The sequence below is a fragment of the Pseudomonas sp. LBUM1643 genome (assembly GCF_059716215.1).
In genome coordinates, this window is sequence record NZ_CP166813.1 from 1605649 (window position 1) to 1663319 (window position 57671).

Here is a 57671-nt window from a genome sequence, read left to right on the forward strand (position 1 = left end):
GCGTGTTCAACATGATCTTTGGCGGTGGCGTCGGTGAGTGGCTGGTCAAGCATCCGGCGATCCAGGCGGTGGGCTTCACCGGGTCACTCAAGGGCGGCAATGCGTTGAGCCATATGGCAGCGAGCCGACCACAGCCGATCCCGGTGTTTGCCGAGATGTCGAGCATCAACCCAGTGTTCCTGCTGCCCGAAGCACTCAAGGTGCGTGGCGAACAGATTGCCGCGCAGCTCGCCGGTTCGGTGACCTTGGGGTGTGGTCAGTTCTGCACCAATCCGGGCCTGGTCATCGGCCTGCGTTCGCCGCAGTTCAGCCTGTTTCTGGAGACGTTTTGCGCAAGCATGAACCAGCAGCCGGCGCAAACCATGCTCAATGCCGGCGCGTTGGGCAGCTACAGCCGAGGCCTTGCCGAACTGCACGAGCATCCGGGTGTAACGCACCTCGCGGGCAAACCGCAGCAGGGAAATCAGGCGCAACCGCAGGTGTTCCAGGCGGATGTCGGCCTGCTGCTCAGAGGCGAAGAGTTGCTTCAGGAAGAAGTGTTCGGACCCACCACCATCGTCATCGAAGTAGAGGATCAGGCACAGTTGGCGGCGGCCTTGCACGGCTTGCGCGGGCAACTGACGGCGACGCTGATCGGCGAGTCTGATGAGCTGCTGGCGTACCGTTGGCTGGCCGAATCGCTGCAGGAAAAAGTAGGGCGAATCCTGCTCAATGGCTATCCGACCGGGGTCGAGGTGTGTGAAGCCATGGTGCACGGCGGGCCGTACCCGGCGACATCCGATTCGCGCGGGACATCGGTCGGCACGCTGGCCATTGACCGATTCTTGCGGCCGGTGTGCTTCCAGAATTACCCGGACGCCTTGCTGCCCGAGGCGTTGCAGAATGCCAATCCGCTAGGGATTCGGCGGTTGGTGGATGGGGAGGTGAGTCAGTCGGCTTTGTAGTGTCTTGGCTATCGCCATCGTCGGAACGCCGCCCGGAGCCGGCTCGCTCCCACAGGAAACTCCAGGGTTCACAAATTTTGTGTTCACTGAAGATCCAATGTGGGAGCGAGCCGGCTCCGGGCGGCGTTCCGACGATGGCGGCATCAGCCTCAACAAATTACTTGGCCGTCACCACCGCCGGCTTCAACACCAGCCACAACGCCACCGCAATCAACACCCCGCCATAAATGTGCGCCATCGACAAAGGCTCATCCAGCAACATCGCCCCCCACAACACCCCGAACGGCGGAATCATGAAGGTCACGGTCATCGACTTCACCGGACCGATGGACGTGAGCAGGCGGAAGTAAACAATGTACGCAAATGCCGTGCAGCCCAGCCCCAACCCCAGCAACGACAACCAGACATTCCAGCCACCCCAGTTCGCCGGCGGCTCGCTGATAACGCTGTAGCCGAACAGCGGCAGCAGGAACAACGTCGCCCCCAGCATGCTGCCCAGCGCCGAGAGACGGCTGTCGAGGCCGCCGGCCTGATCCAGCCAGCGACGGGCGAGGAACCCGGCGAAGCCATAGCAGGTGGTTGCCAGCAGGCAGGCGAGGGCGCCCATCAGCAGTTGCAGGTCAAATGCCACCGGACCGGCACGGGTCAGGATGCCAACGCCAAACAGGCCCAGGAATACGCCACCCAGCTTGGCGCCGGTGAGTTTTTCACTGAAGAACAGGCCGCCAATCAACACCCCCATCAACGGTGTCGTGGCATTGAAAATCGCCGAGTACCCGGCAGGCAACACTTGCGCCGCCACGGAATACAGCGTCGCGGGAATCCCGGAATTGATTACCCCGAGCAACATCACGGTCTTGAGTTTGCCCTTGAAATCCCAGCTGATACGCATCAGCCCCAGAATCACCAGCAGGCCGACAGCCGCGATCGATACACGGAAAAATGCGGTCGGAACAGTGCCAATCACCGGGGCGATGATGCGCATGAACAGAAAGCTCGCTCCCCAGATGGCGGCCAGCGACAGCAAACGGACAATATCGACGGGGCTCATGGGGCACTCTTTGCTTGATGGGGACGGGAGTGTTGCTGAGTGAGTGGTCTGTCGCAACCGAAAAACGGGCATTTAATCAGAGCAGGGGGCGTGAGCCGATCACTGAGCGCCAGACCCGCCTCGGACTCGCGTCGGGAGGCAAAGCTGTCTGAACCCGGATCACCGCAAAATTACGCTTCTCCTGCACCCGGTTAACTGGCTAAGCTCAGGGCTCCGAATTCCCGCAGAGGTCTCACCATGGCGCAGCAATGGCCAGCCGCCGACATCGCCCGAATGATCCTCGAGGGCTTTGACGATTACCGCGAGCATTTCCGCCAGATCACCGACGGCGCCCGGGCTCGATTCGAGCAGGCCCAGTGGCAGGAGACGCAATCGGCCTCGGCCGCGCGGATCAATCTGTACGAAGAAAAAGTCAGCGAAACCGTAGAACGCCTGCGTATCGCCTTCGACAGCGACACGCTGGACGTCAGCTGCTGGCCACTGGTCAAGAGCGCCTACATCAAGCTGATCGACCTGCGCTTCGACGATGAACTGTCCGAGACCTGGTACAACTCGATCTTCTGCGGGCTGTTCAGCCATGACCTGATCAGTGACGGCTGCATGTTCATCCACACCACCCGGCCGAGCCTGCGTCGGGCCCGGGCCGCACAAACCCGCACCTACAAACCCCAAGGGCAGCTCTCCGGCATGCTGGAGAGCATCTTTGCCGACTACCGTTTCAGCGAGGATTACGCTGATCTGGCCGGCGACCTGCGCCGTCTCGAAGCGCAATTACGTGAGAACCTGCCGGACTGGGTGTGCAAGGACCCGGACCTGAGCGTTGAACTGTTCTCCTCCGTGCTCTACCGCAACAAAGGCGCCTACCTGGTGGGACGGATTTACACCCAGGACGAGCAATGGCCGTTGGTGATTCCATTGCTGCACCGCGAAGGTCGCGGCATCCAGATCGATGCGCTGATCACCGATGAAGCCGATGTGTCGATCATCTTCTCGTTCACCCGGTCGTATTTCATGGTGGATGTACCGGTGCCAGCGGAGTTTATCGGTTTCCTCAAGCGCATCCTGCCGGGCAAGCACATCGCCGAGCTGTACACCTCGATCGGTTTCTACAAACACGGCAAGTCCGAGTTCTATCGAGCGCTGATCAACCACCTGGCGAGCACCGACGATCAGTTCATCATGGCCCCCGGCGTGCGCGGCATGGTGATGAGTGTGTTCACCCTGCCGGGTTTCAATACCGTATTCAAAATCATCAAGGACCGTTTCTCGCCGTCGAAAAACGTCGACCGTGCGACGGTGATCGAGAAGTATCGGCTGGTGAAAAGTGTCGACCGGGTCGGGCGCATGGCCGATACCCAGGAATTCGCCGATTTCCGCTTTCCGTTGAGCAAGTTCGATCCGGCGTGTCTGGAAGAATTGCTGGAAGTGGCGGCTTCCACGGTGTCGGTGGAAGACGACACGGTGCTGATTCGCCACTGCTGGACCGAACGGCGGATGACGCCGCTCAACCTGTACCTGGAAAACGCCAACGACGATCAGGTCCGCGAGGCGCTGGAGGATTATGGCCTGGCGATCAAGCAACTGGCGGCGGCGAATATTTTTCCCGGCGACATGCTGCTGAAGAACTTCGGCGTTACGCGTCACGGCCGGGTGGTGTTTTATGACTACGACGAAATCTGCTTCCTGACGGAAGCCAACTTTCGCCACATCCCGCAGCCGCGCACGCCGGAGGATGAGATGGCGTCCGAGCCGTGGTACTCGATCGGTCCGCTGGACGTGTTTCCCGAGGAATTTCCACCGTTCCTGTTTGCCGATTCCGGGCAGCGCAGGCTGTTCGATCAGTTGCATGGCGAGCTGTACAACGCCGATTACTGGAAAAGCCTTCAGGAAGCCATCCGCGCCGGCAAGGTGATCGATGTGTTCCCGTATAGACGCAAGGGCTTCGACAGCGAGTAATTGGTTCAGTGAGCAACCTGTGGCGAGGGAGCTTGCTCCCGCTGGGCTGCGAAGCGGCCCTTAAAGAGGGACTGCTGCGCAGTCCAACGGGAGCGAGCTCCCTCGCCACAAAAGTGGGTTGCATTCGTCGCTATGGCCCCAAATCTGCGACAATCCGCCCACTGCGCCACTAGCCGACTGAATTGCGTACCTGATGACCGACGAATCGCCCTCCATCGACAAACTGCTGAAAAACCTCGATCACGCCATGCTCGCCGACCGCCACCGGCTGCGGCGGCAGTTGCTTGAGCTGCGCAAGAAACCTGATGAAGCCAAGCTGGCTCAGTGGGTGGCGCGCATGCAGGCGTCCTGTGATCAGGTGCTGGCGCGGCGTGCCAGCCTGCCGGTGGTGCGTTATGACGACAGCCTGCCAATCGCCGCCAAGCGCGACGAAATCAAAGAGGCGCTGCTCAAGCATCAGGTGCTGATCATTGCCGGCGAAACCGGTTCGGGCAAGACCACCCAGTTGCCGAAAATCTGCCTGGAAATCGGTCGCGGCCAGTACGGCCTCATTGGTCACACCCAGCCCCGTCGAATCGCTGCACGCAGTGTGGCGAGCCGGGTTGCGGAAGAACTCGGTACGCCGTTGGGTGCGTTGGTCGGTTATCAGGTGCGGTTCGAGGATCAAAGCGATTCCAACACCCTGATCAAACTGATGACCGACGGCATCCTGCTGGCGGAAACACAGAACGACCGCTACCTCGAACGCTACGACACGATCATCGTCGACGAAGCCCACGAACGCAGCCTGAACATCGATTTCCTGCTCGGCTACCTGAAAACCCTGCTGCCCCGTCGCCCAGACCTGAAAGTCATCATCACATCGGCAACCATCGATCTGGAGCGTTTTTCCAGGCATTTCGATGATGCACCGATTGTTGAAGTCTCCGGCCGCACCTTCCCGGTAGAGACCTGGTATCGCCCGCTGACCCTGGAGCAGGACGAAGAGGGTAACCGCGTCGAGGACGACCTGACCGTGGATCAGGCAATCCTCGCGACACTGGACGAGATCGCCGCGTTCGAACGCAGTGAACGCAAGAGCCCCGGTGATGTGCTGGTGTTTTTGCCCGGCGAGCGGGAGATTCGCGACGCCGCCGACATGTTGCGCAAGGCGCAGCTCAAGCACACCGAAATCCTGCCCTTGTACGCGCGGTTGTCCCCGACGGAACAGCAGCGGATTTTCCAGTCGCACCCCGGTCGTCGAGTGGTCCTGGCGACCAACGTCGCGGAAACGTCGTTGACCGTACCGGGCATTCGTTACGTGATCGACAGCGGCACGGCGCGCATCAGCCGTTACAGCTACCGCGCCAAGGTCCAGCGCCTGCCCATCGAAGCCATTTCCCAGGCCAGCGCCAACCAGCGCAAAGGTCGTTGCGGACGGGTCGAACCGGGCATTTGCATCCGCCTGTATGGCGAAGAAGATTTCATGGGCCGTCCGGAATTTACCGACCCGGAAATCCTGCGTACCAACCTCGCCGCCGTGATCCTGCAGATGCTGCATCTGCGCCTTGGCGAGATTACTGATTTCCCGTTTATCGAACCACCGGATGGCAAGGCCATCAGCGACGGTTTCAACCTGCTGCAAGAACTCTCGGCGGTGGACCGCAACAGTCAACTGACCCCGCTCGGTCGTCAATTGGCACGGCTGCCGGTGGATCCGCGCATGGGCCGCATGTTGCTGGAAGCGGCCAAGCTCGGCAGCTTGCAGGAAGTGCTGATCGTTGCCAGCGCCATGTCGATCCAGGACCCGCGCGAGCGTCCGCCGGAGCGTCAACAGGCTGCGGACCAGGCCCACGCGCAATGGAAAGACGTCGACTCGGACTTCGCCGGGCTGGTCAATCTGTGGCGTGGTTTCGAGGAACAGCGCCAGGCGCTGACAGCGAGTCCGCTGCGTAACTGGTGTCGCAAGAACTTCCTCAACTACCTGCGGTTGCGCGAATGGCGCGACTCCCATCGCCAGTTGAGCCTGATCTGCCGCGACATGCAGCTAAGCCTCAACAAGGAGCCGGCGGATTATCCGAAGCTGCACAAAGCCGTACTCTCGGGGTTGCTCAGTCAGATCGGCCAGAAAACCGAAGACGGTGATTACCTCGGAGCCCGTCAGCGGCGCTTCTGGATTCATCCCTCGTCGGGCCTCGGCAAGAAGCGTCCGCAATGGTTGATGGCCGCTGAGCTTGTGGAAACGACCAAGCTGTATGCGCGCATGGTCGCCAAGATCGACGCCGACTGGATCGAACCGCTGGCCGGGCACCTGATCAAGAAAAACCACTTCGAACCCCATTGGGAGAAGAAGCGCGGACAAGTCGTGGCGTTCGAGCAGATCACCTTGTTCGGGCTGATCGTGGTCGGTCGCCGGCCGGTGCATTACGGGCCGATTGATCCGGTGGTGTCCCGTGAGTTTTTCATTCGCGAAGGGCTGGTGCGGGGCGAGATTCAATCGAAGGCCAAATGCCTGAGCGCCAACCAGAAACTTCTTGAACAGCTCGACGAACTGGAAGCGAAGGCCCGTCGTCGCGACATTCTGGCCGACGAAGAAACCCTGTTCGCGTTCTACGATGCGCGGCTGCCGGCGGAGATTCACCAGACCGCGACGTTCGACAGCTGGTACCGCGTCAACAGCCAGAAAGACCCGCAGCTGCTGATCATGCGCGAGGAAGACGTACTGGCTCGCGAAGCCAGCGAAGTCACCGCGCAGCATTACCCGGACACCTTGCACATTGGCGATCTGGAACTGGCACTGAGTTACCACTTCGAACCCAACCATCCCCGCGACGGGGTGACCCTGCGCGTGCCGGCACCCTTGTTGCCGATGTTGCCTCCGGAACGGCTGGAGTGGCTGGTGCCGGGTGTGATCGAGGCCAAATGCATCGCGCTGGTGCGCAACCTGCCCAAGGCCCTGCGCAAAAACTTCGTCCCGGTACCGGATTTCGTCAAAGCGGCGTTGCAGCGCATGACTTTTGCGGAAGGCTCATTGCCCCAGGCGCTGGGACGTGAACTGCTGCGCATGACCGGTGCGCGGGTCAGTGATGAAGCCTGGGCCGAAGCGGCGCAACAGGTCGACAGTCATTTGCGCATGAACCTGGAAATCGTCGACGGCCAGGGCAAGTTCCTCGGTGAAGGGCGTGATCTGGCGGAGCTGACGGCACGTTTCGCCGAAGCCAGTCAGGCCGCACTGGCCGTCCCACAAACCGCTAAAAGCCAGCAACCGGTGGAGGCGAAAGTCTTTGCCGCGGTGGCGGAGAAAACCCAGCAGAAGATCGCCGGGCTGTCGATGACGGTCTATCCCGCGCTGGTGGAAGAGAACGGAACGGTCAAGGAAGGGCGGTTCTCCACGCCGGCCGAAGCCGAGTTCCAGCATCGACGCGCGTTGCAGCGGTTGCTGATGCAGCAGTTGGCGGAACCGGCGAAGTTTCTGCGTGGCAAGTTGCCGGGACTGACCGAGCTGGGCCTGATGTACCGCGACATGGGGCGTATCGACAGTCTGGTGGAAGACATTCTGTTGGCCAGCCTCGACAGCTGCATTCTTGAGGGTGAAGACCCGTTGCCCCGTGACGGCGCTGGATTGGCCGCGCTGGCCGAGCGCAAACGTGGTGGCTGGACCGAGCATGCCGAACGCCTGGCGAAGTTGACGCTGGAGATTCTCAAGCTCTGGCACGGGTTGCAGAAACGCTTCAAGGGCAAGATTGATCTGGCTCAGGCTGTGGCGCTCAACGATATCAAGCAGCAACTGAGTCATCTGGTGTATCCGGGGTTCGTCCGCGAAACGCCGATGCAGTGGCTCAAGGAGTTGCCGCGTTACCTGAAAGCGGTCGAGCAACGTTTCGAGAAAATAGGCGCGCAGGTGCAGCGGGATCGAGTCTGGAGCGGTGAGTTGTCGGGCCTGTGGGCTCAATACCAGGCCCGCGCCAGCAAACACGCCCAGGAAGGCAAGCGCGATCCGCAGCTTGAGCTGTATCGCTGGTGGCTGGAGGAGTACCGGGTTTCCCTGTTTGCCCAGCAACTGGGGACCAAGGTGCCGATCTCGGACAAGCGCCTGAACAAGCAGTGGAGCCAGGTGGAGCCTTAGCAGGACCGCTGAAGATGCGAGCTTTGTGGCGAGGGGATTTATCCCCGTTGGGCGGCGAAGCCGCCCCAAAAGCATTGCGATCAAATGAATCAGGTACACCGTGGGGTGACGGTTTTACGACTGCTCCGCAGCCGAACGGGGATAAATCCCCTCGCCACACAGGCGCCAAACACGTTTGCTGTTGCTTTAGCAAATAAGGCCAAAACCCCACGTTTATGGCAAACTTCGCGCCTATAAACGCCGGCCCCGCGGTTTTGAGCCTTCACGGCTGCGGGCGGGTCGGAATAAAGCGATGCCAGGTTTGCGTCCCCCGGATGGGAATAGACCCTTTGTGCGTTGGTACGTCGGTACCAATGCTTTCTGCCTGATCAGATTAGAGAAACGACCATGCATAACGTCGTCATCAGCGGCACCGGCCTGTACACCCCGGCCAACAGCATTTCCAATGAAGAGCTGGTGCAGTCTTTCAACGCTTACGTTGCGCAGTTCAACGCCGACAACGCCGAAGCGATCGCCCGTGGTGAAGTCGAAGCCTTGACCGAATCCAGTGCCGCGTTTATCGAAAAAGCCTCTGGCATCAAAAGCCGTTTTGTCATGGACAAGGACGGCATCCTCGACCCGCAACGCATGGCGCCACGCCTGCCGGAACGCTCGAATGACGAGTGGTCGGTGTTGTGCCAGATGGCCATCGGCGCCGCCGAGCAAGCCTTGCAGCGCGCGGGCAAAACCGCGGCGGACATCGACGGCGTGATCGTCGCCTGTTCCAACCTGCAACGCGCCTATCCGGCCATCGCCATCGAAGTCCAGGAAGCGCTGGGCATCCAGGGTTTCGGTTTTGACATGAACGTGGCGTGCTCTTCGGCGACCTTCGGTATCCAGGCCGCCGCCAACAGCGTGCAACTGGGCCAGGCCCGGGCGATCCTGATGGTCAACCCGGAAGTCTGCACCGGTCACCTGAACTTCCGCGACCGTGACAGCCACTTCATCTTTGGTGATGCGGCGACTGCCGTGATCATCGAGCGCGCTGATCTGGCAACGTCCGAATATCAGTTCGATGTGGTCAGCACCAAACTGCTCACCAAGTTCTCCAATAACATCCGCAATAACTTTGGCTTCCTCAACCGCGCGGCGGAAGAGGGCATCGGCGCCAAGGACAAGCTGTTCGTGCAGGAAGGCCGCAAGGTGTTCCGCGACGTATGCCCGATGGTCGCGGAGCTGATCGCTACGCACCTGGAAGAGAATTCGCTGAACATTGCTGACGTGAAACGCTTCTGGCTGCACCAGGCCAACCTCAGCATGAACCACCTTATCGTGAAGAAACTGCTGGGCCGCGAAGCCACCGAAGAAGAAGCTCCGGTGATTCTCGACACCTACGCCAACACCAGCTCCGCCGGCTCGGTGATCGCGTTTCACAAAAACCAGGATGACCTCGCGCCAGGTTCGCTGGCCGTGCTCAGTTCGTTCGGGGCGGGCTATTCGATTGGTAGTGTGATTTTGCGTAAGCGTTGATCGCGGCTGATTTTTTTAGGACCGCTTCGCGCTCCAGCGCGAGCAAGCTCGCTCGCCACAGGGATTTGTGGTGGGTTTTTGTGGCGAGGGAGCTTGTCGAATCGTCGCACCGTCCCGCTCGGGTGCGAAGCAGCCGCAAAAATGGTTGACGCGGTATGTCTGGAAAATCGCGACGGCTGATTTTGGGACCGCTTCGCGCTCCAGCGCGAGCAAGCTCGCTCGCCACAGGTTTCTGGGCAGGAAATGAAAACAGCCTGGCATTGAAGCATCGGACGGATGATGGGGACCGATGAGTCAATGCCATGCTGTAAAAACACCTCGGGCTTCCTTGCCCGAGTGCTGTAGCGGAGTTATCAGAACTTGGCTTCAGCATCCAGTTGCAGGGTGTTGATGTCCGAGTCTCTCAAGCCGGCGCTGGCGTTGGTGTAGTCGGAGTTGGCCATGAAGTACGTCGCACCCAGGGCGAAGTTCTTGTCGATTTCGTAGCTCACTTTCAACTTGCTGCCACGGGAACCGGTGAAGCCGTTGGCGAAGTCGGAGTCGGTGAAGGCGCCAACCACGGCGTTGCGCTGCACATCGCGGTAGTTGTAGTCCACTGCGAAGCCGTAGAACTTGGTCTTCACACCTGCCAGCCAGCCCATGTCCTGATCGTTGCTGGCGTCGTCGTTGTTGACGATCTGGCCATACAACGACAGCGGCATTGGCAGCCCGCCGATATCCAGCTGACCAAAGCCTTCGTACAGTTTGAATTGCTCGCCCGGACTGTTGCCGTTGACGGCCAGTGCGCACGGAGCGGTGACGGCGCCAGTCGTCGGGCAAGCACTGCTGTCATCGTTGTCGTAGGCGTAAAGGCTGCCGCCCAAGGTCATTTTGAGGTTGTCGGTGATCGCGAAACGCGCGCCCAATTGGCCAGCGTACAGACGCAGGTCGTGTTTGAATTGCACGCCTTCGCCGTCGACGTTGTCCTTGAGGGTGTAGTGACCGGCGCTACCGAACAGTTCGGTGCTGCCGCCCAGTGGGTACTTGTAGGTCACTGCCAGACCTTCCGGGCTGATGTCGCTATCCCAGATGATGTCGCCCATGCTCACCCACTGTTGCGGCATCTTGCCGGCAACGAGGTGCAGGTTCTTGATCGCGTCAGGGTGGTAGTCGACGTAACCCTGGTCCAGCCAGATCGACTTCTTGTCGAAGTAGTTGTTCAGGTCCTGGTTGGTGGAACGCGCGTCGTCGCTGCTGCCGGTGGCGATGCGGATACCGGTGTCTACCTGCGGGTTGATCTCGGTGTACGCACCCAGACGGGCACGAATGCGCTGGCGGTCCGAGTCTCTGTTGTTGGAAACGCCATCGTTCTTGATGGTTTCCTGGCGGAAACGCACGTCGCCTTTGAACTGGGTCTTGGCGGCCCACGCCAGTTTCTGGTCGAAGGCGCTCAGCGTGTCGGTTTTCTTCGCGGTGGCTGCGATCTGCTCGTTGGTCTCTTGCTGAGCCTGACGGGCGATCTGCTGGTCTTTCTGATCCCTGGCCAACTCGGCTTGCAGCTCGCCGTACTGCGCGTTGGTAATCGAGCCGTTTGCCTTGAGCATGTCGAGCAGTTTGGCGTCGACTGCGGCGCTGGCCGGAACACTCATGGCCAGCAGCAGTCCGCCACACAGGGCTGCCGCAGTTTTCGTGGAAGCAAGACGCATATCAATCTCCGAAGATGAGAGTGGATGACTGAGCCATCCAGGGCACAACCGACCATTGATGGACGGAAAACAGTGGCCGGGTTAGAACCCGACGCTCTAAAAACAGGCGCCAGTATCGCGATGGTTTATGACAGTGCAGTGGCAAAGTGATGGCGTTGCGATGACGATACAAAGTTCTCTGAAAACCCTTTTCCAGAGCACTGCGGTCGGATAGGTCGTGTAGGTTGCTGCGCGATAAGCGATACTCGCGGAGCTTTCACGCATTAGGTGAAGAGGAATTTATGCCGCTGCAACGACTGGAAAACCTGTCCGACATTTCACCGCGCAACTGGGATGCCCTGGTGCCGGACGCTCAGCCGTTTCTACGTCACGCCTTCCTCAGTGCCTTGGAGGACAGCGGCAGCGTTGGCCCTCATACCGGCTGGCAACCCGAGCATTTGTTGCACATCGAGGGCGATCGGCTGATCGCTGCGCTGCCCGGTTATCGCAAGTGGCACTCCTACGGCGAGTACGTCTTCGATCACGCCTGGGCGGATGCCTGCGAGCGCGCCGGCATCGACTATTACCCCAAGCTGTTGACTGCGGTGCCGTTCAGCCCGGTCAGTGGTCCGCGGCTGTTGGCGGCCACGGTGGAAGACGGCTTCGAACTGCTCAAGAGCCTGCCGGGATACCTTGAGATCGAAGGGCTTTCCAGCGCCCACATCAACTTCACCGATCCGTTCACCGACGCCGCATTGGCCGAGCAACCGGGCTGGCTGCAGCGGATTGGCTGTCAGTATCACTGGCAGAATCGCGGGTACCGGGATTTTCAGGATTTCCTCGACGTCCTCAGTTCGCGCAAGCGCAAGCAGATGCGCAAGGAGCGCGAGCAGGTGGCGGGGCAGGGGATTGATTTCGAATGGCTCGAGGGATCGCAACTGACTGAGGTGCAGTGGGATTTTGTCTATGCCTGCTACGCCAATACCTACGCAGTGCGTCGGCAAGCGCCATACCTGACGCGGGAGTTTTTCAGTCTGCTGGCCGAGCGCATGCCGCAAGCCATACGCGTGGTGCTGGCAAAACAAGGCTCACGGCCGGTGGCAATGGCCTTCAGCCTGGTGGGCGGTGGCAGTTTTTACGGACGTTACTGGGGCTGTCTGGCGGAGTTCGACCGCTTGCACTTCGAGACGTGTTTCTACCAGGGCATGGATTATGCGATTGCCAATGGCTTTCAGCGCTTCGACGCAGGGGCTCAAGGCGAGCACAAATTGATACGTGGCTTTGAACCGGTGATCACCCATTCCTGGCACTACTTGCGGCATCCAGGCCTGAAGGCGGCGGTCAAAGACTTCCTGCACCAGGAGCGTTTGGGGGTGCTGGCCTATGCCGAAGAAGCGAGGACCGCGCTGCCGTATCGGCAAGCGTGATCCTCGCTCCGGGGGCTAAGTGCCTTCCTTGCCCAGCCAGCGGTATGTCACGCCGCCAACCACGGCGCCGAGCAGCGGCGCCACCCAGAACATCCACAACTGCGCCAAGGCCCAGCCGCCAACGATCAGTGCCGGGCCGGTACTGCGGGCCGGGTTGACCGAGGTGTTGGTCACGGGGATCGAGATCAGGTGGATCAGCGTCAGCGCCAGGCCGATGGCGATGGGCGCCAGCCCTGGCGGTGCTCGTTTGTCAGTGGCACCGAGGATGATCAGCACGAACATCGCCGTCATCACCAGTTCGCAGACAAACCCTGCGGCCATCGAGTACTTGCCGGGTGAGTGTTCGCCGTAGCCGTTGGAGGCCAGGCCCGCTGACAGGTCGAACCCTTCTTTGCCGCTGGCGATGTAGTAGAGCAGCGCGGCAGCGATGACCCCGCCGATCACCTGGGCAATGATGTAGGCGGGCAATTCCTTGGCGGGGAATCGACCGCCGACGAACAAACCAACGGAGACCGCGGGGTTGAGGTGGCATCCGGAAATGTGGCCAATGGCGAAGGCCATGGTCAGCACCGTCAGGCCAAACGCCAGGGCCACACCCAGCACCCCGATTCCAAGCGGAGAAGACGCGGCCAGAACCGCACTGCCGCAACCCCCCAACACCAGCCAGAACGTACCTAACAACTCAGTGACTGAACGTTTGAACAGAGACATGAGAGCGTCCTTGATAGGCTTCCTATCGAGACTGCATCGAGTTATGCATCCTGCAAACTTACGACAGGCTCATCTCCAGAACCTTGGCTGAGTACAGCAGGGTTTTTACGGAACGCCAGTGCTGGGAAAAACCGCCAGGGCCCGTGGTGAGGGGCGTGTGGCGGTTTTTATGAGCCGGCGCGATCCATGTAGCAGCTGGCGAAGCCTGCGTTCGAGTGCGCAGCAGTCGTCAGTTCAGACCTCGCAGTATTGCAGGCCGAACCTCGCGACTGCTGCGCACTCGAACGCAGGCTTCGCCAGCTGCTACAAGGAATCGCGTCGGCCATTGCTTTATCGCAAGGGATCGCGTCGTTAAGGGGCATCGCGTTATCACAAGTGATTGCGACTAATCGATCCCCACAAACCCACCCGTCTGATGCTGCCACAACCGCGCATACAGGCCGCCATGGGCCAGCAGTTCCGCGTGGCTGCCGGTTTCGGCGATCTTGCCGTTCTCCAGCACCACCAGCCGGTCCATCCGGGCAATGGTCGAAAGCCGGTGCGCGATGGCGATCACGGTTTTACCCTGCATCAGGGTTTCCAGGCTTTCCTGGATCGCGGCTTCGACTTCCGAATCCAGTGCCGAGGTCGCTTCGTCCATGATCAGGATTGGCGCGTCCTTGAGCAGCACGCGGGCAATGGCGATCCGTTGACGTTGGCCGCCTGAGAGTTTCACCCCGCGCTCACCGACATGCGCGTCAAAACCGGTTCGACCTTCGGCGTCCGACAGCAACGGAATGAACTCGTCGGCACGGGCTTTGTGCACCGCTTCCCAGAGTTCGGCGTCGGTAGCGTCGGGCTTGCCGTACAGCAGATTATCGCGGATCGAGCGGTGCAGCAGCGAGGTGTCCTGGGTGATCATGCCGATGCGCTCGCGCAGGCTTTCCTGGCCAACGTCGGCGATGTTCTGACCGTCGATGAGAATCCGCCCGCCCTCTACGTCATAGAGACGCAGCAGCAGATTCACCAAGGTGGATTTACCGGCGCCAGACGGACCGATCAGGCCAATTTTCTCGCCGGGTTTTATCGTCAGATTGAGATCGCCGATGATTCCGCTTTTTTTGCCGTAATGGAAATCGACGTGTTCGAAACGAACCTCACCACGGGGCACGGTCAGCGGTTTGGCCTGATCGCGGTCGGTGACGCTGACCGGTTGCGCGATGGTCTGCAAACCGTCCTGAACCATGCCGATGTTTTCGAAGATGCCGTTGACCACCCACATGATCCAGCCGGACATGTTGACGATGCGAATCACCAGGCCCGTCGCCAGGGCAATCGCTCCGACCGAGATCAGCGATTGCGTCCACAACCACAGCGCCAGGCCGGTGGTGCCGACGATCAGCAAGCCATTCATGCTCGTAATCACGACGTCCATGCTGGTGACGACGCGGCCGGCGAGCTGGGCTTTGACGGTCTGTTCTTCGATGGCTTCCTTGGCGTATTGCTGTTCGAAATTGGTGTGGGCGAACAGCTTCAGCGTGGTGATGTTGGTATAGCCATCAACAATGCGACCCATGAGTTTGGAGCGCGCATCGGAGGACACCACCGAGCGCTCCTTGACCCGGGGGACGAAGTAGCAAAGCGCGCCAATGTAGGCGGCGATCCAGGTCAGCAACGGGATCATCAGGCGCCAGTCGGCTTCGGCGAACAGCACCAGTGAACTGACTGCATAGATCAGCACATGCCAGAGCGCGTCCACCGCTTGCACGGCCGAATCGCGTAGCGAGTTACCGGTCTGCATGATGCGTTGGGCGATGCGGCCGGCGAAGTCGTTCTGGAAGAAATTGAGGCTCTGTTTGAGCACGTAACTGTGGTTCTGCCAGCGAATCAGGCTGGTCATGCCGGGGCTCAGCGTTTGATGAACCAGCAGGTCATGGAGGCCGACGAATATCGGCCGAAAAACCAGGGCAACCACCGCCATCCAGGCCAGCTCGATGCCGTGTTCCTGGAAGAAATTGACGTTGGGCGTGCCTTGGGTCAGGTCGATGATGCGACTCAGGTAGCTGAACAGTGCGACTTCGATCAGTGCACCGATCAGGCCGACGACCAACAGGGCGGCGAAACTCGGCCAGACCTGCTTGAGGTAATAGGTATAGAAGGGGAGAACCCGATCCGGCGGAGCCGCCGTCGGTGCGTCGCGGAAAATGTCGATCAGTTGTTCAAAACGGCGATAAAGCATCGGATCTCCGCCCGCGCTCGGGCTTTTCCTTGAACGGTGTGAGCGACGCCGCTATACGGTCGCCGCTCATACATCAGGTGAAGCTTAGTCGATGACCTTGGCCGACTTGATGAACACAGGATCGGCTGGCACGTCTTTCATGCCGCCGCGGCTGGTGGTCGGCGAATTGACGATGATGTCCACAATGTCCATGCCTTTGACGACCTTGCCGAAGACTGCGTAGCCATCACCCTGGTCGAGGAAATCGTTGTCCTTGACGTTGATGAAGAACTGGCTGGTGGCCGAATCCGGCGCCGAGGTACGGGCCATGGACAAGGTGCCACGAACGTTGACCAGGCCATTCTTGTGCTCGTTCTTGATCGGCGCCTTGGTTTCTTTCTGTTGCATCTGTTGAGTGAAACCACCGCCCTGGACCATGAAGCCCGGGATCACACGGTGGAAAATCGTGTTGTTGTAGAAACCGCTGTTCACGTAATCAACGAAGTTCTTGGTACTGATCGGTGCCTTGACCGGGTCCAGTTCGATTTCGATCTGGCCATTGGTGGTTTCCAGCAGCACATGGGGAGCCTTGGCAGGTGTCGCGGCCATCAGGTTGGCGGCGAACAGAACGGTGCCAGCGGCGAGGGCGATTTTTTTCAGCATGGGTCAGTGATCCTGAGTGTGGTGGTGTCGACTTCGGTGAGAAACTCGAGCAGGGTTTGATTGAAGTGTTCCGGCTGATCAAGCGGCGTGGCGTGGCGTGAATCGGCGATTACCACCAGTCGCGCATTGGGCAGCAGTTTTACATAGTTCTCTTTTAGCGCGACCGGTGTGTAGTCACGGTCGGCGCTGACGATGAGGGTTGGACAGGACACCTTCGAAAGTCGTTCCTGAACACCCCAGCCGACAATGGCATCGAAGCTGGCGAGATAAGCATGTTTGTCGTTTTTTGCCCAGCGTTCGGCCATTTTTTGACGAAGGGCGGCCTGTTCCGACTTTGGAAACAGCTTGCCGCCCAGGGCCTTGCCGATGGTCTCCAGGCTGAGGACTCGCATCAGGCTCCAGCGTTTGAACCACTGCCAGTAATCGTCGCGGCTGCGTAATTTGACCTGAGGTCCGCTGTTGACGATGCACAGGCTCTTTAACAGTTGCGGCTGATCCACTGCCAGCTGGAAGCCGATCATCCCGCCCATGGACAGTCCCACGTAATGCACCGGGCCAAGGTTCAAGTGCTCGATCAGCGCCACCAGATCCGCGCTGAACCCGGCGATGCTGTAGCGCTCGCGCGGCTTGTCGGAGCGTCCGTGGCCGCGCACATCGGGAACGATCACCCGGTAGCGGGCTGACAGCGCCGGGATCTGCATCTCCCAATCCAGGGTGCTGGAGCCGAGACCATGGACCAGCAGCAAAGGGGTGCCGTGGCCGTATTCCTCATAGTGCAGGTTGCAACCTTCGTGTTCGAAATAGGCCATGCAGTCACTCCATGTCAGGCTTGTTCAGGGGCGGCGAACGGCGCATCCAGCGGCGCGGTATCGAAGGTACGCAGCAGGTCGATGAGAATTTGCGTTGCCGGGCCCAGGGGTTTGTCCTTGTTCGAATACAGATAGAAGCTTGGATTACGACTTCCACCCTGATCCAACGGTAGCAGCTTGAGCGAACCTTCCTTGAGTTCCCGTTCGATCATATGCCGAGGCAGCCAGGCAAACCCCAGCCCGCTGCTGACAAACGTAGCGGCCGTGGCCAGGCTGCCCACGGTCCAGCGCTGTTCGGCACCCAGCCAGCCGACGTCCCGTGGCTGTTGGCGACCGGAGTCGCGAATGACCACTTGCATCTGGCTTTCCAGGTCCTGGAAATTCAGTTCACGGTTAAGCCGGTGCAAGGGATGATCGGGATGAGCGACGGCGACGAATTCTACGTCGCTTAATTCCGCGCCCAGATATCCGGGAATACTGAAACCGGTGATGGCCAGGTCGGCCACGCCTTCGAGCAACACTTCTTCCACACCCGACAATACTTCTTCGCGCAGACGCACCCGGCAACCGCGGCTTTGCGGCATGAACGCGGTCAAGGCGCGCACGAGGCGGGCGCTTGGGTAGGCGGCGTCGACCACCAGCCGCACTTCCGCTTCCCAGCCTTGCTCCATGTGGTGGGCCAGGTCTTCCAGCTGACTGGCCTGCTTGACCAGTTGCCGGGAGCGGCGCAGCAATACGCCGCCCGCTTCGGTCAACACGGCCTTGCGGCCATCGATACGCAGCAGCGGCACGCCGAGCTGGTCCTGCATGCGCGCCACGGTATAGCTGACCGACGATTGCGAGCGGTGCAGCGCTTCGGCGGCCTGGGCGAAACCTCCGTGATCGACCACGGCCTGTAGCGTTCGCCATTGATCAAGGGTCACGCGGGGCGCTTTCATGTTGAGCTCCTCTTGTCCTAAGCTGGCGGTCCTTACTGGAGACTGCCGAATGAAAAAACTTTGTTGTGTCGTGTCAGGTTGCGTATTGCTGGCGATGCTGCCGTTGACGGCTTTTGCTTATCCGATCGATGTGCAGAAACAGTTGAATGGTTTGAGCATCGACTACAACGCCTACGACACGGATAACGACATCGCGTCCATTCAGGTCAACAACTACGGCACAACCGATGCCACCTGTAAGGTAGTTTTCAGCAATGGCCCCGAAGCGCCCCGCACCCGCAAGATCGATGTGCCGGCTGGCAAACACAAAAATGCGACTGCCAAGTTCACCCGCACCATCATCAAAATGCGCATCGACCTGACCTGCACGCCGAAATAGTCCGGAATCCGGAGGCCGAGGAAGATGTTGCAGGAGTGAGCCTGCTCGCGATAGCGGTGTGTCAGGTGCAGAGATGTTCATGACACACCGCTATCGCGAGCAGGCTCACTCCTACAGGATGCAGGCTCATCCTCATCGGTATGCTCTGGTTATAAACGAATTTATTGATGGGTTATAGCAGTTATTTGCGCTTTTTCATCGATATGGTTCTGTTTAACCTTCACTCCATCGCCTTACAGCATTCTCAGATGGAGCCTACATCCCATGTCACGCGTTCTGATCATCGAAAGCAGCGCCCGTCAGCAAGACTCGGTTTCCCGTCAACTGACCCAGACCTTCATCAGCCAATGGAAAGCCGCGCACCCGGCTGACCAGATCACCGTACGTGACCTGGCCGTCAACCCGGTGCCGCACCTGGACATCAACCTGTTGGGTGGCTGGATGAAGCCTGCCGAGCAACGCAATGACATCGAGCAGGTTTCCCTGGAGCGCTCCAACCAGCTGACCGACGAACTGCTCGCTGCCGACGTGTTGGTCATGGCCGCGCCGATGTACAACTTCGCGATTCCGAGCACCCTCAAAGCCTGGCTCGACCATGTGCTGCGTGCCGGCGTGACCTTCAAGTACACCGACACCGGCCCTCAGGGTTTGCTCTCTGGCAAGCGTGCTTATGTACTGACTGCGCGCGGCGGTATCTACGCTGGCGGCCCGGCGGATCATCAGGAACCGTACCTGCGTCAGGTCATGGCGTTCATCGGTATTCACGACGTGACCTTTATTCACGCTGAAGGCATGAACCTGGGCGGTGACTTCCAGGAGAAGGGCCTCAACCAGGCCAACGCCAAGCTTTCGCAGGTCGCCTGACCGTTTAATCGCCAGATAATCGCTGGATGTTCTAGTGACCTGGCGCAACCCTTCAAGCCTGTACGCGCATCGACCTCCCTTTGCACTTGTTGCTCCTGAGTGCTGCAGCCCGATTGAACGCTTTAGCGAGATCGGGCTTTTTTTTGCCTGAAATTTAGTGAAACGGCACAGATCCTTGTGGGAGCTGAGCTTGCTCGCGATGGCGGTGTGTCACTGGGTATCAATAGTGGATGTGCCGCCGTCATCGCGAGCAAGCTCGGCTCCCACAGGGTTTTGGGGTTCTCGCGATAACGGGCAAAACCCGCTATCGTCGCCGCCATTCAAAATGAGGCGCACATGGGCTATCTACTTTTTGTCACGCTGATTCAGGCGTTTTCCTTCAGCCTGATCGGCGAATACCTGGCTGGGCATGTCGACAGTTACTTCGCGGTATTGGTGCGTGTGGTGCTGGCGGGACTGGTGTTCATCCCCCTGACCCGCTGGCGTTCGGTGGAACCTGCGTTCATGCGCGGCATGTTGCTGATCGGTGCGCTGCAGTTCGGCGTGACGTACGTCTGCCTGTACCTGAGTTTCCGCGTGTTGACGGTACCGGAAGTGTTGCTGTTCACCATCCTCACGCCGTTACACGTGACTTTGATCGAGGATGCGCTGAATCGGCGCTTCAATCCTTGGGCGCTGGTGGCGGCGTTGGTGGCGGTGCTCGGCGCCGCGGTGATTCGCTACGACCGGATCAATCCGGACTTCTTCATGGGCTTCCTGCTGCTGCAACTGGCCAACTTCACCTATGCCGCCGGGCAGGTACTTTATAAGCATCTGGTGGCGCGGCACCCGAGCGATCTGCCCCATTACCGGCGTTTTGGTTACTTCTACCTGGGTGCACTGGCGGTGGCGTTGCCGGCATTTCTATTGTTCGGCAAACAAAATTTCCTGCCCGAAGCACCCCTGCAATGGGGCGTGCTGGTGTTCCTGGGCCTGGTCTCCACCGCGCTCGGGTTGTACTGGTGGAACAAGGGCGCCTGCATGGTCAACGGCGGCACGCTGGCCGTGATGAACAACCTGCATGTGCCGGTGGGGTTGCTGATCAACTTGCTGATCTGGAATCAGCATGAGGAATTGGGGCGGTTGTTTTTCGGGGGGATGGTGATTCTGGCAGCGGTGTGGATCAGCCGGTTGGGTATCAAACCACACGCTCAACCCGTGTAGGAGCTGGCGCAGCCTGCGATCTTTTGATCTTGAAAATCAAAAGATCGCAGGCTGCGCCAGCTCCTACAGGGTTTTTCAGAGGCTACATGATCTGTTTTTCTTGCTCGGGGATGTGGCTTGCGCCGAGTATTGCCGGAAGTAAACCGGCCCTGAGGTCGCTACCGCTGGGCTGCTGATAAAGGCTCAAGCCAAACTCCGGCAGCACCGCCAGCAGGTAATCGAAAATATCCCCCTGGATCCGCTCGTAATCAGCCCACGCCGTGGTGCCAGTGAAGCAGTAAATCTCCAGCGGTATGCCCTGGGCCGTGGTCTGCATCTGGCGGACCATGCAGGTCATGTTCGGCTGAATCTCCGGGTGGCTCTTCAAATACGCCAGCGCGTACGCGCGGAAAGTGCCGAGGTTGGTCATTCGCCGACGGTTGGCCGACATTGCCGCGACATTGCCCTGTGCTGCGTTCCAGGCCTTCAGTTCGGCCTGCTTGCGGCCGATGTAATCCGTCAACAGGTGTACCTGAGACAGGCGCTGCTCCTCGTCATCACGCAGAAAGCGCACGCCGCTGGCGTCGATGAACAGACTGCGCTTGATCCTGCGCCCACCGGACTGCTGCATGCCGCGCCAGTTCTTGAACGACTCGGACATCAGGCGCCAGGTCGGGATCGACACGATCGTCTTATCGAAATTCTGTACTTTCACCGTGTGCAAGGTGATGTCCACCACATCGCCGTCGGCGCCGACTTGCGGCATTTCAATCCAGTCGCCGACCCGCAACATGTCGTTGCTGGTCAGCTGCACGCTGGCGACGAACGACAGCAGGGTGTCCTTGTAGACCAACAGAATCACCGCCGACATGGCACCCAGACCGGACAGCAGCAACAACGGCGAGCGATCGATCAGCGTGGCAACGATGATGATCGCGCCAAACACGTACAAGACCATTTTTGTCAGTTGTATGTAGCCTTTGATCGAACGCGTGCGGGCGTGTTCGGTGCGTGCGTAGATGTCCAGCAGTGCGCTGAGCAGGGCGCTGAAGGCCAGCAGCAGGAACAGAATGGTGAATGCCAGCGCGACATTGCCGAGGAAGATCAGGCTGGTCTTGCTCAGCTCCGGCACCAGGTGCAGGCCGAACTGAATCACCAGCGATGGCGTCATTTGCGCCAGTCGATGGAAAACCTTGTTGTGGCGCAGGTCGTTCAGCCAATGCAGTGCCGGTTGGCGACCGAGCAACTTGGCCGCGTGTAAAATCAGGTAACGCGCCACTCGTCCGAGGACCAGCGCAATCACCAGCAACACCATCAGCGCCAGGCTTGAATGCAGGAGCGGGTGCTGATCAAGCGCCCCCCAAAGGTCTTGGACGTTGAGCCAGAGCTGTTTGATATCCATAAGCAAAAACGGTTCTTCTGTAGGACGCGACAGGGCGATTAGAGCATTTAAGACGCTTTGTATTACGTCTGGAGACAAATAAGGCAACAAAATAACCACTGATTAGCGCCGTTTGTATAAAGAAACTCGGCCTCGGCGCTCGAAACCGTTACCCTATGCAGCTGTTTTTTTGTATTTCTCCGAGGTAGCACCCGTGTTTTCCCAATTCGCCCTGCACGAACGCCTGCTCAAAGCCGTGGCCGAGCTTAAATTTGTCGAGCCAACGCCTGTGCAAGCAGCGGCTATTCCGCTGGCGCTCCAAGGGCGTGACCTGCGGGTGACAGCGCAAACCGGTAGCGGCAAAACCGCTGCTTTCGTTTTGCCGATCCTCAACCGTCTGATCGGTCCGGCCAAGGTTCGCGTCAGCATTAAGACCCTGATCCTGCTGCCGACCCGCGAGCTGGCCCAGCAGACCATCAAGGAAGTCGAGCGCTTCGCGCAGTTCACGTTCATCAAGTCCGGCCTGATCACCGGCGGTGAAGACTTCAAGGTCCAGGCCGCCATGCTGCGCAAGGTGCCGGACATCCTGATCGGTACGCCGGGCCGGATGATCGAGCAACTGAACGCCGGCAACCTCGACCTGAAAGAAGTCGAAGTACTGGTGCTCGACGAAGCCGACCGCATGCTCGACATGGGTTTTGCCGAAGACGTCCAGCGTCTGGTCGAAGAGTGCACCAACCGTCAGCAGACCATGCTGTTCTCTGCCACCACCGGTGGTTCGGGCCTGCGCGAAATGGTTGCCAAGGTGCTGAACAACCCAGAGCACCTGCAACTCAATAACGTCAGTGACCTGAATGCGACGACCCGTCAGCAGATCATCACGGCTGACCACAACCAGCACAAAGAACAAATCGTGAACTGGCTGCTGGCCAACGAGACCTATCAGAAGGCCATCGTATTCACCAACACCCGTGCCATGGCCGACCGCATCTACGGTCGCCTGGTGGCTCAGGACTACAAAGCGTTTGTCCTGCACGGCGATAAGGACCAGAAAGACCGCAAACTGGCGATTGACCGTCTGAAGCAGGGCGGCGTGAAGATCCTGGTTGCCACCGACGTTGCTGCTCGCGGCCTCGACGTGGAAGGTCTGGACCTGGTCATCAACTTCGACATGCCACGCAGCGGCGACGAATACGTGCACCGTATCGGTCGTACTGGCCGCGCCGGCAACGATGGCCTGGCCATTTCGTTGATCTGCCATGGCGACTGGAACCTGATGTCGAGCGTCGAGCGCTACCTCAAGCAGAGCTTCGAGCGCCGCACCATCAAGGAAGTCAAAGGCACCTACGGCGGACCGAAAAAGGTCAAGGCTTCGGGCAAGGCTGTTGGCGTGAAGAAGAAAAAGGTCGACGCCAAGGGTGACAAGAAGAAAACCGGCGCCAAGGCGCCCACCAAGCGCAAGATCGCCAATCGGCCGAAAACTGACGCCTTGTCGCTGGTCAGCAAGGACGGCATGGCGCCGCTCAAACGCCGCAAGCCGGAAGCGCCGGCTGCTGAATAAGCACGTTTAGCGCCCCATAAAAAAACCCGGACCGATGTCCGGGTTTTTTTACGTCAAAAGATCGCAGGCTGCGCCAGCTCCTACAGGGAATTGCAATCTCATGTAGGAGCTGGCGCAGCCTGCGATCTTTTGATCTGTTCTTTTAGCCTTCAGCCTTCTTCTCAGCCGAACCCAATTCCTTCAGCCGCTGATCAATCAACTGACACTTGTCCGGCAAGTCCGCGCTGGCCGTTCCCAGGTCCATTTTCTGCAGTTCGGCATTGATCTCCTTGGCTTTCGCCGGATTCTGCTCGGTCAGCTTGGTGACTTCCTTGGCCAGTTGTTCGCGCTTGGCGGTGGCTTCCTCGGGCGTGCAGGCCCAAACGGGCAGGGCGCACGCGAGGGTGGCGGCGAGGGTGAGTTTCAGCAGGGTTTTCATGGGCAGGCCTCAGTTCCGGTTAAGGCGGGATAACTGGTTGAGGGTTGAAAACACCAAAAAGTTCATCAGCACCGCTCGCCCATCGCTGCTAGCTGTGACAGCAACTTGAGGACGCCTTTTCTTCATAGCGGTCGTGATGCCGCACCCACTCCATGATTTCCTCCTCATTGCGCCCCTTCGGCGTCAGATCCAGGTAGTTGTAGGCGCCGACCAACATGTCCAGGCCGCGGGCATAGGTGGAATAGGTGTGGAAGATCTCTCCCGCGTCGTTGCGATAAAAGACGCTGAGGCCGGGGAGTTCTTCTTCCGCGCCCTCGGATTTTTCGTAGTTGTAGGTGGACGTGCCGGCGGCGACTTCGTCTGCGCGGGCGGAGACGCCAAAGTCATAGTTGAAATCGCATCCGGCTGACGATACCCAGTCGAATTTCCAGCCCATGCGTCGTTTAAAGTCCTGAAATTCGGCAAACGGCGCATGAGAGACCGCGACCACCGCAATGTCATGATGCGCCAGGTGCTGATTGGCGCCGTCAATGTGGTCGGACAGGAATGAGCAGCCGGAGCAACCCTCTTTCCAGCCCTCACCAAACATGAAGTGATAGATGACCAATTGACTGCGCCCGTCAAACAGATCGGCGAGTTTTAATTCGCCATTGGGCCCCTGAAAGCGGTAGTCCTTGTCGATTTTTACCCAGGGCAGCGCGCGGCGTTCAGCGCTGAGTTTGTCCCGTTCCCTGGTAAAGGCTTTTTCGTTAGCCAGGTGTTGTCGGCGGGCGGCGAGCCATTCTTCTCGGGACACGACCGGGTGATTCTGAACGTTCATGAGAGATTCTCCTGCGAGCAGCGGGGAGGTGACTTACACAGACTAGTCGTTGCGCCCTGGCGTGATTCGACATGCCGCCGGTCGGCGTGGTTGAAAACCTCGGCTGAACGGCTGCCCAACGCGCAGGTCACACTTTATGAAGGCCATCTCACTCTCTGGCTTGGAGGTTGAATCAGGATGACGACTTATAACTGGGATCTAATCGAGCGCCTGCTGCACGAAGTGCAAAACGGCGCGAGCAGCTTTACGCCACGACCTTACGCCGAGCAGTACGCCGCGGAAAAAGCCTCGGAAGGCGAACAAACTGAAAACCTCGATCACCTGAAAGCGGTGGCAGGCGAGTATGAAAAGTTACTGCTGGAGCGCGGATATATTGAACCTCGGCCTGAAGAGCAGGGCGGTACAGGCTCGAATTACATTTTGACGCCCCGTGGCTCGAGCCTGTTGAGCCTGATCGACAGCAGCATTCCGGGCAAGGATCATCCACGGCAGGTGCTGGATGAGCAGGAAGATGCGCTGGATGAGCTGACATTTGATGAAGTAGCGTCGAAAGCGCAGATTGCCTGAATATTTCAGACGCTCAGGGTGGGAGCGAGCCTGCTCGCGATGGCGGTGTTTCAATGAACATCGTTGTCGCCTGCCAAACCGCTATCGCGAGCAGGCTCGCTCCCACATTGGTCCTGGGTTGAGATTAATTTTGTTGTGCGGCCTTTAAACATTTCAAGTCGTTGAAATCCTTCCTCACCCCATCGATCTTTTTCAGCAAACGCTGACGTTGCACCGGCGTGCTCTCTGCCATCAAATCAACAAACAATCCCCGCGCCTGGGCTTCTGTTTTGGCATAGGCCTCGCGGTAGGCCGGCGTCCACAAACTCTCGCGATTCACCAGAAGCGTCTCGATTCTTTGTGGGAATTCGGGACTTTGCCGTTGCGCAACGGCTGCGCTGAATTGCTTCTGCCAATGAACGCGGTTGGCGATCCATTGGGTGTTCTGGTCACCCAAGGCCGTTGACCAGGCGATGACACGTTGCCGTTGGGTTTCACTCAAGGGGCCGAGCCAGTCGTCCAGGCGCTTTTCCATCCGCTGCGCACGCTCTTTGATCTGCTGATCGAGAGACGGTTTGAGGTATTCCTCCTGGCGTTTGCGCTGATCCTTGGCGAACGCGTCGTTCATCTCCGCGACTTGTTTGTCGTCCAGTCCTTTCAACAACTCAATGGCCGACGGGGTGATTTCACGAGCGGTCTGGGCGATGGCCGCTTTGGCTTCCTGGGTGCGGGCTTGCAGGGCGGCATCGGTCACCTGATTGGTTTCCACCATCCCCTGTAACCGGTCCAGCCAATCCAGGTAGCCGGGCAACTGCGTGGTGCAATGCCAGCTCAGGTGCTCCTTGAGGCGTTCGTTGAACCAGCCTTTCTGCTCGCCGTTCATGTCCAGGTAGTCGCTGAGCGTCCACGGGATGATCACATCGAGGTTGCGATAGGCCAGCCCGACGCGACTGCAGGCGCCGAGAGCAAGGCTGAGGGTGATAACGACGGCGAGATATTTTAACCAGCGCGACATGGGCGAGTCCTTGCGAAAGCCTGGCTTCTTGAGGGGATGCTCATGTGAACGCAGGATGAGCCTCGCAGTTCAGCCTATCAATAAAAGGCGCGTTCAGCCTTGAGGGTCACCAGGCCGTCGCACTGGCTGTTGTGCCCGGAATAGGCGGAGCAGTCGTTGCCGCTGAGGTTGGAATCGCTATAGATCAGGTCCAGGTCAATGCCCATGAACGGGCGAGACAGTTGCACCGACCAATCGGTGAAGCGGCCTATGTAGCCGCCATCGACGGAAACTGGCGCGTTGAGCTGGTGGGTGGTGTATTTCATGCTGATCCCGATGCCAAAGGGCTGGTTGCCGCCAAGATCTGCGAAGACGGTGCTGTTCTGTTTGTCCGGGTCGTTGCTGAAGGCCGCGCCGAATCGGCTGCCCAGAAACGTCAGGCCGCCGAAAAGCTCCTGGCTGTCGAGCGTGTCCACTTTCGGATAGCTGTAATGGATCATGCCGACTTCGTAGCCGAGGGTTTGGTCGAAGGGTTGTTTAAAACCTACGTAGGAATCCACCTCGAGGTTTTTTCCCGGACTCAGCCCCATGCTCGGCGCCCATTGGCCCACATAGAATCCGCTGTCGTGACTCAGGTCCAGGCCTCCATGGAAGGAACCGGTGCTGGCGGGTTTGACCAGCCCTTGAGCCATGCTGCGGCTTGGGGTCGTGCCGAGTTTCAGGTCGAAGTCGCCCAATTCACGCTGAAAAATTTGCGCATTGGCGACCGAGCACGACAGCAAGGTGCCGAGCAATATGAGGGGGGGCTTGAGCATGCGTCACTCCATGAACAGCGAGGAGCAGGAACCAAAAACCTACGCAAACGCTTGATCTAGACGTGTGCAAGCATACCGGCGAATGCTCGGCTTCGAAGGCCGTTCGTCGATTTTTGAAATATTGATTTGTTTGGGAGGGTGTTGCGGGGAGGTTCCAGTCCAGGCGCTTTGAAGCTCAAAGCACCCAGGGACCAGTTGCAGCGGGTGTTACTTTTTGCCCAGCGTGATCTGCTTGGACGGGCCGAACGTCTGGCCGCTGACGCCTTTGGCAATTTGCTGGATTTCGCCGCCAGACTTGAGGAACGCAGCGATCTGGTTGTTGATCGATTCGCTGGTTTCAACGGCTGGAGCAGGCTTTGCTTTGCTGTTGGATGCTTTTACACGCATGGCGGCCATTAACCTGTAGAAAATTAACTTGGCCATGCATCGTACAGGAAATACTTGACAATTGCTTGGCAAATATCCCTCTGAAACTCTGGAGCCGGGCTGAAGTGTCGTCGGGAAACTGTCTTCGTAATATCACCCTAAGCTGCTGTTTTAACTAAAAACGTGCCTCTGAAAAATGCGATTTATAGCGGCGATGCCAGAGCAATATTCATCTGCATGTCAGACGAGTGGCCGCTCTGTCCCTGAAATCCGAAAAAACCAGTCCTTAGACCAGATTTTCTGTCGCCGCTGGACCGGCCGGTGAGCGCGGCCCGCAAAACCGGGTAGAATGCCGCCCACGCAATGAGGGTATTGGACATGGCTTTAGTCGGGCGTTACAACAGTTTGCAAGTGGTTAAACACACTAACTTCGGTTTATATCTGGACGGTGGCGCGGACGGCGAAATCCTTCTGCCTAATCGTTATATTCCCAAAGATATTCCCAGCGAAGATGAAGACTGGCTCAACGTTTTTATTTACCTGGACAGCGATGACAAACTCATCGCAACGACTGAAAAACCGAAAGTTCAAGTCGGTGACTTCGCCAGTTTGAAAGTAGTTGAAGTCAACAGCATTGGTGTCTTCCTGGATTGGGGTTTGCCCAAGGATCTGCTGCTGCCGTATTCGGAAGAAAAACGTCAGATGACGGCTGGCGAGTATGTCGTGGTGCACGTTTATCTCGATAAACACACCCGCCGCATCACCGCGACGGCACGTCTGGATCGCTACCTGGACAAGACCCCGGCCAACTACACGCCGGGCCAGGAAGTGAATTTGCTGGTAGCCGAAGCGACCGATATGGGCTTCAAGGCGATCATCAACAACAAGCACTGGGGCTTGATTCACAAGAATGAAATCTTCAAGTTCATGCGTGCCGGTAAAGAAGAGAAGGGTTTCATCAAGGAAGTCCGTCCCGACGGCAAGATCAGCTTGAGCCTGCAACCGGTTGGCGAAGAAGCCGCCACCAGCCTCAACTCGAAGATCCTCGCCAAGTTGCGTGAAAACAACGGCAGCCTGCCGGTCAGCGACAAGAGCGATCCGACCGTGATCAGCAGCCTGTTTGGCGTTAGCAAAGGCAACTTCAAGAAAGCCATCGGTGCGTTGTACAAGAACGGCCAGATCGTGATTCATGCGGATCGCATTGAACTAAGCTGACCTCGACACGGCCTCCTGTAGGCGCTGTCCGTAGCAGCGCCTACATTGGCTTTGGGGTCGCAAATCATGAAAAGAATGTTGTTTGCCTACGCAGGCACCTTGCTGGCGTTTCTCGTGCTCGACGGCCTCTGGCTGGGCGTGCTGATGGCGCGCACGTATCGGTCATTGATCGGTTCGCTGATGCTCGACCGGCCGCTGCTGGCCCCGGCTGCGGTCTTCTACCTCCTGTATGTGCTCGGTTGCGTGGTGTTCGTCGTGCTGCCGGCGACGAGCTGGCAACGTGCGGCGGGTATGGGCGCGTTGTTGGGGCTGGTCGCATACGGCACCTATGACCTGAGCAACTGGGCGACCCTGAAGGGATGGTCTGCGCAGCTGGCCTTGATGGACATGGCGTGGGGCGCGCTGCTGACCTGTGTTGCGTGCACCGTTGGCTATTGGGCAATGCGCAAAGCCGGGTGATGACGCAACCAGAGATTCAAATGTCTCTTGCAGACGCTATTTCCTGCCCGATTGGTTAATAATCGAACGTATAATTTTTCGCCCCGACGCCATTGCTCAATGGAGGGTCGAGGCTTTGCGTTGACTGACGAGTTTCTGCCATGGATTGTGTTGTCGAGGTGTTCCGGTGAGCGCCACCCGGCGTAGCGCCGATGGGTTCGCCCTGCAAGTCATGCTCGGTTTATGCCTGATTTGGGGTGTCCAGCAGGTCATGATCAAATGGGCGGCGCCGGATATTGCCCCGGTCATGCAAGCAGCGGGGCGGTCGGGCATTTCCGCCGTGCTCGTAGGATTGTTGATCTGCTGGAAAGGCGGCTGGGACCAGGTAAGTGCCACCTGGCGCGGCGGTTTGCTGGCCGGTGCGCTGTTCGGGCTGGAGTTTTTTTTCATTTCCGAAGGCCTGCAACTGACGACAGCGGCCCACATGTCCGTCTTTCTGTACACCGCCCCCATTTTTACGGCGCTGGGCGTGAACTGGCTATTGCCCAGCGAACGTCTGAGGCCGGTGCAATGGCTGGGCATCTTTCTGTCCTTTATTGGCATCGCCGTCGCGTTCGCCGGTGGCGTTTCCTGGGACAACCTCGATCGGCGCATGTTGATGGGGGACGCGTTGGGCGTACTGGCTGGCGCTGCGTGGGGCGCGACAACCGTGGTAGTGCGCGCTTCGCGTCTATCAGAAGCACCGGTGACCCTGACGCTGTTTTATCAATTGATGGTCGGCTTCGTCGGCCTGCTGCTGATTGCGATCATCAGCGGCCAGGTGACACATGTCAGCCTGACCACCGTTGCGGTGGCCAGCGTGCTGTTTCAGGGGCTGATCGTCTCGTTCTTCAGCTACCTGACATGGTTCTGGCTGCTGCGCCGCTACATGGCGGCAAACCTGGCTGTGTTTTCGTTCATGACGCCGTTGTTCGGTGTCACCTTCGGCGTTGTGCTGTTGGGCGAAGAATTGAGCCTGAACTTCGTCATTGGCGCGGTACTGGTATTGCTTGGCATCACGTTTGTCAGTGCTGAGCAGTGGGTACGCCGTCGTTTGCGCAAAGCCCTCGGGCAGTCGTGACCGCACTGATCGACAGTACGCCCGCGATCAGCAGGCCACTGCCGGCGAAGATCAATGCGGCTTGCAGGCCGCCACTGAAATGGCTGCTCAGCGCGGCCAGCAACGGGCCGGCGAGCTGACCCACGGCAAAGCAGGCGGTCAGCAATCCGGCGTTGCGCTGCGTGGCGTGTGGCGCCAGCTCCCGGGAGCGTTGCATCACCAATTGCATGCAGGCCAGGAAAGGTGTGCCACACAAGATGACGCCCAGCGCCAGGCCCAGGCCGCTGCCCAGCAGGCAAGCGAAAACCCCTGCCGCTTGCAGCAACAATGTCGCCATCAACCAATGCCGCGTAGCGTCCGGATTGTGCCGACGCAAACTGACCACGACCACGCCAGTCGCTGCCGCCAGTCCAAAGCAGGGCCAGAACAGGTCGGCCTGCCATTGCCCATGAAATTGCGCATTGGCCATTTGCGACAGGAATGTGGCCGGGATGATGTAGCCCAGGCCATACAAGCCATAGATCACGCCTAGGCGGCCGATGCCCGGGGTGCCTGTGGGGACGTCATTGATCGGTGTCGTGACGTTCGCGACTTGCTGCGGCAAAAAGGGCAGGATCGCCAACAACATCACCAACCCGACGCCGGCATACACCAGCCACAGCGTCGCGGACGTCTGGCCCAGCAGGTTCGAGGCCAGCGCCAACAGTCCTGTCAGAAAAATACCCAGGCCGGGTCCGGCAAATACCAGCGCACCGAGTCGTGGGCGACCGGCTGCCGCTGCCAATGGCTGGCTCAATGCGGTGATCATGACCAAGACCCAGGCGCTGGCGACGCCGGTGCCGAAGCGCAATAGCAGATGGGACCAGAAACCACTGGCCCAGAAAGACGCCAGGGTCAGCAGCACACACAGCCACAAACCGCCCAAAAGACGTCGGCGAACCTGCTCAGGGCGTCGGGAAAACATGGCGTCCACGGCACCGACGAAATAGCCCAGGTAGTTTGCGGCAGCAATCAGGCCCGCGGCGGTCAGGTCTATCTGACCTTCGCTGATCAAATGCGGTAATTGCGGGGTGAGGGCGAAACGGCCGATGCCCATGGCCATCATGAGCGCGATGAAACTGGCGAGTAAGCGAATCAGGGGAGACATGGTTTGAGTTCCGGCAGAGGATCAATGACCGTCAGGCTAGGACTGATTGACTTTCTTTAAAAATGAATAATAGTGAGTAACTTGTTCTTATTTGGAGAATGGCGTGGAATTCAGTCAATTGCGGATCTTTCAGGCCGTCGCCGAAGAAGGCTCGATCACCCGAGCGGCTGAGCGCCTGCACCGCGTACCGTCGAACCTGTCGACCCGGCTCAGGCAGCTGGAAGAGCAGCTCGGTGTCGAACTTTTCGTCCGCGAGCGTCAACGTTTGCAACTGTCCCCTGCGGGAAAAGTCCTGTTGGACTACACCGCCAGGCTGTTTAGCCTGCACGACGAAGCACAGGCCGCCGTGCAGGGCGGGGAGCCGGCTGGCGACTTCGTGCTTGGCACGATGTACAGCACCGCCGCCATCCACCTTCCAGCGTTGCTGGCGCGCTATCACCGCAGTTACCCGGCGGTGAACCTGCAAGTTCAGTCAGGGCCCAGCGGAGAATTACTTGAAGGCTTACAGACCGGCCGGCTCGATGCGGCGCTGGTGGACGGTCCGCTGGAACTGGCCGGGCTCGACGGCGTGCCGTTATGCGACGAGCGGTTGGTGCTGATCAGCGAGGCTGATCATCCACCCGTGCGCAGTGCCCTGGATGTGGAGGGGCGTTCGGTGTTCACGTTCCGCCAGGGCTGCTCATACCGCATGCGACTGGAAGCCTGGTTCGCCCATGACCACGCGGCCATGGGACGGGCGATGGAGATTGAGTCTTATCCAGGGATGCTCGCGTGTGTGATCGCAGGCTCTGGTGTGGCGCTGATGTCAGAGTCGATGCTGGCCAGCCTGCCGGGGCGCGAAAGCGTGGCGGTGCACCCATTGTCCGAGCCGTTCGCGAGCGCGACCACTTGGTTGATGTGGCGCAAAGGCATGGTGGGTGCCAATCTGAATGCGTGGATCGAACAGCAACAAACGGTCTATCCGTCGGCAACACATCCGGTTCAGGCGATTGCTTGAGCTCTCACTTAATGATTTGGATCAATTCAGTAACAGATCATTGCGACTTTTGCCGAGCATTACGTAGGACTTCGGACTATTATCAGTGCGAAGCGGCTACAGAATTCCGGCCGCTCGGCACTACCCTGAAGGGGGCACCATGAAAGAGAAAATCCAAAATTGGCTGCACGACCTGGGTGTCGCACTCGGTTTGATCGAACCGCCTCTGCAACCTGTGCCAATCCGTACTGACGACGAGCAGCGTCGACGCCAGCCACGCCGCCGGTAATACAGACGAAGGCCTGTTGTAGCGAGTGCGCTCACTGTGGCAAGGGAGTTTACTGTGGCGAGGGAGTTCACTCCCGCTGGGCTGCGCAGCAGCCCCATTTCACCGCCAACATCTATCTGATAGAACAGAAAAAGCTTACGACTGCTTCGCCGCCGAGCGGGACGGTGCGACGATTCGATGAACTCCCTCGCCACAGTTCCGTTCCGTCAGTGCTTTAGGTAAAACATTCCTCCAGGTTCGGTTCCGTCAGTGCTCTAGGTAAAACACTCCACCTGGCTCGACTCCGTCAGTATCCTAGGTGAAATATTCCATCAGATCCGGTTCCCGCCAAAGGCATTGGCGAAACACTCCTCAATGCCTCTCTATCTCAATTAAAAAACGGCTCAAGTCATTGGCCGTTTTTGCGTTTCTGAGCATCTGATCTTCCTCACCCGTAAACGCGGTCAATCCCAGCTCATCCTCCAAATGGAAGATCAGCTCTTCAATTTCCTCTTTATCCAGTCCCAACGCCTCCAGGCTCGCGTTGTCGTCGAAGTCATCCTGAGATTCCAGTAAGCGGCTGATAAAGCGATGCACGGCGGCACGAATGGCGGCTCTTTTCATGGTTGTTCTTCGAGGGCGTTATTGTTGTTTTCCCTGGTGTTGAGTACAGCAGGCTTGCGCTACTCAAGCCCTGCCGCTCGTCTGCGCAGTACTTTTCTGCAGACGAAAAAAAACGGGTGTGGCAACCGACGCCACACCCGTCGAAGAAAACATCAAGGCATTCTTTTCAGATTAAAGTGCGCTCGCCACCATGGTCGGGCGACGGGACATCAGGCTGACCACCACGAAACTCACCAGGCCGACGCCCAGGCTGTAGTAGATCGGCGTGTTGGCATCCAGACCATCCTTGAACATGAACACGAGTGCAGTGGCAAAGCCCATGCCCATACTGGCGATGGCCCCTGCGGTGGTTGCACGTTTCCAGAAGATCGCCCCCATCAGCGGAATCAGCATGCCGCCCACCAACAGGTTGTAGGCCAGCGTCAGTGCGCTGATCACATCGTTGACGACCAGTGCGATGCCGAGCACCACGATGCCGGTCAGGAAGGTGAACAGACGGTTGATGCGCAGGCTCGACTGTTTACCGCCACGCAGTTTCGGCAGCAGGTCTTCGGTCAAGGTGGTGGAGGCGGCCAGCAGGCCGGCGCTGGCAGTGGACATCATCGCTGCCAGGGCCGCTGCGATCACCAGGCCACGGATGCCGTCCGGCAAGGACAGTTTGACGATGGCGGCGAAGGCGTTGTTGACGTTGTCCAGGTCCGGAATCAGCACGTGAGCGGCCATACCGATCAGGGCGCAGGCCAGTCCGTAGAGGATGCAATAGAACCCGGCGAAGGTGCCGGCGTACTGGGCAATCTTTGCGGTCTTGACGGTGAACACGCGCTGCCAGATGTCCTGGCCGATCAGGATCCCGAAGAAGTAGATCATGAAGTACGTGATGATGGTGTCCCAGCCGATGGTGGTGAAGCTGAAGGCGGTCGCCGGCAGTTTCAGCACCAACTCGTCCCAGCCGCCAACGCGGTACAGGCAGATGGGCAACAGGATGAACATCAGGCCAACCGTCTTGATCACGAACTGGACAATGTCGGTCAGGGTCAGGGACCACATGCCGCCAATGGCCGAATAGACCACAACCACGCCACCGCCGAGCACTACCGACATCCAGAATGGCAGGCCGAACAGCACTTGCAGCACGGTGCCGATGGCGAGGATCGAGGTCACGCCGATCATCAAGGCGTAAGCCAGCATGATCGCCGCGCTCGCCGAGCGGGCCATCGGGTTGTAGCGTTTTTCCAGGACCTGGGTAACGGTGTAGATCTTCAGCTTCAACAGCGGTTTGGCGAGGAACAGGTTCAGCGCCACGATCCCGCAACCCAGTGCGGCGCAGAGCCAGAAACCGGAGATGCCATGGACGTAGCCCAGGCGCACGGTGCCGACGGTGGATGCACCACCCAGCACAGTCGCGGCCATAGTGCCCATGTACAGGGTCGGGCCGAGGTTACGACCGGCGACCAGGTAGTCTTCGTTGGTCTTGGCCTTGCGCATGCCGAAGTAGCCGAGAACCAGCATCGCGGCGGCGTAGATGAGTACGACGAATAAATCCAAAGCCATGATGGCGTGTCTCCGATTGTCTTTTTTATGGTGAGGCTGAAAAGCAATGTGGCAATCAGGCCGTTTTTTGTGGCGAGGGAGCTTGCTCCCGCTGGGCTACGAAGTAGCCCCAAATCCTGCAACCGCGTTTCTTCATGAGAAACACCGTTAGCCTGTTTTGCGTCTGCTTCGCAGTCGAGCGGGAGCAAGCTCCCTCGCCACAGAGGTTCCGTTAACCACCGTTTTTTCGAATCAGGCGACTGGCCGCATCGCCGATTTAACGAGCGAATCCGTGCCCTTGCTGCGTGAATCATTCGGCCCGAACACAGCAGCCGATTCCGGAAACAGGGTCAGCAGTGCCAGATACACCACCGACGCCAGGCCCAGCGTGACCGGCAGGCTGATGTCGATACCGTCGGCGAGATTGCCCAACGGTCCGACAAACTGGCCCGGCAGGTTCACAAAGCACAAACCCACCAGGGCACTCGGGATCCAGGCTCCCAGGCCACGCCAGTTCCAGCCGTGGGTGAACCAGTAGCGGCCACCTTTCTCGCCGCGAGTAAACACCTGCAGGTCATCCGGGCAGTAGAAGCCGCGACGCACCAGCAGACCGATGATCATGATCACCATCCACGGGGTGGTGCAGGTGATGATCAGCACGGCGAAGGTCGACACGCTCTGTACCAGATTGGCCGCGAAGCGTCCGATGAAGATGAAGGCGATCGACATCACGCCAATCAGCAACGTCGCCTTGACCCGCGACAGCACGCGTGGAAACACGCTGGACATGTCCAGCCCGGTGCCATAGAGGGACGTGGTGCCCGTGGACATGCCGCCGATCACGGCGATCAGGCACACCGGTAAAAAGAACCAGCTCGGGGAAACCGCCAGCAGCCCGCCCACGTAGTTGTTAGCCGCGATGTAATCCGGCGCCTTGATCGCAACGATCGTGGCGGTGGCGAGGCCAAACAGGAAGGGGATGAGGGTGGCGATTTGTGCGCCGACCACGGCGAGCATGATTCGACCTTTCGGGGTGTCCCGCGGAATGTACCGCGACCAGTCACCCAGGAACGCCCCGAAGGAAATCGGGTTGCTCATGGCAACCAGTGCCGCGCCGATGAAGGCCGCCCAGAAACCGGCCTGACCCATGGCGACAGTGCCGGCGAAATGGCTGTCGAACGTCGGAGCGAACGCGAAGATGCCGAGCAGGAACAGCGCGCTGGCAGCCCACACCGCAATGCGGTTGACCCACAACATGAAGCGGAAACCGTAGATGCACACGGTCAACACCAGGATCGCGAACAGACCGTAGGCCAGACCCAATGTCAGGTCGGTTTCCGGCAGGCCGATCAAGCGTTTGGCGCCACCAATCAACGCATCGCCCGAACTCCAGACCGACAGCGAGAAGAAGGCGATGGCGGTCAACAGCGACAAGAACGAGCCGACGATCCGCCCGTGCACGCCAAAATGCGCACCGGAAGACACGGCGTTGTTGGTGCCATTGATCGGGCCGAACAGGCCCATGGGTGCAAGGATCAGCGCGCCCAGCAATACGCCCAGCACAATCGCCCAGACACCGGCCTGAAACGACAGTCCGAACAACACCGGGAAACTGCCAAGCACTGCGGTAGCAAAGGTATTGGCGCCGCCGAAGATCAAGCGAAACAGGTCGCTGGGTCGGGCGTCACGCTCATGATCCGGAATCTGTTCGACCCCGTTTGTTTCAATGCTGCTAAGGCTTTTTTCTTTGTTGTTGTTATTCATGATCTGCTCCGATCATAAAGGCGCGCTCATCGTGCGTGAGCGTCACCTGTTTGGCTAAGGGGGTGGCAGCCCTTCCGGCATGGCGGACAAATGTTCGTGACAGGCCAGCCATAGGCCTTGTTGTTCTTGGCCAGACGTTTGTTTCTTGAAAACAATCGTCTCGCGCTCCTGGCTGAAGTGTTGCTCCCCTTGCATGCGCAGCTCGGTGGCCACGTCATGGATGAAAATCGCCACATCACCTTGCAGGCTGACAAAGGCTTTGCTTGAAGTGCACGACAGCACTTCGAAGCCATCCTCCGAGCGCCAGGTGTCCCACAACGCCTGGTAGGCATCGCGCGACAGCAGGGGCTGTTCGAGGGTGTAGAACACGAAGCTGGCATCGACGCTGAACGCGCCGAAATAGGCTTCGCGATCATTACGGGCGAAGGCCGACACCAGATTGGCGGCGGCTTTCAGTACCTGATCGCGTTCGTTCATGACCGATCCTCAGCGGTGGACCACGCCTGGCAGTACGCAGAGCATTTCGTACAGCAGGTTCGCGGCCAGCAGCGAGGTGTTACCGGTGGTGTCGTAAGCGGGCGAGACTTCTACCAGATCGCAACCCACCAGGTCGAGGCCTTGGCAGCCACGCACGATCTCGATTGCCTGAATGGTCGTCAGACCACCGATTTCCGGGGTGCCGGTACCGGGTGCCCAGGCTGGGTCGATGCCGTCGATGTCGAAACTCAGGTACACCGGGCCACCGCCGACTTTCTCGCGAACTTCAGCCATCAAGGGGGCCAGGGATTTGTGCCAGCACTCTTCGGCCTGGACCACGCGGAAACCCTGTTTACGGCTCCAGTTGAAGTCGTCAGCGGTATAGCCCTGGGCGCGCAGACCAATCTGTACCACGCGATCCGGATCCAGCAGGCCTTCTTCGACGGCACGACGGAAGGTGGTGCCGTGGGCGATTTTCTCGCCGAACATGTGATCGTTCACATCGGCGTGGGCGTCGATGTGCACCAGGCCGACCTTGCCGTGCTTCTTGTGAATGGCACGCAGGATCGGCAGGGTGATGGTGTGATCGCCGCCCAGGGTTAGCGGGATCACGTCGTGTTCGAGGATGTTGTCGTAGGATTCTTCGATGATCCGCACGGCATCCAGCAGATTGAAAGTGTTGATCGCGACGTCGCCGATGTCGGCCACCGACAGGGAGTCGAACGGCGCAGCACCGGTCGCCATGTTGTAAGGTCGGATCATCACCGATTCAGCGCGGATTTCGCGAGGCCCGAAACGGGTGCCAGGGCGAAGCGAGGTACCGATGTCCAGCGGGACGCCAACAAAGGCAGCATCCAGGCCAGCAGCGGTCGGCAAATGGGGGAGTCGCATCATGGTGGCGATGCCGCCGAAGCGCGGCATTTCGTTGCCGCCCAGTGGTTGGTGAAGAATCTTGTCCACGGGTAGGGCCTCATCGTCGTTGTTTTATTTATGTCGGTTACGCCGTTCACGCAAGCCACGGGTACCGCTGTGGGCCGATTCTGCGAAATGTAGTGCCCGGGAAGAATCGCTACGGGCAAATACTTAGTTCAGATTTTTCTAAACTAATGACGGGAGGGGCGATAGACTTGAAATGCCTTTGTAGCAGCTGTCGAGCCTGCGAGGCTGCGTTCGGCTGCGCAGCAGTCGTGAAACCCACACCGAAGTGTTTCAGTAAAACCTCGTAGACAGAATCACGACTGCTGCGCAGCCGAACGCAGCCTCGCAGGCTCGACAGCTGCTACATAGAGCCTGTCGTTTACATGTGTTTTTTGCTGGAGCCCCCCCATGGCCAACGCTTTACCCGACCTGAAACTATTGCGCATCTTCGTCAGCGTGGTCCGTCATCAGGGGTTCGCCACTGCCCAGCATGAGCTCAACCTTTCCACGTCGGCGATCAGCACCTACATGAGCCAGCTCGAGGCTGCGCTTGGCCTGGTGCTCTGCCATCGCGGTCGTGGTGGTTTCAGCCTGACCAGCAAGGGCGAACTGTTTCATCAGGAAACCTTGCGCCTGTTGGCCGAGCTCGAAGGTTTCGAGCAATACGCCGCGGCCCTCAAAGGCGAGCTGCGTGGCACGCTGAACCTGGGGGTGATCGACTCTACCGTCAGCGACAAGGCCTTGCCCTTCGCCGAAGCCATCGGCGCCTACAGCCAGGAACACCCGGCGGTGCATTTGCACCTGTCGGTCATGAGCCCATATGAGCTGCAACTCGGCGTGCAGGACAATCGCCTCGACCTGGCCATCGGTGCTTTCTCGACGCGCATGAGCGGTCTGGTCTACATGCCGCTGTACCGTGAACAGCACTGGTTGTATTGCAGCAGTCGCCATCCGCTGTTCACCGAACGACGTATTCCCGAGCAAGTCATCACCCAGCAGCGCATGGTCGGGCGCGGTTACTGGAGCCAGGCGGAACTGGCGCGTCATGGCTTCAAACACAGCGCGGCGACGGTGGAGAGTATGGAGGCGCAGTTGATTCTGGTGCTGTCGGGCGCCTACATCGGTTATTTGCCGGAGCATTACGCCCAGGCCTGGGCCGACAAGGGCGATTTGCGCGTGCTGTTGCCGGCGACGTTCGGCTATCAGGCGCCATTTTCGATGATCGTGCGCCGTGGCCGCAGCCGTGAACCACTGATCCAGACCTTCCGTGATTTGCTAAAAGCACAGCTCAATCAGGCTGCTTAAAGGAAAAGGAAGCATGTCCAGAATCCAATGCCCACGCTGCCTGCGCCCGCAAACCCATTGCCTGTGCCCACTGATCCCGCACCTCGATAGCCGCACCCGGGTGTTGCTGTTACAGCATCCCAGTGAAGTGAGCCATGCGCTGAACACGGCACGGTTGGCGGCATTGGGGCTGAAGAATGCCGAGCTGATCGTCGGCGAAGTATTCGAGGATTTGCCGGCGCTGTTGGATCGACCGGGCTATCGGGCGCGATTGCTGTTTCCTGCCGATGACGCGCAGACGTTGCAGGCGTACGCCGAAAACGAAGAACCGCTATTACTGGTCGTGCCGGACGGTACCTGGCGCAAGGCGCGCAAAATGCTGCACCTCAATCCGCTGCTGGCAGCGTTGCCCCGGGTGACCCTGGCTGAGGGCGGGGTGTCGCGGTATCGATTGCGCAAGGCGCCGGGACCGGGTGCGTTGTCGACGGTTGAAGCGATCGTCCAGGCCTTGCAAACGCTGGAAGCACCGAGCTCTTTCGAGCCGTTGTTGAAGCCGTTCGAGGCGTTGATCGAGGGGCAGATTGCGGCGATGGGGGAGGATACCTTTCAGCGTAATCATGGGCCGAGATAGGTGTTGCTTGTGCTGGCCTGATCGCTAGCAGGCTAGCTCCCACAGTTGATCAGTTGAAAGCACAAATTATTTGATCGCTCCAAATCCTCTGTGGGAGCTAGCCTGCTAGCGATAGCCATCCCACAGTCAATGAAGATTCTGGCCTGACCTACCTCTCGCGCATCGCCTCGGTCCGCGCCTTGAGCACCGGTTTAAGCAGGTAATCCAACACGCTTTTCTCCCCGGTAATGATATCCACCGTCGCCACCATCCCGGGAATGATCAGCAAGGGTTTCACGTCCCCTCCCAGGTGATTCTTGTCGGTCCTTACCTGGATCAGATAAAAGCTGTTGCCCTTGTCGTCGGTAATGGTGTCCGCCCCGATCAACTCCAGCTTCGCACTCAACCCGCCATAGATCGTGTAGTCGTAGGCGCTGAATTTGACCATGGCTTTCTGGCCGGGGTGCAGGAATGCCACGTCTTGCGGCCGGACCTTGGCTTCGATCAGCAGGTTGTCTTCCAGGGGCACGATTTCCACCATGTCACTGCCCGGCTGCACCACGCCGCCAATGGTGTTGACCTTCAGCACCTTGATAATTCCGTGCACCGGCGACACCACCGTGGTGCGGGTGACGCGGTCGTCGATGGCAATGCTCGATGCCGTGATTTTCGACAGGTCGGTGCGTTTCTCATTCAACTCTTTGGCTGCGTCAGAGCGAAAAGACTGTTCCGACTCGTCGATCTTGCTTTTGATTTCGTTGATCGCCGATTCGGCGCGGGGAATCGCCAGGGTCGTGGCATTCAGCGAGCCGCGTATCTCCACGGCGCTGCGTTTGAGGCGCAGGATTTCCACCGGGGACACCGCACCGGTTCCCACCAGTGGCGCGGACATGTTCATCTCTTGTTGCAGCAGCGCCAGGCTCGAACTGAATTGACCCTGTTTGGAGCGAAATTCCGCCAGTTCCTGGGTTTTTTGCCGAAGTTGCTCGCTCAGGGTGCGCTGTTCGCTGGCCAGTCGACGTTGCCGTTGTTCGTACAGGGAGCGTTCGTCCTCGGCCACTTGCGGTGCCTTGGCAATCACCTCTTCCGACAGCTTGAAAGGTCGTCCTTCGGCCTCGGCAGATAACCGTTCAACCTGCGCCGTCAATGCATAACGGTCCGCCTCGCTTTCACCCTTGTTCGACAGAAAGCGCGTGTCATCCAGGCGCAGCAATTTGTCGCCCTTGTTCACCATTTGCCCTTCGCGCACGAAGATTTCAGTGACGATGCCGCCTTCCAGGTTCTGGATCACCTGCACCTTGCTTGACGGGATCGCCTTGCCTTCACCCATGGTGACTTCCTGCAACACGGCAAACTTGGCCCAGACCACCGCGCTGATAAGCAGTCCGGCCGCCAGCCACACGGTGATCCGCGACCAGCGCGGTGAGTCCTGCAACGCGGCGCCGGCGGTTTCCGGCATGAATTCGCTTTCGGCACTTTTGCTGAAGCTGCCGAAGTAGCCGCGATCCTTTGAAGCGTCGGACGATGTACCAGCCATGGGCTACTCCTAGACCGCCGCAGAGCCGACACGGCCCTTGCGCAGTGCATCGATGACCGCTTCTTTCGGACCGTCGGCGACGATCCGACCGTTGTCGAGGACTACCAGACGATCTACGAGGCTGAGCATGGACGTACGGTGGGTCACCAGCAGCAAGGTTTTGCCCTGGACCCAGCTGTGCAGTTTTTGCCGCAGGACGTCTTCGCTGCTGTTGTCCATGGCGCTGGTGGGTTCGTCGAGCAGCATGATCGGCGGGTCGAGCAGCAAGGCTCGGGCCAGCAGCACGGCTTGACGCTGACCACCGGAAAGCAGTTGACCACGTTCACCCACGGGCCGGTCGAAACCCTGTGGATGCGAGCGGGCGAGTTCGGTCACGCCGGTTAGCTCCGCCACTTCGAGCATTCTGGAGTCGCTGATGTAGCGGGCACCCAGGGTCAGGTTGTCGCGCAGGCTGCCAGCCAGCAGCGGCAGGTCATGGGCGACGTAGCCGATCTGCTGGCGCAGGTCGGCGACGTCGAGTTGCCGCAGGTCCAGACCGTCGAGCAGCAGTTGACCTTCTTCGGGCTCATAGAAACCCATGACCAACCGCGCCAAGGTGCTTTTCCCCGAGCCGCTGCGGCCGATGATGCCGATGCGCTCACCGGGTTTCATGCTGAAACTGACGTTGTGCAGCGCCGGGGCATTCTGTCCGTTGTAGTGGAAGGTCACGTTGCTGACGTCCAGGGCGCCTTGCAGTTGCGTGCGCTCCAGTGGCCGCTGTTTGCCGTCGCGTTCCTGCGGCAGCCCCATCAGCGCATCGGTGCTTTTCATCGTCAGTTGCGCTTGCTGGTAGCGCGTGATCAACCCGGCAATCTGCCCCAGTGGCGCGAGTACCCGACTGCCCAGCATGTAGGTCGCCACCAGTGCGCCGACGCTGAGGTTGCCGGCAATGATGCTGTAGACCCCGGCGACGATGGTCGCCATACCCGAAAACTGCTGGATGAACAGCGTGCCGTTGGTGGCCATTGCCGAGAGGTTGCGCGCATGGCTGTCGAGGCGGGTGAGGGCGCCGTGGGTGCTTTCCCATTTGTGCTGGCGCTCGCTTTCAGCGCTGCAGGCCTTGAGGGTTTCCAGCCCGCCGAGGGTTTCGATCAACAAGGCCTGACGTTCGGCGCCCAGGCTCAGGCTTTTCTGCACGGTGTCGCGCAGGCGGACCTGAATCACCATGGCGAAAATGATGGTGATCGGGAACGCCAGCATCGGAATGACCACCAGCCAGCCACCGAGCAAGCCGATCACCACCAGCATCAGTACGGCGAAGGGCAGGTCGATCAGGCTGGTGAGCGTGACCGCCGTGAGGAATTCGCGCAGGCCCTGGAAATCATGAATGCTTTGGGCAAACCCACCGATCGTGGCGGGTCGCGATTTCATCGACATGCCGGTAATGCGTTCGAACAGGGTGGCCGACAGAATCACGTCGGTTTTCTTGCCCGCCGTGTCCAGCAAATGCGCGCGGACCACGCGCAGGACCAGCTCGAAACCGGTGCCGATCAGCAAACCGATGGACAGCACCCACAGCGTGGACGTTGCCTGGTTTGGCACCACCCGGTCGTAGGTCTGCATCACGAACAGCGGCACCATCAAACCCAGCAGGTTGATCAGGAAGCTCGCCAGGATCGCATCGCTGTACAACCATTTCGACAGTTTCAGCGTGTCGCGAAACCACGCCTCGACGCGCGGCACCAGCGGTGAGCGCAAGTCTTCGAGTTCATGGCGCGGCCGGGCGAACAACGCCTGGCCACTGTAGTTTTCAGCCAGCTCTTCACGGCTGACCCATTGTTCCCCGCCGTCGGCTTCGCTGGGCAGGATCAGCAAGCGGCCGTCGTCGCCGAAGCGCCGCAGAATCGCGGTACGACCGTTGTTGAGGATCAGCATCACAGGGAGGTTGAGGGGGGAAATGTCGGCCAGTTCACGACGCAGCAAGCGCGCCTGCAAACTTGCCCGGGCCGCTGCGCGTGGCAGCAGGTCCAGGCTCAGGCGTTGCTTGTTCAACGGCAGGCCGGCACTGAGACTGGCGCGACTGACAGTCGCACCGTGGAGTTTGCAGAGGATCAACAGACCATCAAGAAGGGGGTCATCGAAGCTAAGACGCGGATCGACACCGATGTTGCCGGGTTCCATGCTGGTCACATTGATCGCTCCAGTTGAACTGTCACATCAATACAAATCCCTGAAGCAACTCCGCAGGCGGCGATCTTTTGATTTTTTTTTTTCAGAATCACATCAAAAGATCGTCCGAACGCGGCCCGAACCCGTGGGGTTATCTCAGTTCAGGCAAACGAGCTTCGTTTTTCACTTCCGACTGGGCGATCGCATCGGCAGGCAATACCACACGCTGCTTGCTCAACAACTGACCCATGTTCGCCAGCACGCGGTACATCGAGTATTCCTCGGTGTAGCGCACTTCGGTGTAGCGACGGTTGGCGTTGTAGAGCTCGTTTTCACTGTCGAGCAGGTCGAGCAGGGTCCGTTGGCCGAGGCCGAACTGATCCTGGTACGCCATACGTACACGCTTGGTTGTCTCGGCGTATTCGCGGGCGGTCGGCGTTTGCTTCTTCGCGTTGAGCATGGCGTTCCACGCCAGGTGGATGTTCTCGTTGAGCTGGCGCAGGGCGTTGTTGCGGATGTCCATCGCCTGGTTGATCTGGTGCGCATTGGACTGCAGGCGGGCCTTGTCGCTGCCGCCGCGGAACAGGTTGTAGTTCATCACCACACCGACGCGCCACTCGTTATCGTGACCTTCGTCGCCTTGCACGTTGTTGTTCGCGCCCACCGCTGCTTCGGCGTCGAAGCGTGGAAAGAACGGCGACTTGGCAACTTCGTACTGGCTTTCGGCGGATTGCACATCGGCCTGAGCGGATTTCAGGTACGGGTTGTTATCCACCATGCTCTGCTGGGCTTCAGTCAAGGTGGCAGGCAATTCGCCGCGAGTCGATGGCAGGGTTTCCAGCTCATCCGGCAGGCGCCCTACAACGCTGAAGAAATTCGATTCGGCATCGGCCAGATCCACTTCAGCGGTGTCGAGGTTGTTTTGCGCCAGTGCCCGACGAGCGGTGGACTGGTCGGAGTCGGCGGTGCTGCCGATACCGCGCTCGGTCCGCAGACCGATCTGGTCGTTGACCCGAAGGTGGGCTTGCAGGTTGTTTTTGGCCAGGGTCACCAGTTCGCGACGCTTGAGCACTTCGAGGTAGACCTCGATGGTGCGCAGTGCCAGGTCCTGGGCGGTGCCTTGCGCGTAATAGGCGCGGGAGTTGACCACGCCCTTGGTGCGCTCGACTTCGTTGGCCGTGTTGAAGCCGTCGAACAGCATCTGCCGCAGACGCAGCTCGGATTGGGTGTAGGTCAGGATCTCGGTGTGGTGATTGCCCAGCGCACGTGTGTTGGTGTTATCGCTGTACCCGCGCCCGTATGCGGCGTTCAGGTCGACCGATGGATAAAAGCCCCCTTTGGCGATTTTGACTTCTTCGTCCGCGGACAGACGCGAGTCCACGCGTGAAGCCAGTTCCGGGTGTGTGGCAATAGTGCTCTGAATCGCCTCGGTCAACGACATGGCGTTAGCCTGAGATGTGCAGGCCATTGCCAGCAGGATCGCGCTGCAGAGGGGGGTTAAAACGCGCATGGATGAATCTCCCTGAGTCCTAATGATGCTTATCAGTCGCCAAATATTTGACGGCATTTATAGTGAAAACCGTTTCAAGCTTGTAACAACACAGCTAAGAACATTCTAGCGCATAGCTAAGAAATATTTCTCATAAGCCTTATGCCAAAAAAAACTTATGCGCTCCGAAAAATCCAGCACATTGTTCTCTCGTGGAACCCTTGTATTACGAGCTCTAGGGAGCTTGCAAGGGCAAAATTTAAGTTCCATCCATTTATCGATAAAGGACGAAGAGGTGCTGGAGGGGAGGGAGGCGGGGCAGTTGAGGGGGTGACATTTTTTTGTCACTTTACTGATTCAAGACTGTTACGCATCGCTCGGAGATGATCATTTCTGCCAAACGGGATCCCAAAGTCGTTGATTACATTGGGTTTGTCCGATTCCGGCGCAGGTCATCGATGAGCGACAGGCTTGGCGAGAGTGTCGCCAGGGCAGCGGCTTACGTAACGTAAATCACGCTGTCCGGCAGGTGTTTTCGCAAAGCGGCTCGCTTCAGACATGGGCACTTTCTTCGCAAAAAAATTTGGTTGCCGGCACTGGTTGGCAACAGAGGAGATGCACATGGCTACGCTCATCGGTACCGTCTCGAAGGTCATTGGTCAGGTGTTCGCGGTCGCGGGTGATGGCACCCGACGCGCACTGGTTGAAGGAGATCGGCTGTTTGCCGGCGATCAACTGGTCACCGGCGCGGAAGGGGCGGTGGCGGTGCATTTGAAAAATGGCCAGGAACTGACACTCGGACGTGGCAGCAGCCTGCAAATGACCTCCCAGTTGCTCGCGCACCAAGCGCCCCACGTGGATACGCCCGAGACCCTCACGCCGAGCGAAGCGCAGCTCACCGACGTCGAAAAACTGCAAAAAGCCATTGCGGCCGGCGAAGACCCGACTCAGACCGGTGAAGCCACCGCAGCCGGGCCTACCGGCACCAATGCCTCCGGCGCGCTGGGCGGCGGTCACAGTTTCGTGCTGCTGGAAGAAGTGGCGGGTCGAGTCGATCCGACCATCGGCTTCCCGACAGCGGGCTTCAATGGCATTCCGGAGTTTCCGCTGGAACGTCATTTCGCCGATCTCAATGACAACGTCAACAACGACGATACACCTCCGGTCATCGTCCCGCCGCCACCGGAAGTGAACAATCCTGTCACCCTCGGCGGTCTCAATACGACCGGTGGTGAACTGACCCTCAATGAAGCCAATCTGCCTGACGGCTCGGCCAGCGACCCGGCGGCGCTGACCCAGAATGGCACCTTCACCGTGAACGCTGCCGACGGCCTGCTGAACCTCAGCATTGGCGGCATCAGCGTGTTCAGCGGCGGCGTGGCTTCAGGCTTTCCGCAATCGATCACGACCCAGTTGGGCAATACCCTGACCATCAACGGTTACAACCCGGCAACGGGCGTGGTCAGTTACAGCTACACCCTCAATGGCAACGACACCCATTCGGCCGGCGATGGCGCCAATAACCTGAGTGAACAATTCACCGTGGTCGCCAGCGATACCAATGGCGATACCGCTACTGGCACCCTGGACATCAACATCACCGACGATGCGCCCAAGGCGGTCGATGACAGCAACGCCAACACAGCATCGGAAACCCTGGTGACTTTGACCGGCAGCGTGCTGCCCAACGACATGCAGGGCGCCGACCGTATTCCAACCGGCCCCAACAGCGGGCCGGTGATCGGCGGCACCTTCACCGGCACGTACGGCACCCTCGTGCTCAATCCAAACGGTACTTACACCTACACGCTGAACACCGATGACGCGGACTTCAAGGCGCTGCACGGCGGCGGCAGCGGGACGGAAAATTTCGTCTACACCCTGACCGACTCGGACGGCGATACCAGCACTGCGACGCTGGTGTTGAACATTCACAACAACGACGACCCGGTGACGATTGGCGGGCTAGGCGTGTTCGGTGGCGAGGTCACCGTCTACGAAAAAAACCTCGGCGACGGCAGTGCACCGGACTCCACGGCGCTGACTCAAAGCGGCACCTTCACCATCACCGCGCTGGATGGCGTGCAAACCCTCACTGTCGGCGGCATCAGTGTGGTGGTCGGCGGCGTGAGCGCAGGCTTCCCGCAATCGGTTGTCACACCGTTGGGCAGCACGCTGACGGTCACCGGTTTCGATCCAGCCACCGGCGTGGTCAGCTACAGCTACACCCTGGCCGATAACGAAACCCATCCGAATGCTAACGGCACCAACAATCTGCCTGAGCAATTTGCCGTCACCGTGGTGGACGACAACGGCACCACGGCGAATGGCACACTCGACGTCAACATCGTCGATGACGTGCCCAAAGCCGTGGACGACAGCAACGCCGGCACCGCATCGGAAACCTTGCTGAGCCTCAGCGGCAACGTGTTGACCAACGACGTGCAAGGAGCCGACCGTGTCGTCACCGGCGAGAATGCCGGCCCGATCACCCCCGGCACTTTCAACGGTGTTTACGGCACCCTGGTGCTCAACGCCAACGGCACTTACACCTACACCCTGAACATTAGCGATGCCGATTTCAAAGCCCTGCACGGCGGTGGCGACGGGACGGAAACGTTCGCCTACACCCTCACCGATGCGGACGGCGATACCAGCACCGCGAACCTCGTTTTGCAGATCCATAACAACGACGACCCGGTGACCATCGACGGCCTCAGCGTCAACGGCGGCGAGTTGACCGTCTACGAAAAAAACCTCGGCGACGGCAGCGCACCGGATGCCAATGCGCTGACCCAAAGCGGCACCTTTACCATCACCGCACTGGATGGCGTGCAAACCCTCACTGTCGGCGGCATCAGTGTGGTGGTCGGCGGCGTGAGCGCAGGCTTCCCGCAATCGGTTGTCACACCGTTGGGCAGCACGCTGACGGTCACCGGTTTCGATCCAGCCACCGGCGTGGTCAGCTACAGCTACACCCTGGCCGATAACGAAACCCATCCGAATGCGAACGGCACCAACAACCTGCCTGAGCAATTTGCCGTCACCGTGGTTGACGACAACGGCACCACGGCTAATGGCACGCTCGACGTCAACATCGTCGATGACGTGCCCAAAGGCGTGGACGACAGCAACGCCGGCACCGCATCGGAAACCTTGCTGAGCCTCAACGGCAACGTGCTGACCAACGACGTGCAAGGCGCCGACCGTGTCGTCACCGGCGAGAATGCCGGCCCGATCACCCCTGGCACTTTCAACGGTGTTTACGGCACCCTGGTGCTCAACGCCAACGGCACTTACACCTACACCCTGAACATCAGCGATGCCGATTTCAAAGCCCTGCACGGCGGTGGCGACGGGACGGAAACGTTCGCCTACACCATCACCGATGCGGACGGCGATACCAGCACCGCGAACCTCGTTTTGCAGATCCATAACAACGACGACCCGGTGACCATCGACGGCCTCAGCGTCAACGGCGGCGAGTTGACCGTCTACGAAAAAAACCTCGGCGACGGCAGTGCACCGGACTCCACGGCGCTGACTCAAAGCGGCACCTTCACCATCACCGCGCTGGATGGCGTGCAAACCCTCACTGTCGGCGGCATCAGTGTGGTGGTCGGTGGCGTGAGCGCCGGCTTCCCGCAATCGGTTGTCTCCCCGTTGGGCAGCACGCTGACTGTCACCGGTTACAACCCGGACACCGGCGTGGTCAGCTACAGCTACACCCTGGCCGATAACGAAACCCATCCGAATGCTAACGGCACCAACAATCTGCCTGAGCAATTTGCCGTAACCGTGGTGGACGACAACGGCACCACGGCTAATGGCACGCTCGACGTCAACATCGTCGATGACGTGCCCAAAGCCGTGGACGACAGCAACGCCGGCACCGCATCGGAAACCTCGCTGAGCCTCAACGGCAACGTGCTGACCAACGACGTGCAAGGCGCCGACCGTGTCGTGACCGGCGAGAATGCCGGCCCGATCACCCCCGGCACCTTCACCGGCGTTTACGGCACCCTGGTGCTCAACGCCAACGGCACTTACACCTACACCTTGAACATTAGCGATGCCGATTTCAAAGCCCTGCACGGCGGTGGCGACGGGACGGAAACGTTCGCCTACACCCTCACCGATGCGGACGGCGATACCAGCACCGCGAACCTCGTTTTGCAGATCCATAACAACGACGACCCGGTGACCATCGGTGGTTTGAACGTGAACGGTGGCGAACTCACCGTCTACGAGAAAAACCTCGACTGGGGAACCAGCCCTGACACGCCTGCATTGACCCAGACCGGCACCTTCACCGTGACCGCGCTCGATGGACTGCAAACCCTGACCGTGGGCGGTTATGCAGTGATGAGCGGCGGCGTGGTCTCCGGTTTGCCGCACACCATCGTCACTCCGCTGGGCAGCTACCTGACCATTACCGGTTTTGATCAGGTCACCGGCGTGGTCAGCTACAGCTACACCTTGCTGGGTTCCGAAACCCATCCAAACGCGGACGGTGCGAACAGCATCAGCGAAAACTTCCAGGTGGTGGCGACCGACTCCGATGGCAGCTCTGCTTCGGGCGAGATCAACGTCAACATCGTTGATGACCTGCCGAGCGCGAAGCCGGATTCGGCCCATGTCGATGAAGGCGGTACGGTCAGCGGCAATGTGCTCGACAACGACATTGGAGGCTCCGACGGTCCGGCGGCCAGTGGTGCCGTGGTCGGCGTGCGCGCCGGTAGCGATACGTCGACTTCGGCCAGTGGCGGGCTCAACACCAACATTAACGGCGCCTACGGTTACCTGACCCTGGACGCCAATGGCAACGCGACCTATCACAGCAATCCGAACTCGGTCGGCACGCCGGGTGCTACCGACGTGTTCACCTACACCGTGCGTGATGCCGATGGCGATGAAAGCACCACCACCATCACCATCGATGTCTGCAATAGCAAAATCCTCGCGGCGTCGGACACCGATGTGACGGTCTACGAAAAAGCCCTGGACCTGACCAAGGATGGCAACGATCTGGCAGCAGGTACTGTCGCCGGCAGCGAGCCTGGCAACACCGGTGAAACCGCTTCCGGAACACTGGTTGGCTCGGTCACTGGCGCCGTCGGTGCGATCACCTATGCATTGGTGGGCAGTGCGACGGGTAACTATGGCCAGATTCAGCTCAACGCCGACGGTAGCTACACCTACACCCTGACTTCGCCGGCGAGCACTACGCCTCACGCCAACGACGGCGCGAACACCCTGACTGAAAGCTTCACCTACCTCGCGACGGATTCGCTGGGCAACACCACCACCAGCACCATCGTGGTGAGCATCGTCGATGACGTGCCAAAGGCAGTGGATGACACGAACGCGAAGACGGCTTCGGAATCCCTGGTGACCCTCGACGGCAGCGTGCTGACCAACGATGTGCAAGGCGCCGACCGGGTCGTGACAGGCGACAATGCAGGCCCGGTTACACCCGGTACCTTCAACGGTGTTTACGGCAGCCTGGTGCTCAATGCCAACGGCACTTACACCTACACCCTGAACACCAACGACGCTGATTTCAAAGGCCTGAAGGGCGGTGGTAGCGGGACGGAAACCTTCACCTACACCCTCACCGATTCGGACGGCGATACCAGCACGGCGAACCTCGTTCTGCAGATCCATAACAACGACGATCCGGTGGTCATCGGCGGCTTGAACGTCAATGGGGGCGAAGTCACCGTCTACGAGAAAAACCTCGGTTGGGGCACCAGCCCTGACACGCCGGCACTGACCCAGACCGGCACCTTCACCGTGACTGCGCTCGATGGTCTGCAAAACCTGAGAGTGGGTGGTTTCGCCGTGATGAGCGATGGCGTGGTTTCCGGTTTGCCGCACACCATCGTCACCCCGCTGGGCAGCTACCTAACCATCACCGGTTTTGATCAAGTCACCGGCGTGGTCAGCTACAGCTACACCTTGCTGGGCAGCGAAACCCATCCAAACGCGGACGGTGCGAACAGCATCAGCGAAAACTTCCAGGTGGTGGCGACCGACTCCGACGGCAGTTCCGCTTCGGGCGAGATCAACGTCAACATCGTCGATGACCTGCCGAGCGCGAAGCCTGATTCGGCCCATGTGCAGGAAGGCGGTACGGTCAGCGGCAATGTGCTCGACAACGACATCAGTGGCTCCGACGGTCCGGCGGCCGGTGGTGCGGTGGTGGGCGTGCGCGCTGGCGGCAACACCTCAACCTCGATCAGTGGCGGGCTTAATACCAACATCAACGGCAACTACGGTTACCTGACCCTGGACGCCAATGGCAACGCGACCTATCACAGCAACCCGAACTCGGTCGGCACGCCGGGTGCGACCGACGTGTTCACCTACACCGTGCGCGATGCCGATGGCGATGAAAGCACCACCACCATCACCATCGATGTCTGCAACAGCAAACTGCTCGCGGCGTCGGACACCGATGTAACGGTCTTCGAAAAAGCCCTGGACCTGACCAAGGATGGCAATGACCTGGCAGCAGGTACCGTGATCGGCAGCGAGCCGGGCAACACTGGCGAAACCTCTGCGGGAACACTGGTTGGCTCGGTCACCGGCGCGTCCGGCGCAGTCACCTACACCTTGGTCAGTAATGCCACCGGCACCTACGGGCAGATGCTCCTCAACGCCGACGGCACTTACACCTACACCCTGACCTCGGCACCGAAAACGTCGCCGAACGCTAACGACGGGGCGAACACCCTGAGCGAAAGCTTCACCTACAAAGCGACCGATGCCCTGGGCAATAGCACCACCAGCACAATTGTGGTGAACATCGTCGATGACGTGCCCAAGGCGGCCGCCTCGGAACGCGCAGTGGCTGCCGTGGAAATCGATTCCAACCTGCTGTTGGTGATCGACGTGTCCGGCAGTATGGCCGACGCTTCGGGTGTACCGGGCCTGTCACGTTTGGCCCTCGCCAAGCAGGCAATCAGTGCCTTGCTCGACAAGTACGACGACCTGGGCGACGTGAAGGTGCAGATCGTGACCTTCAGCAGCAACGCCACCGACAAGACCTCGATCTGGGTCGACGTGGCCACCGCCAAGTCGATCATTTCCGGCCTGACGGCGGGCGGCGGCACCAACTACGATGCCGCTGTGGCCACCATGAAGCAGGCGTTCGACACCGCCGGCAAACTGACCGGTGCGCAGAACATCGGTTACTTCTTCTCCGACGGTAAACCCAACGAAGGCGACATCAGCGCCTCCGACGAGGCTTCGCTGAAAGCCTTTCTCGACGCCAATGGCATCAAGAACTACGCCATTGGCCTGGGCAGCGGCGTCAGCAACGCCTACCTGGACCCGGTTGCCTATGACGGCAGCACCCACACCAATACCAACGCGGTAGTGGTAACCGACCTCAACCAACTCAACTCGGTACTCTCGGGTACCGTGCAGGGCGCGCCGGTCACTGGCACGTTGCTGGAGGGCGGTACGTTCGGTGCCGATGGCGGTTTCATCAAGACCATTGTGGTCGATGGCACCACCTACACCTATGACCCGAAAGACCTCGGCAACCAGGGTTCGCTGAAATTCACCGGCGGGGCCAACCACGGTACGTTCAACACCGTGGACAATTCGCTGAGCATCGCCACCAATAATGGCGGCACGCTGGTCATCAAACTCGACACGGGCGAATACAGCTACACCTCGCAAAAAGCCACTTCGGTGGTGATCACCGAAAACATCGGCTTCACCGTCAGTGACAACGATGGCGACCTGGCCAGCTCGACCCTGGTGGTCAAAGTCGTTCCGAACGCGGCACCGGTGGCGGTGGATGACCACATCATCACCAACGTTCTGTCCAGCAGCGTTGTAGTACCGGGCGAATTGCTGCTGGCCAACGACACTGATCCTGAGGGCGATCCGCTGACTGCCACGCCGACCACGTTCAACACAGGTTGGGCGGCGAAGGGCGCGGATTTTGTCGGCACAGGTGCGAAAGGCTTCTCCGGAACCGGCAACAACGCGGCGAACCAGAACCTGGCGGACGTGCGCGCTCTGTTCGCAGCCAACACGGCAGCGATGACGGCGGTACTGGTCGTCAGCGGATACCTGGGCGGTGTCACCACGGCCAACGCGAATGATGAAGACCTCATCACCGTAAAACTGAAAGAGGGTGAAACCCTTAATCTGGACCACAACCTGGCGGCCGGCCACATCGCCCTGGAGTACTCGCTCAATGGCGGCCCGTTCGTGTCCATCGCCGATGGCGGAACCATTACCGCAGCGGCTGACGGCACCTATCAGATCCATGTCACCAACATCAATAACGCCAGTGGCAGCAATCCCACGGGGGCGGAAAATTATCAGCTGAAAATGACCGTCAACTACGCCGGGGCTCACGACATCACTCCGGATGCTCACGGCAGTTACACCGCCAACGACAGCCATGGTGGCAGCGACGGGGCAAACGTGACCATCAGCTATCAGGACGGCCACACCCTCACCGGTACGGCGGGCGATGACGTGTTGGTGGCCGGCGCGGGCAACAACATCCTCAATGCCGGCGACGGCAACGACGTGCTGACTGCGGGCAGTGGCAACAATGAGCTGCACGGTGGCGCCGGCAATGACTTGCTGTTCAGCGGAACCGGCAATGACCTGCTGGATGGCGGCACCGGCACCGACACCGTGAGCTACGCCCATGCCACCAGCGGCGTCACGGTGGACCTGAGCTTGCTGACAGCGCAAAACACCGGCGGCGCCGGCACCGACACCTTGACCGGGCTCGAGAACCTGACGGGCTCCAACTTCAATGACAGCCTGACCGGGGACAACAACAGCAACGTCATTAACGGTGGTTTGGGCGATGACATCCTCAAGGGCGGTGGCGGCGATGACTTCCTGATCGGTGGCCTGGGCAACAACACCCTGACGGGCGGTGCCGGTGCGGACACCTTCCAGTGGCTCAAAGGCAATTCCGGGCACGACGTGGTCACCGATTTCACCCCTGGCACCGACAAGCTCGACCTGTCGCAATTGCTGCAGGGTGAAAACGGCACCACCGCTTCGCTGGATGATTACCTGCACTTCAAAGTCATTGGCAGCGGCGCTTCGGTGCTGACCAGCATCGACGTCAGCGCCATGGCTGGCGCCACGCCGAACCAGACGATCGATCTGGCGGGCGTCAACCTGGCCAGCCATTACGGCGTCACGCCGGGCGCTGGTGGTGTGGTGGCTGGGGGGCATGACACGGCGACGATCATCAACGGCATGTTGAATGACCATTCGCTGAAGGTGGATACCGTTTGATGCAAGGCTGAAACGACAAAACCCGCCATTCCTGTAGATAGGGAATGGCGGGTTTTTGTTTGTCTGGGGTTTCAGTATTGCGCTTCAGCCTATATCGCGAGCAGGCTCACTCCTACAAGGGTTGGTGAACCAGTACCCTTGTAGGAGTGAGCCTGCTCGCGATGAACGATGACGCGGTTTCCAAACGAACACTCACATCGGCTCAGGCGGCCCGATCAACCGCCCCATCACCCCGAACACCCCCAGCTCCTTGATCGTTTCAAACTCGCCGCGCGTCTCCACTCGCTCCGCAATCAACGGCAGATCGATGCTGTTGGTCGCGCGAAAAATGGCATCGATGAACAGTCGCTTGTCACTCTGCTCATCGATCCCGCGAATGTAGGCTCCGTCAATTTTCAGGTAGGCCAGGCCCAGTTGAGTGAGGTTGCCGATCTGGCTGAAGCTGCCACCGAAATGTTGCAGGCCGATTCGATAGCCGGTGTTCAGCAGGCTGTGACTCAAACGTTGCAGTTCAAGCGGAGGCGGCAGTTGGCGTTCGTCGATTTCCAGGGTCAGCAACGGTGCCAGCTCAGGCAGCGATTCGAGCATGCCGAGGATTTTTTGCAGTTGCACCGGGTCGCGCAGGGTGCTGCCGGACAGGCTCAAAGCCAATGGCCAGCGGTTGACGATGAGGTAGTCGAGGGTCGCCTCAAGCATCGCAAGGTCCATTCGCGCCGACCAGCCGAGACGCTCGATCCACGGCAGGAAATGCCCGGCGGCGATGGCCACGCCCTGCGGATCGAGCAGACGGGCCAGAACCTTGTGGTGCAACACCTGACTGGTGTCGGCGCACTGCACGACAGGCTGGAAGTACAGCTGCATGTGGCCGTGGGTCAATGCGTCATCGATCCAGGTTCGCCAGTCGTGTTGGGACTGGTTGGGTGCGGTCGTGTCATCGGTAAGGTGTGTCCACGGCCGCTCGGGGCGCTGCCGGGCCTCGGTCAGGGCTTGATCGAGACGCAGCAAGACATCGCCGGGCGGTTCGCCCGGGTGGTAAGCGACGATGCCCAGGTGCGCCACGGGCATGCAGTCGCTGGCACCGGTCAGGCGCAGGTTTTCGAGGGTGGCGCTGATTTCACTCGCCACGCGTGCAGCGTCTGCGTTGTCCATGCCGGGTATCAACAGGCTGAACTCGCCCCCGCGATTGCGCGCTGCCAGCCACTTGCTGCGTTCCGGTTGTTGCGTCAATCGCTTGAGCAATTCGGCCACACTGCTGATCAACTCATCGGTGCGCTGACCACCCAGGCGTTGATTCAGCCCCGCCAGGTCGTTGATCTGCAGCATCAGCAAATGACCGTCGCTGCTTTGTTCGGAGATCAGCAGATGGTTCGCCAGGTGTTCATCCAGCAAGCGCCGATTGGCGAGGCCCGTCAGGTTGTCCTGATAGGACTCGGCCCGCATTTTTTCGCTGCGCGCCGCCTCTTCGGCAAACAGTGCCTTGAGCTTTTCGACCATTTGATTCATGGCCAATACCACGCGCTTCAACTCTGGCGTGCGCGGCAATTTAGGCAAGCTCAGAAACTCGCGTTTGCTGATGGCTTCTGCCTGTTTAACCATCTTGTCCAGCGGTCGCAGCTGTCGACGCAGCAACCAACCACCGAACACCGCGCTGAGCAGCCCGCAAATCAATAACCAGATCAGGCTGCCAAGGGTGCTGTCCCAGAGTTTGGCCAGGGCGAACTGCGGGTTGCTCAACACTTCAACCCGCGCCGCCTGTTCCCAGCCGCGCATGATCAGCGCTTCGCCCGCCTGGGGGCGCAAGTCGACCAGGCTGATGAACCAGCCGGGAACGTCTTCGGCATAAGCACGTACGTTGCGTTCCACCAGCACCTGCTCATCGGCGATGCTGATGACCCGAATGCTGTTGAAGTAGCCGCTGTCGAAAATCGAGCTGACCATCAGTTCGACCATAGCCGGGTCATCGATTTGCGCCGTCAACGACAGTCCCAACGCCGTGGCCGCGTCCTGGGCGTGAGAGCGCAACTGCCCGAGCATCTGGTCGCGGGAGCTTTCCAGGCTGACAAAAAAACTGCCGCTGAACGCCACCAGCAGGAACAGGCAGATGGCGAGAAACAATTGTTTGCGCAGTGACATGAGACGCTCCTTGCGGTGATGACTAGCCGTCGCCCACGGCGAACCCTTCGGTTTGCATTTTTTTCAAGACGTCCTGCCAGCGCGATAACTTCTTCGAGTCGCTGGAGCGTTTGCCGCCGTTTGCGCCGGGCAGGTACAGGCCTTCGGCGTTGAAGGCGTACACCGGCAACAGATCTTTGCGTTGGGAGGCGGGGCGGATTTCGCCGATCAGGTTGTCCAGCACCAACGGGGCGGCCGTGGGCGTGCTGTAGTACGTCAGCACCATGTGTGCCTGATTCTGGGTCAGGGCCTTGACGTAGGTGATGCGCAGTTTTTCGCTGGGAATGCCGAGCTCGCGCAGGCTGAAGTATTTCGCCAGGGCGTAGTCCTCGCAATCGGCTTTGCCCTTGATCAGGGACTCGACGGGGGTGGCCCAGTAGTCGGTCTGACCCCAGATGCGGGAGTCGTCCTGAAAGGTCAACTGCTGATTGAAGAAGCTATTCACCGCGGTGAGCTGCTCGCGCTCGGATTGATTGCGTTCGCTCTGCAGCAACTGGCCCCAGGCCTCGATTCGTTTTTGCGCCGGACCGAGAGGGCCGTAGCGTGTTTCGGCGGTTTGCAGGATCCGCGTGAAACTCCAGTCGGCAAAGACATTGCCCAGGCCTGCCAAAAGCAAACCTGTCAGCAGCAGCCATCCGCCGAACCGAAGTCGGAGCGTTGACCATCCTGGACTACGCCGGCGACGAGGCATATTAGGCTGCTCGGGTGCAGATGCGTGAAGTCTAGGCGGTGTTTTTAGCGGGGGAGGGTTGATCGTCGGCCTGTAAAGCAAAAGATCTCAGGGCTTGTGCAGCGTCTTTTGCCGAAGAATATAAATCGTCACCAGCACCGCGCTGGTCAGCATGAAGCCGCGGGCCCAGGGCAGGGGCACCAGGTAGCAGGAGAACAGGATGCTCACCCACATCAGCCCGATGGCGTAGACCTTGCCTTTGAGCGGGATGCCGTTGCCCTCGAGGTAGTCGCGAATCCATGGCCCAAGCCGTGGGTGCTCCACCAGCCAATGGTAAAAGCGTGGCGAACTGCGGGCGAAACAGGCGGCCGCCAGCAGGAGGAAAGGCGTGGTGGGCAAAACCGGCAGGAAAATCCCGATCACCCCCAACGCTACGCTGAGCCAGCCGATTGCCAGCAGCACGTAGCGCAACATCAGGGAGCGGTTGCCTATGGGGTTGTCCATAGGCAGAACCTTAGTGGTGACGTGGCTTGAGGATCGCCGGTTTTTCGTCTGGCGCTTGGCACAGCAGGTACAGCGCGGTCAGCGCTTCCGGGATCTGCACGATCATGTCGTCCATCAGGTTGGCGTCTTTGGCGATGTCTTCGAACTCGGGTTGTTCGTCGAACAGGCCCGAACCCACCATGATCGGCAGCAGCATCTCGCTGACTTCGT

At 59.5% G+C, this 57671-nt stretch carries 43 protein-coding genes and 1 pseudogene (2 of these 44 only partly in view); 18 read left to right on the forward strand and 26 right to left on the reverse strand.

Translation table 11 applies throughout. The annotated features are described in order from the left end of the window. Positions 1–944, forward strand: the 3' portion of a protein-coding gene (locus tag ACA063_RS07205) for an aldehyde dehydrogenase (NADP(+)) (RefSeq protein WP_497665320.1). It extends 637 nt beyond the left edge of the window; only the last 944 of its 1581 coding nucleotides appear in the window; its start codon lies off the left edge, out of view; it ends in the stop codon at positions 942–944. A gap of 157 nt (positions 945–1101) precedes the next feature. On the opposite strand, the gene ACA063_RS07210 is transcribed toward ACA063_RS07205, so the two are convergent. Then, positions 1102–1995: a DMT family transporter gene (locus ACA063_RS07210; protein WP_497665321.1), complete on the reverse strand. Its 894-nt coding sequence runs from the start codon at positions 1993–1995 to the stop codon at positions 1102–1104. 237 nt (positions 1996–2232) lie between these two features. Between ACA063_RS07210 and aceK the strand changes: the two genes are divergently transcribed. The 3 genes from aceK to ACA063_RS07225 all read left to right on the forward strand — a co-directional run bounded on the left by aceK (position 2233) and on the right by ACA063_RS07225 (position 9565). Continuing rightward, positions 2233–3951 carry a bifunctional isocitrate dehydrogenase kinase/phosphatase gene (aceK, locus tag ACA063_RS07215; protein ID WP_497665322.1) on the forward strand — a complete coding sequence of 573 codons (1719 nt, stop codon included), beginning with the start codon at positions 2233–2235 and terminating at the stop codon, positions 3949–3951. A 193-nt stretch (positions 3952–4144) separates the two neighbouring features. Continuing rightward, positions 4145–8056, forward strand: coding sequence for an ATP-dependent RNA helicase HrpA (gene hrpA / locus ACA063_RS07220; RefSeq protein ID WP_497665323.1), 3912 nt, complete (start codon positions 4145–4147; stop codon positions 8054–8056). Positions 8057–8443: 387 nt separating this feature from the next. After that, positions 8444–9565 (forward strand): beta-ketoacyl-ACP synthase III, encoded by a 1122-nt coding sequence (locus ACA063_RS07225; RefSeq protein WP_497665324.1) that lies wholly within the window; start codon positions 8444–8446, stop codon positions 9563–9565. Positions 9566–9918: 353 nt separating this feature from the next. On the opposite strand, the gene ACA063_RS07230 is transcribed toward ACA063_RS07225, so the two are convergent. After that, positions 9919–11250, reverse strand: coding sequence for a putative porin (locus ACA063_RS07230; protein WP_497665325.1), 1332 nt, complete (start codon positions 11248–11250; stop codon positions 9919–9921). Between the two features lie 281 nt (positions 11251–11531). Between ACA063_RS07230 and ACA063_RS07235 the strand changes: the two genes are divergently transcribed. Further along, entirely contained in the window at positions 11532–12656 is a 1125-nt protein-coding gene (locus ACA063_RS07235; protein ID WP_497665326.1) for a GNAT family N-acetyltransferase, read from the forward strand. A 15-nt stretch (positions 12657–12671) separates the two neighbouring features. Here ACA063_RS07235 and aqpZ read toward each other — a convergent pair whose 3' ends face one another. The 5 genes and pseudogenes from aqpZ to ACA063_RS07260 form a co-directional block, all read right to left on the reverse strand. Beyond that, positions 12672–13367, reverse strand: a complete 696-nt coding sequence (gene aqpZ, locus ACA063_RS07240) for an aquaporin Z (RefSeq protein ID WP_162436891.1) — start codon at positions 13365–13367, stop codon at positions 12672–12674. A gap of 385 nt (positions 13368–13752) precedes the next feature. Continuing rightward, positions 13753–15585 (reverse strand): ABC transporter ATP-binding protein, encoded by a 1833-nt coding sequence (locus ACA063_RS07245; RefSeq protein ID WP_497665327.1) that lies wholly within the window; start codon positions 15583–15585, stop codon positions 13753–13755. Between the two features lie 84 nt (positions 15586–15669). Further along, positions 15670–16227 carry a peptidylprolyl isomerase gene (locus tag ACA063_RS07250; protein WP_162436889.1) on the reverse strand — a complete coding sequence of 186 codons (558 nt, stop codon included), beginning with the start codon at positions 16225–16227 and terminating at the stop codon, positions 15670–15672. Positions 16228–16230: 3 nt separating this feature from the next. Then, positions 16231–17036 (reverse strand): annotated as a pseudogene (locus ACA063_RS07255) (alpha/beta fold hydrolase). Positions 17037–17050: 14 nt separating this feature from the next. Then, entirely contained in the window at positions 17051–17974 is a 924-nt protein-coding gene (locus ACA063_RS07260; RefSeq protein WP_162436887.1) for a PA3225 family LysR-type transcriptional regulator, read from the reverse strand. A 49-nt stretch (positions 17975–18023) separates the two neighbouring features. Here ACA063_RS07260 and ACA063_RS07265 point away from each other — a divergent pair, with 49 nt between their 5' ends. The 3 genes from ACA063_RS07265 (at position 18024) to ACA063_RS07275 (ending at position 20420) form a co-directional block, all read left to right on the forward strand. After that, complete coding sequence (locus ACA063_RS07265; protein ID WP_162436886.1) at positions 18024–18353, forward strand: 3-phosphoglycerate kinase; 330 nt, start codon at positions 18024–18026, stop codon at positions 18351–18353. Between the two features lie 264 nt (positions 18354–18617). Then, positions 18618–19217, forward strand: coding sequence for an FMN-dependent NADH-azoreductase (locus ACA063_RS07270; protein WP_497665328.1), 600 nt, complete (start codon positions 18618–18620; stop codon positions 19215–19217). A 336-nt stretch (positions 19218–19553) separates the two neighbouring features. Then, positions 19554–20420: a carboxylate/amino acid/amine transporter gene (locus ACA063_RS07275; protein ID WP_497665329.1), complete on the forward strand. Its 867-nt coding sequence runs from the start codon at positions 19554–19556 to the stop codon at positions 20418–20420. An 82-nt stretch (positions 20421–20502) separates the two neighbouring features. Here ACA063_RS07275 and ACA063_RS07280 read toward each other — a convergent pair whose 3' ends face one another. Beyond that, positions 20503–21801 carry a mechanosensitive ion channel family protein gene (locus ACA063_RS07280; protein ID WP_497665330.1) on the reverse strand — a complete coding sequence of 433 codons (1299 nt, stop codon included), beginning with the start codon at positions 21799–21801 and terminating at the stop codon, positions 20503–20505. A gap of 193 nt (positions 21802–21994) precedes the next feature. Here ACA063_RS07280 and ACA063_RS07285 point away from each other — a divergent pair, with 193 nt between their 5' ends. Continuing rightward, entirely contained in the window at positions 21995–23341 is a 1347-nt protein-coding gene (locus ACA063_RS07285; protein ID WP_090181378.1) for a DEAD/DEAH box helicase, read from the forward strand. 142 nt (positions 23342–23483) lie between these two features. On the opposite strand, the gene ACA063_RS07290 is transcribed toward ACA063_RS07285, so the two are convergent. Both ACA063_RS07290 and ACA063_RS07295 read right to left on the reverse strand, forming a co-directional pair. Beyond that, the gene (locus ACA063_RS07290) at positions 23484–23759 is read right to left on the reverse strand and encodes a hypothetical protein (RefSeq protein ID WP_162436882.1); all 276 of its coding nucleotides are present in this window, start codon (positions 23757–23759) and stop codon (positions 23484–23486) included. Positions 23760–23847: 88 nt separating this feature from the next. Further along, positions 23848–24579: a DUF899 domain-containing protein gene (locus ACA063_RS07295; protein WP_497665331.1), complete on the reverse strand. Its 732-nt coding sequence runs from the start codon at positions 24577–24579 to the stop codon at positions 23848–23850. A gap of 177 nt (positions 24580–24756) precedes the next feature. Here ACA063_RS07295 and ACA063_RS07300 point away from each other — a divergent pair, with 177 nt between their 5' ends. After that, entirely contained in the window at positions 24757–25146 is a 390-nt protein-coding gene (locus ACA063_RS07300) for a transcriptional regulator (RefSeq protein ID WP_497665332.1), read from the forward strand. A 124-nt stretch (positions 25147–25270) separates the two neighbouring features. On the opposite strand, the gene ACA063_RS07305 is transcribed toward ACA063_RS07300, so the two are convergent. From ACA063_RS07305 to ACA063_RS07315, 3 genes are all read right to left on the reverse strand, one after another. Continuing rightward, entirely contained in the window at positions 25271–26140 is an 870-nt protein-coding gene (locus ACA063_RS07305) for a DUF6279 family lipoprotein (RefSeq protein WP_497665333.1), read from the reverse strand. A 77-nt stretch (positions 26141–26217) separates the two neighbouring features. Continuing rightward, positions 26218–26934 (reverse strand): TorF family putative porin, encoded by a 717-nt coding sequence (locus tag ACA063_RS07310; protein ID WP_497665334.1) that lies wholly within the window; start codon positions 26932–26934, stop codon positions 26218–26220. Between the two features lie 207 nt (positions 26935–27141). Beyond that, entirely contained in the window at positions 27142–27330 is a 189-nt protein-coding gene (locus ACA063_RS07315) for a PFL_1563 family small protein (RefSeq protein WP_017337097.1), read from the reverse strand. 348 nt (positions 27331–27678) lie between these two features. Here ACA063_RS07315 and ACA063_RS07320 point away from each other — a divergent pair, with 348 nt between their 5' ends. The 3 genes from ACA063_RS07320 to ACA063_RS07330 all read left to right on the forward strand — a co-directional run bounded on the left by ACA063_RS07320 (position 27679) and on the right by ACA063_RS07330 (position 30073). After that, the gene (locus ACA063_RS07320; RefSeq protein ID WP_194690697.1) at positions 27679–28515 is read left to right on the forward strand and encodes a CvfB family protein; all 837 of its coding nucleotides are present in this window, start codon (positions 27679–27681) and stop codon (positions 28513–28515) included. A gap of 66 nt (positions 28516–28581) precedes the next feature. Next, positions 28582–28974 (forward strand): DUF2177 family protein, encoded by a 393-nt coding sequence (locus tag ACA063_RS07325; RefSeq protein WP_497665335.1) that lies wholly within the window; start codon positions 28582–28584, stop codon positions 28972–28974. A gap of 166 nt (positions 28975–29140) precedes the next feature. Further along, on the forward strand, positions 29141–30073 hold the full coding sequence (locus tag ACA063_RS07330) for a DMT family transporter (protein WP_194690696.1): 933 nt from the start codon (positions 29141–29143) through the stop codon (positions 30071–30073). Here the strand turns inward: ACA063_RS07330 and ACA063_RS07335 are convergent. Then, on the reverse strand, positions 30018–31199 hold the full coding sequence (locus ACA063_RS07335) for an MFS transporter (protein WP_497665336.1): 1182 nt from the start codon (positions 31197–31199) through the stop codon (positions 30018–30020). The genes ACA063_RS07330 and ACA063_RS07335 overlap by 56 nt on opposite strands. 103 nt (positions 31200–31302) lie before the next feature. Here ACA063_RS07335 and ptrR point away from each other — a divergent pair, with 103 nt between their 5' ends. Then, the gene (gene ptrR, locus ACA063_RS07340) at positions 31303–32196 is read left to right on the forward strand and encodes a putrescine utilization regulator PtrR (protein WP_497665337.1); all 894 of its coding nucleotides are present in this window, start codon (positions 31303–31305) and stop codon (positions 32194–32196) included. 139 nt (positions 32197–32335) lie between these two features. After that, on the forward strand, positions 32336–32464 hold the full coding sequence (locus tag ACA063_RS07345) for a PA1414 family protein (RefSeq protein ID WP_003184145.1): 129 nt from the start codon (positions 32336–32338) through the stop codon (positions 32462–32464). A gap of 351 nt (positions 32465–32815) precedes the next feature. On the opposite strand, the gene ACA063_RS07350 is transcribed toward ACA063_RS07345, so the two are convergent. The 5 genes from ACA063_RS07350 to speB form a co-directional block, all read right to left on the reverse strand. Further along, positions 32816–33067: an acyl carrier protein gene (locus ACA063_RS07350; RefSeq protein ID WP_497665338.1), complete on the reverse strand. Its 252-nt coding sequence runs from the start codon at positions 33065–33067 to the stop codon at positions 32816–32818. A gap of 171 nt (positions 33068–33238) precedes the next feature. Further along, the gene (locus ACA063_RS07355; protein WP_497665339.1) at positions 33239–34618 is read right to left on the reverse strand and encodes a sodium:solute symporter family protein; all 1380 of its coding nucleotides are present in this window, start codon (positions 34616–34618) and stop codon (positions 33239–33241) included. A 231-nt stretch (positions 34619–34849) separates the two neighbouring features. Then, the gene (locus tag ACA063_RS07360; protein ID WP_497665340.1) at positions 34850–36361 is read right to left on the reverse strand and encodes a purine-cytosine permease family protein; all 1512 of its coding nucleotides are present in this window, start codon (positions 36359–36361) and stop codon (positions 34850–34852) included. Between the two features lie 54 nt (positions 36362–36415). Beyond that, positions 36416–36838 (reverse strand): YybH family protein, encoded by a 423-nt coding sequence (locus tag ACA063_RS07365; RefSeq protein ID WP_497665341.1) that lies wholly within the window; start codon positions 36836–36838, stop codon positions 36416–36418. Between the two features lie 9 nt (positions 36839–36847). Further along, positions 36848–37798, reverse strand: coding sequence for an agmatinase (gene speB / locus ACA063_RS07370; RefSeq protein WP_162436868.1), 951 nt, complete (start codon positions 37796–37798; stop codon positions 36848–36850). A 366-nt stretch (positions 37799–38164) separates the two neighbouring features. On the opposite strand from speB, the gene ACA063_RS07375 reads away from it, so the two are divergent. Together ACA063_RS07375 and ACA063_RS07380 are read left to right on the forward strand one after the other, a co-directional pair. Next, positions 38165–39061 (forward strand): LysR family transcriptional regulator, encoded by an 897-nt coding sequence (locus ACA063_RS07375; RefSeq protein ID WP_162436867.1) that lies wholly within the window; start codon positions 38165–38167, stop codon positions 39059–39061. Positions 39062–39074: 13 nt separating this feature from the next. Next, positions 39075–39671, forward strand: coding sequence for a tRNA-uridine aminocarboxypropyltransferase (locus ACA063_RS07380; protein WP_497665342.1), 597 nt, complete (start codon positions 39075–39077; stop codon positions 39669–39671). A gap of 148 nt (positions 39672–39819) precedes the next feature. Here the strand turns inward: ACA063_RS07380 and ACA063_RS07385 are convergent, their stop codons facing one another. The 3 genes from ACA063_RS07385 to ACA063_RS07395 form a co-directional block, all read right to left on the reverse strand. Then, complete coding sequence (locus tag ACA063_RS07385; protein WP_497665343.1) at positions 39820–41187, reverse strand: HlyD family type I secretion periplasmic adaptor subunit; 1368 nt, start codon at positions 41185–41187, stop codon at positions 39820–39822. A 9-nt stretch (positions 41188–41196) separates the two neighbouring features. Next, entirely contained in the window at positions 41197–43356 is a 2160-nt protein-coding gene (locus ACA063_RS07390) for a type I secretion system permease/ATPase (RefSeq protein WP_497665344.1), read from the reverse strand. A gap of 130 nt (positions 43357–43486) precedes the next feature. Further along, positions 43487–44845, reverse strand: coding sequence for a TolC family outer membrane protein (locus tag ACA063_RS07395; RefSeq protein WP_497665345.1), 1359 nt, complete (start codon positions 44843–44845; stop codon positions 43487–43489). A 600-nt stretch (positions 44846–45445) separates the two neighbouring features. Between ACA063_RS07395 and ACA063_RS07400 the strand changes: the two genes are divergently transcribed. Next, positions 45446–54115, forward strand: a complete 8670-nt coding sequence (locus ACA063_RS07400; protein ID WP_497665346.1) for a retention module-containing protein — start codon at positions 45446–45448, stop codon at positions 54113–54115. A 192-nt stretch (positions 54116–54307) separates the two neighbouring features. Here ACA063_RS07400 and lapD read toward each other — a convergent pair whose 3' ends face one another. From lapD to ACA063_RS07420, 4 genes are all read right to left on the reverse strand, one after another. Beyond that, on the reverse strand, positions 54308–56248 hold the full coding sequence (gene lapD, locus ACA063_RS07405; RefSeq protein WP_497665347.1) for a cyclic di-GMP receptor LapD: 1941 nt from the start codon (positions 56246–56248) through the stop codon (positions 54308–54310). A 22-nt stretch (positions 56249–56270) separates the two neighbouring features. Next, positions 56271–56978, reverse strand: a complete 708-nt coding sequence (gene lapG / locus ACA063_RS07410; protein WP_497665348.1) for a cysteine protease LapG — start codon at positions 56976–56978, stop codon at positions 56271–56273. 87 nt (positions 56979–57065) lie between these two features. Next, positions 57066–57461, reverse strand: coding sequence for a YbaN family protein (locus tag ACA063_RS07415; RefSeq protein WP_497665349.1), 396 nt, complete (start codon positions 57459–57461; stop codon positions 57066–57068). A 10-nt stretch (positions 57462–57471) separates the two neighbouring features. Further along, positions 57472–57671: the final stretch of a UPF0149 family protein gene (locus ACA063_RS07420; protein WP_162436857.1), read on the reverse strand. 388 nt of this gene lie beyond the right edge of the window; only the last 200 of its 588 coding nucleotides appear in the window; its start codon lies beyond the right edge, outside the window — the gene reads right to left on this strand; its stop codon occupies positions 57472–57474.

What these genes read in the sequence shown, in the direction of transcription:
- ACA063_RS07250 (WP_162436889.1), bottom strand. Translation starts at nt 16,227, where the DNA reads ATGCTGAAAAAAATCGCCCTCGCCGCTGGCACCGTTCTGTTCGCCGCC.
- ACA063_RS07270 (WP_497665328.1), top strand. Translation starts at nt 18,618, where the DNA reads ATGTCACGCGTTCTGATCATCGAAAGCAGCGCCCGTCAGCAAGACTCG.
- ACA063_RS07325 (WP_497665335.1), top strand. Translation starts at nt 28,582, where the DNA reads ATGAAAAGAATGTTGTTTGCCTACGCAGGCACCTTGCTGGCGTTTCTC.
- ACA063_RS07300 (WP_497665332.1), top strand. Translation starts at nt 24,757, where the DNA reads ATGACGACTTATAACTGGGATCTAATCGAGCGCCTGCTGCACGAAGTG.
- ACA063_RS07225 (WP_497665324.1), top strand. Translation starts at nt 8,444, where the DNA reads ATGCATAACGTCGTCATCAGCGGCACCGGCCTGTACACCCCGGCCAAC.
- ACA063_RS07210 (WP_497665321.1), bottom strand. Translation starts at nt 1,995, where the DNA reads ATGAGCCCCGTCGATATTGTCCGTTTGCTGTCGCTGGCCGCCATCTGG.
- ACA063_RS07320 (WP_194690697.1), top strand. Translation starts at nt 27,679, where the DNA reads ATGGCTTTAGTCGGGCGTTACAACAGTTTGCAAGTGGTTAAACACACT.
- ACA063_RS07380 (WP_497665342.1), top strand. Translation starts at nt 39,075, where the DNA reads ATGTCCAGAATCCAATGCCCACGCTGCCTGCGCCCGCAAACCCATTGC.
- ACA063_RS07290 (WP_162436882.1), bottom strand. Translation starts at nt 23,759, where the DNA reads ATGAAAACCCTGCTGAAACTCACCCTCGCCGCCACCCTCGCGTGCGCC.
- aceK (WP_497665322.1), top strand. Translation starts at nt 2,233, where the DNA reads ATGGCGCAGCAATGGCCAGCCGCCGACATCGCCCGAATGATCCTCGAG.
- ACA063_RS07235 (WP_497665326.1), top strand. Translation starts at nt 11,532, where the DNA reads ATGCCGCTGCAACGACTGGAAAACCTGTCCGACATTTCACCGCGCAAC.
- ACA063_RS07355 (WP_497665339.1), bottom strand. Translation starts at nt 34,618, where the DNA reads ATGGCTTTGGATTTATTCGTCGTACTCATCTACGCCGCCGCGATGCTG.
- hrpA (WP_497665323.1), top strand. Translation starts at nt 4,145, where the DNA reads ATGACCGACGAATCGCCCTCCATCGACAAACTGCTGAAAAACCTCGAT.
- ACA063_RS07265 (WP_162436886.1), top strand. Translation starts at nt 18,024, where the DNA reads ATGAAAAAACTTTGTTGTGTCGTGTCAGGTTGCGTATTGCTGGCGATG.
- ACA063_RS07275 (WP_497665329.1), top strand. Translation starts at nt 19,554, where the DNA reads ATGGGCTATCTACTTTTTGTCACGCTGATTCAGGCGTTTTCCTTCAGC.
- ACA063_RS07360 (WP_497665340.1), bottom strand. Translation starts at nt 36,361, where the DNA reads ATGAATAACAACAACAAAGAAAAAAGCCTTAGCAGCATTGAAACAAAC.
- aqpZ (WP_162436891.1), bottom strand. Translation starts at nt 13,367, where the DNA reads ATGTCTCTGTTCAAACGTTCAGTCACTGAGTTGTTAGGTACGTTCTGG.
- ACA063_RS07295 (WP_497665331.1), bottom strand. Translation starts at nt 24,579, where the DNA reads ATGAACGTTCAGAATCACCCGGTCGTGTCCCGAGAAGAATGGCTCGCC.
- lapD (WP_497665347.1), bottom strand. Translation starts at nt 56,248, where the DNA reads ATGTCACTGCGCAAACAATTGTTTCTCGCCATCTGCCTGTTCCTGCTG.
- ACA063_RS07375 (WP_162436867.1), top strand. Translation starts at nt 38,165, where the DNA reads ATGGCCAACGCTTTACCCGACCTGAAACTATTGCGCATCTTCGTCAGC.
- ACA063_RS07345 (WP_003184145.1), top strand. Translation starts at nt 32,336, where the DNA reads ATGAAAGAGAAAATCCAAAATTGGCTGCACGACCTGGGTGTCGCACTC.
- ACA063_RS07400 (WP_497665346.1), top strand. Translation starts at nt 45,446, where the DNA reads ATGGCTACGCTCATCGGTACCGTCTCGAAGGTCATTGGTCAGGTGTTC.
- ACA063_RS07310 (WP_497665334.1), bottom strand. Translation starts at nt 26,934, where the DNA reads ATGCTCAAGCCCCCCCTCATATTGCTCGGCACCTTGCTGTCGTGCTCG.
- ACA063_RS07365 (WP_497665341.1), bottom strand. Translation starts at nt 36,838, where the DNA reads ATGAACGAACGCGATCAGGTACTGAAAGCCGCCGCCAATCTGGTGTCG.
- ACA063_RS07280 (WP_497665330.1), bottom strand. Translation starts at nt 21,801, where the DNA reads ATGGATATCAAACAGCTCTGGCTCAACGTCCAAGACCTTTGGGGGGCG.
- ACA063_RS07305 (WP_497665333.1), bottom strand. Translation starts at nt 26,140, where the DNA reads ATGTCGCGCTGGTTAAAATATCTCGCCGTCGTTATCACCCTCAGCCTT.
- ACA063_RS07315 (WP_017337097.1), bottom strand. Translation starts at nt 27,330, where the DNA reads ATGGCCGCCATGCGTGTAAAAGCATCCAACAGCAAAGCAAAGCCTGCT.
- ACA063_RS07245 (WP_497665327.1), bottom strand. Translation starts at nt 15,585, where the DNA reads ATGCTTTATCGCCGTTTTGAACAACTGATCGACATTTTCCGCGACGCA.
- ACA063_RS07230 (WP_497665325.1), bottom strand. Translation starts at nt 11,250, where the DNA reads ATGCGTCTTGCTTCCACGAAAACTGCGGCAGCCCTGTGTGGCGGACTG.
- ACA063_RS07385 (WP_497665343.1), bottom strand. Translation starts at nt 41,187, where the DNA reads ATGGCTGGTACATCGTCCGACGCTTCAAAGGATCGCGGCTACTTCGGC.
- ACA063_RS07415 (WP_497665349.1), bottom strand. Translation starts at nt 57,461, where the DNA reads ATGGACAACCCCATAGGCAACCGCTCCCTGATGTTGCGCTACGTGCTG.
- ACA063_RS07260 (WP_162436887.1), bottom strand. Translation starts at nt 17,974, where the DNA reads ATGAAAGCGCCCCGCGTGACCCTTGATCAATGGCGAACGCTACAGGCC.
- lapG (WP_497665348.1), bottom strand. Translation starts at nt 56,978, where the DNA reads ATGCCTCGTCGCCGGCGTAGTCCAGGATGGTCAACGCTCCGACTTCGG.
- ACA063_RS07335 (WP_497665336.1), bottom strand. Translation starts at nt 31,199, where the DNA reads ATGTCTCCCCTGATTCGCTTACTCGCCAGTTTCATCGCGCTCATGATG.
- ACA063_RS07350 (WP_497665338.1), bottom strand. Translation starts at nt 33,067, where the DNA reads ATGAAAAGAGCCGCCATTCGTGCCGCCGTGCATCGCTTTATCAGCCGC.
- ACA063_RS07395 (WP_497665345.1), bottom strand. Translation starts at nt 44,845, where the DNA reads ATGCGCGTTTTAACCCCCCTCTGCAGCGCGATCCTGCTGGCAATGGCC.